51 protein-coding genes (1 of these 51 only partly in view) are annotated in these 56,229 nt (G+C 70.9%); 27 read left to right on the forward strand and 24 right to left on the reverse strand.

Going from position 1 to position 56,229, the window contains the following annotated elements:
- Positions 1-1,550 (reverse strand): phosphoketolase family protein (locus ACWD4J_RS37765; protein ID WP_451400059.1); only part of this gene is annotated, 1,550 nt, incomplete at its 3' end.
- A gap of 50 nt (positions 1,551-1,600) precedes the next feature.
- On the opposite strand from ACWD4J_RS37765, the gene ppk2 reads away from it, so the two are divergent.
- On the forward strand, positions 1,601-2,419 hold the full coding sequence (gene ppk2, locus ACWD4J_RS37770; protein ID WP_451400060.1) for a polyphosphate kinase 2: 819 nt from the start codon (positions 1,601-1,603) through the stop codon (positions 2,417-2,419).
- 12 nt (positions 2,420-2,431) lie between these two features.
- Here ppk2 and ACWD4J_RS37775 read toward each other — a convergent pair whose 3' ends face one another.
- Positions 2,432-3,310: a universal stress protein gene (locus ACWD4J_RS37775; protein WP_451400061.1), complete on the reverse strand. Its 879-nt coding sequence runs from the start codon at positions 3,308-3,310 to the stop codon at positions 2,432-2,434.
- A gap of 254 nt (positions 3,311-3,564) precedes the next feature.
- Here ACWD4J_RS37775 and ACWD4J_RS37780 point away from each other — a divergent pair, with 254 nt between their 5' ends.
- On the forward strand, positions 3,565-4,044 hold the full coding sequence (locus tag ACWD4J_RS37780) for a VOC family protein (protein WP_451400062.1): 480 nt from the start codon (positions 3,565-3,567) through the stop codon (positions 4,042-4,044).
- A gap of 97 nt (positions 4,045-4,141) precedes the next feature.
- A complete protein-coding gene (locus ACWD4J_RS37785; protein ID WP_451400063.1) occupies positions 4,142-5,380 on the forward strand; it encodes an FUSC family protein in 1,239 nt (412 codons plus the stop codon).
- A gap of 181 nt (positions 5,381-5,561) precedes the next feature.
- Here the strand turns inward: ACWD4J_RS37785 and ACWD4J_RS37790 are convergent, their stop codons facing one another.
- Positions 5,562-6,125: a hemerythrin domain-containing protein gene (locus ACWD4J_RS37790; protein WP_451400064.1), complete on the reverse strand. Its 564-nt coding sequence runs from the start codon at positions 6,123-6,125 to the stop codon at positions 5,562-5,564.
- Between the two features lie 289 nt (positions 6,126-6,414).
- On the opposite strand from ACWD4J_RS37790, the gene ACWD4J_RS37795 reads away from it, so the two are divergent.
- Entirely contained in the window at positions 6,415-7,644 is a 1,230-nt protein-coding gene (locus ACWD4J_RS37795) for a PP2C family protein-serine/threonine phosphatase (protein ID WP_451400065.1), read from the forward strand.
- Positions 7,645-7,705: 61 nt separating this feature from the next.
- Here ACWD4J_RS37795 and ACWD4J_RS37800 read toward each other — a convergent pair whose 3' ends face one another.
- The 3 genes from ACWD4J_RS37800 to ACWD4J_RS37810 all read right to left on the reverse strand — a co-directional run bounded on the left by ACWD4J_RS37800 (position 7,706) and on the right by ACWD4J_RS37810 (position 11,579).
- Positions 7,706-8,224: a mycothiol transferase gene (locus ACWD4J_RS37800; RefSeq protein WP_451400066.1), complete on the reverse strand. Its 519-nt coding sequence runs from the start codon at positions 8,222-8,224 to the stop codon at positions 7,706-7,708.
- 218 nt (positions 8,225-8,442) lie between these two features.
- Positions 8,443-9,549 (reverse strand): NAD(P)-dependent alcohol dehydrogenase, encoded by a 1,107-nt coding sequence (locus ACWD4J_RS37805; protein ID WP_451400067.1) that lies wholly within the window; start codon positions 9,547-9,549, stop codon positions 8,443-8,445.
- Between the two features lie 542 nt (positions 9,550-10,091).
- A complete protein-coding gene (locus ACWD4J_RS37810) occupies positions 10,092-11,579 on the reverse strand; it encodes an aldehyde dehydrogenase family protein (RefSeq protein WP_451400068.1) in 1,488 nt (495 codons plus the stop codon).
- Positions 11,580-11,715: 136 nt separating this feature from the next.
- On the opposite strand from ACWD4J_RS37810, the gene ACWD4J_RS37815 reads away from it, so the two are divergent.
- On the forward strand, positions 11,716-12,210 hold the full coding sequence (locus ACWD4J_RS37815; RefSeq protein ID WP_451400069.1) for a MarR family winged helix-turn-helix transcriptional regulator: 495 nt from the start codon (positions 11,716-11,718) through the stop codon (positions 12,208-12,210).
- Positions 12,211-12,305: 95 nt separating this feature from the next.
- Here ACWD4J_RS37815 and ACWD4J_RS37820 read toward each other — a convergent pair whose 3' ends face one another.
- Entirely contained in the window at positions 12,306-12,713 is a 408-nt protein-coding gene (locus ACWD4J_RS37820; RefSeq protein WP_451400070.1) for a hypothetical protein, read from the reverse strand.
- Between the two features lie 236 nt (positions 12,714-12,949).
- Between ACWD4J_RS37820 and ACWD4J_RS37825 the strand changes: the two genes are divergently transcribed.
- Together ACWD4J_RS37825 and ACWD4J_RS37830 are read left to right on the forward strand one after the other, a co-directional pair.
- Complete coding sequence (locus ACWD4J_RS37825) at positions 12,950-13,765, forward strand: PP2C family protein-serine/threonine phosphatase (RefSeq protein WP_451400071.1); 816 nt, start codon at positions 12,950-12,952, stop codon at positions 13,763-13,765.
- A 4-nt stretch (positions 13,766-13,769) separates the two neighbouring features.
- Positions 13,770-14,780 carry an MASE1 domain-containing protein gene (locus ACWD4J_RS37830; protein ID WP_451400072.1) on the forward strand — a complete coding sequence of 337 codons (1,011 nt, stop codon included), beginning with the start codon at positions 13,770-13,772 and terminating at the stop codon, positions 14,778-14,780.
- Between the two features lie 29 nt (positions 14,781-14,809).
- Here ACWD4J_RS37830 and ACWD4J_RS37835 read toward each other — a convergent pair whose 3' ends face one another.
- Positions 14,810-15,448: an HAD family acid phosphatase gene (locus tag ACWD4J_RS37835; RefSeq protein WP_451400073.1), complete on the reverse strand. Its 639-nt coding sequence runs from the start codon at positions 15,446-15,448 to the stop codon at positions 14,810-14,812.
- 277 nt (positions 15,449-15,725) lie between these two features.
- On the opposite strand from ACWD4J_RS37835, the gene ACWD4J_RS37840 reads away from it, so the two are divergent.
- Positions 15,726-16,502: a nucleotidyltransferase domain-containing protein gene (locus ACWD4J_RS37840; protein ID WP_451400074.1), complete on the forward strand. Its 777-nt coding sequence runs from the start codon at positions 15,726-15,728 to the stop codon at positions 16,500-16,502.
- Here the strand turns inward: ACWD4J_RS37840 and ACWD4J_RS37845 are convergent.
- Positions 16,496-17,473: a formylglycine-generating enzyme family protein gene (locus ACWD4J_RS37845; RefSeq protein ID WP_451400075.1), complete on the reverse strand. Its 978-nt coding sequence runs from the start codon at positions 17,471-17,473 to the stop codon at positions 16,496-16,498. The two genes, ACWD4J_RS37840 and ACWD4J_RS37845, sit on opposite strands and share 7 nt — an antisense overlap.
- A gap of 232 nt (positions 17,474-17,705) precedes the next feature.
- Here ACWD4J_RS37845 and ACWD4J_RS37850 point away from each other — a divergent pair, with 232 nt between their 5' ends.
- The 7 genes from ACWD4J_RS37850 to ACWD4J_RS37880 all read left to right on the forward strand — a co-directional run bounded on the left by ACWD4J_RS37850 (position 17,706) and on the right by ACWD4J_RS37880 (position 26,633).
- On the forward strand, positions 17,706-18,926 hold the full coding sequence (locus tag ACWD4J_RS37850; protein ID WP_451400076.1) for a D-alanyl-D-alanine carboxypeptidase family protein: 1,221 nt from the start codon (positions 17,706-17,708) through the stop codon (positions 18,924-18,926).
- Positions 18,927-19,056: 130 nt separating this feature from the next.
- The gene (locus ACWD4J_RS37855; RefSeq protein WP_451400077.1) at positions 19,057-20,292 is read left to right on the forward strand and encodes a substrate-binding domain-containing protein; all 1,236 of its coding nucleotides are present in this window, start codon (positions 19,057-19,059) and stop codon (positions 20,290-20,292) included.
- A gap of 100 nt (positions 20,293-20,392) precedes the next feature.
- The gene (locus ACWD4J_RS37860) at positions 20,393-21,727 is read left to right on the forward strand and encodes an ABC transporter substrate-binding protein (protein ID WP_451400078.1); all 1,335 of its coding nucleotides are present in this window, start codon (positions 20,393-20,395) and stop codon (positions 21,725-21,727) included.
- A gap of 73 nt (positions 21,728-21,800) precedes the next feature.
- A complete protein-coding gene (locus ACWD4J_RS37865) occupies positions 21,801-22,787 on the forward strand; it encodes a carbohydrate ABC transporter permease (RefSeq protein ID WP_451400079.1) in 987 nt (328 codons plus the stop codon).
- Positions 22,784-23,647 carry a carbohydrate ABC transporter permease gene (locus ACWD4J_RS37870; protein WP_451400080.1) on the forward strand — a complete coding sequence of 288 codons (864 nt, stop codon included), beginning with the start codon at positions 22,784-22,786 and terminating at the stop codon, positions 23,645-23,647. Before ACWD4J_RS37865 ends, ACWD4J_RS37870 begins: the two co-directional genes overlap by 4 nt.
- A 59-nt stretch (positions 23,648-23,706) precedes the next feature.
- Positions 23,707-24,744, forward strand: a complete 1,038-nt coding sequence (locus ACWD4J_RS37875) for a hydroxyacid dehydrogenase (RefSeq protein ID WP_451400081.1) — start codon at positions 23,707-23,709, stop codon at positions 24,742-24,744.
- Positions 24,741-26,633, forward strand: coding sequence for a DUF2264 domain-containing protein (locus ACWD4J_RS37880; protein ID WP_451400082.1), 1,893 nt, complete (start codon positions 24,741-24,743; stop codon positions 26,631-26,633). The genes ACWD4J_RS37875 and ACWD4J_RS37880 overlap by 4 nt, the downstream gene beginning before the upstream one ends.
- A gap of 237 nt (positions 26,634-26,870) precedes the next feature.
- Here ACWD4J_RS37880 and ACWD4J_RS37885 read toward each other — a convergent pair whose 3' ends face one another.
- Positions 26,871-27,701, reverse strand: a complete 831-nt coding sequence (locus tag ACWD4J_RS37885; RefSeq protein ID WP_451400083.1) for an L-histidine N(alpha)-methyltransferase — start codon at positions 27,699-27,701, stop codon at positions 26,871-26,873.
- Between the two features lie 121 nt (positions 27,702-27,822).
- Here ACWD4J_RS37885 and pdxR point away from each other — a divergent pair, with 121 nt between their 5' ends.
- Positions 27,823-29,343 (forward strand): MocR-like pyridoxine biosynthesis transcription factor PdxR, encoded by a 1,521-nt coding sequence (gene pdxR, locus ACWD4J_RS37890; RefSeq protein ID WP_451400084.1) that lies wholly within the window; start codon positions 27,823-27,825, stop codon positions 29,341-29,343.
- 100 nt (positions 29,344-29,443) lie between these two features.
- Here pdxR and ACWD4J_RS37895 read toward each other — a convergent pair whose 3' ends face one another.
- Entirely contained in the window at positions 29,444-29,941 is a 498-nt protein-coding gene (locus ACWD4J_RS37895) for a nucleoside deaminase (protein WP_451400085.1), read from the reverse strand.
- A 568-nt stretch (positions 29,942-30,509) separates the two neighbouring features.
- Between ACWD4J_RS37895 and ACWD4J_RS37900 the strand changes: the two genes are divergently transcribed.
- Positions 30,510-30,779 carry a hypothetical protein gene (locus ACWD4J_RS37900; protein WP_451400086.1) on the forward strand — a complete coding sequence of 90 codons (270 nt, stop codon included), beginning with the start codon at positions 30,510-30,512 and terminating at the stop codon, positions 30,777-30,779.
- Positions 30,776-31,165 carry a hypothetical protein gene (locus ACWD4J_RS37905; RefSeq protein ID WP_451400087.1) on the forward strand — a complete coding sequence of 130 codons (390 nt, stop codon included), beginning with the start codon at positions 30,776-30,778 and terminating at the stop codon, positions 31,163-31,165. Before ACWD4J_RS37900 ends, ACWD4J_RS37905 begins: the two co-directional genes overlap by 4 nt.
- A gap of 180 nt (positions 31,166-31,345) precedes the next feature.
- Here the strand turns inward: ACWD4J_RS37905 and opcA are convergent, their stop codons facing one another.
- From opcA to ACWD4J_RS37925, 4 genes are all read right to left on the reverse strand, one after another.
- Positions 31,346-32,305, reverse strand: a complete 960-nt coding sequence (opcA, locus tag ACWD4J_RS37910) for a glucose-6-phosphate dehydrogenase assembly protein OpcA (RefSeq protein WP_451400088.1) — start codon at positions 32,303-32,305, stop codon at positions 31,346-31,348.
- Positions 32,302-33,837, reverse strand: a complete 1,536-nt coding sequence (zwf, locus tag ACWD4J_RS37915) for a glucose-6-phosphate dehydrogenase (RefSeq protein ID WP_451400089.1) — start codon at positions 33,835-33,837, stop codon at positions 32,302-32,304. Before zwf ends, opcA begins: the two co-directional genes overlap by 4 nt.
- A 329-nt stretch (positions 33,838-34,166) precedes the next feature.
- Entirely contained in the window at positions 34,167-34,808 is a 642-nt protein-coding gene (locus ACWD4J_RS37920) for a bifunctional 4-hydroxy-2-oxoglutarate aldolase/2-dehydro-3-deoxy-phosphogluconate aldolase (protein WP_451400090.1), read from the reverse strand.
- Between the two features lie 373 nt (positions 34,809-35,181).
- Complete coding sequence (locus tag ACWD4J_RS37925) at positions 35,182-35,580, reverse strand: hypothetical protein (RefSeq protein ID WP_451400091.1); 399 nt, start codon at positions 35,578-35,580, stop codon at positions 35,182-35,184.
- Between the two features lie 327 nt (positions 35,581-35,907).
- On the opposite strand from ACWD4J_RS37925, the gene ACWD4J_RS37930 reads away from it, so the two are divergent.
- From ACWD4J_RS37930 to ACWD4J_RS37940, 3 genes are all read left to right on the forward strand, one after another.
- Complete coding sequence (locus ACWD4J_RS37930; protein ID WP_451400092.1) at positions 35,908-36,282, forward strand: hypothetical protein; 375 nt, start codon at positions 35,908-35,910, stop codon at positions 36,280-36,282.
- A gap of 180 nt (positions 36,283-36,462) precedes the next feature.
- Entirely contained in the window at positions 36,463-37,053 is a 591-nt protein-coding gene (locus tag ACWD4J_RS37935; protein ID WP_451400093.1) for a carbonic anhydrase, read from the forward strand.
- A gap of 23 nt (positions 37,054-37,076) precedes the next feature.
- Complete coding sequence (locus ACWD4J_RS37940; RefSeq protein WP_451400094.1) at positions 37,077-38,585, forward strand: SulP family inorganic anion transporter; 1,509 nt, start codon at positions 37,077-37,079, stop codon at positions 38,583-38,585.
- Positions 38,586-38,675: 90 nt separating this feature from the next.
- Here ACWD4J_RS37940 and ACWD4J_RS37945 read toward each other — a convergent pair whose 3' ends face one another.
- On the reverse strand, positions 38,676-40,100 hold the full coding sequence (locus ACWD4J_RS37945) for a PepSY-associated TM helix domain-containing protein (protein ID WP_451400115.1): 1,425 nt from the start codon (positions 40,098-40,100) through the stop codon (positions 38,676-38,678).
- Positions 40,101-40,352: 252 nt separating this feature from the next.
- On the opposite strand from ACWD4J_RS37945, the gene ACWD4J_RS37950 reads away from it, so the two are divergent.
- From ACWD4J_RS37950 to ACWD4J_RS37965, 4 genes are all read left to right on the forward strand, one after another.
- The gene (locus ACWD4J_RS37950; RefSeq protein WP_451400095.1) at positions 40,353-41,318 is read left to right on the forward strand and encodes an acetylxylan esterase; all 966 of its coding nucleotides are present in this window, start codon (positions 40,353-40,355) and stop codon (positions 41,316-41,318) included.
- Between the two features lie 177 nt (positions 41,319-41,495).
- Positions 41,496-41,933, forward strand: coding sequence for a nuclear transport factor 2 family protein (locus tag ACWD4J_RS37955; RefSeq protein ID WP_451400096.1), 438 nt, complete (start codon positions 41,496-41,498; stop codon positions 41,931-41,933).
- A gap of 67 nt (positions 41,934-42,000) precedes the next feature.
- A complete protein-coding gene (locus ACWD4J_RS37960; protein WP_451400097.1) occupies positions 42,001-42,414 on the forward strand; it encodes an SseB family protein in 414 nt (137 codons plus the stop codon).
- A gap of 133 nt (positions 42,415-42,547) precedes the next feature.
- A complete protein-coding gene (locus ACWD4J_RS37965; protein ID WP_451400098.1) occupies positions 42,548-43,837 on the forward strand; it encodes an alpha/beta hydrolase in 1,290 nt (429 codons plus the stop codon).
- A gap of 90 nt (positions 43,838-43,927) precedes the next feature.
- Here the strand turns inward: ACWD4J_RS37965 and ACWD4J_RS37970 are convergent, their stop codons facing one another.
- The 4 genes from ACWD4J_RS37970 to ACWD4J_RS37985 are packed head-to-tail and all read right to left on the reverse strand — an operon-like array spanning position 43,928 to position 48,402.
- Positions 43,928-45,130: a Gfo/Idh/MocA family protein gene (locus ACWD4J_RS37970; protein WP_451400099.1), complete on the reverse strand. Its 1,203-nt coding sequence runs from the start codon at positions 45,128-45,130 to the stop codon at positions 43,928-43,930.
- A 14-nt stretch (positions 45,131-45,144) separates the two neighbouring features.
- Entirely contained in the window at positions 45,145-46,485 is a 1,341-nt protein-coding gene (locus ACWD4J_RS37975) for an ABC transporter substrate-binding protein (protein ID WP_451400100.1), read from the reverse strand.
- A 10-nt stretch (positions 46,486-46,495) separates the two neighbouring features.
- Positions 46,496-47,416 (reverse strand): carbohydrate ABC transporter permease, encoded by a 921-nt coding sequence (locus ACWD4J_RS37980; protein WP_451400101.1) that lies wholly within the window; start codon positions 47,414-47,416, stop codon positions 46,496-46,498.
- Between the two features lie 17 nt (positions 47,417-47,433).
- Positions 47,434-48,402, reverse strand: coding sequence for a carbohydrate ABC transporter permease (locus ACWD4J_RS37985; protein WP_451400102.1), 969 nt, complete (start codon positions 48,400-48,402; stop codon positions 47,434-47,436).
- Positions 48,403-48,564: 162 nt separating this feature from the next.
- Between ACWD4J_RS37985 and ACWD4J_RS37990 the strand changes: the two genes are divergently transcribed.
- Both ACWD4J_RS37990 and rho read left to right on the forward strand, forming a co-directional pair.
- Complete coding sequence (locus tag ACWD4J_RS37990; protein ID WP_451400103.1) at positions 48,565-49,719, forward strand: ROK family protein; 1,155 nt, start codon at positions 48,565-48,567, stop codon at positions 49,717-49,719.
- Between the two features lie 430 nt (positions 49,720-50,149).
- Positions 50,150-51,310, forward strand: coding sequence for a transcription termination factor Rho (gene rho / locus ACWD4J_RS37995; RefSeq protein ID WP_451400104.1), 1,161 nt, complete (start codon positions 50,150-50,152; stop codon positions 51,308-51,310).
- Positions 51,311-51,323: 13 nt separating this feature from the next.
- Here rho and ACWD4J_RS38000 read toward each other — a convergent pair whose 3' ends face one another.
- The 4 genes from ACWD4J_RS38000 to iolB form a co-directional block, all read right to left on the reverse strand.
- Complete coding sequence (locus ACWD4J_RS38000; protein WP_451400105.1) at positions 51,324-52,082, reverse strand: GntR family transcriptional regulator; 759 nt, start codon at positions 52,080-52,082, stop codon at positions 51,324-51,326.
- Positions 52,083-52,201: 119 nt separating this feature from the next.
- Positions 52,202-53,695 carry a CoA-acylating methylmalonate-semialdehyde dehydrogenase gene (locus ACWD4J_RS38005; RefSeq protein ID WP_451400106.1) on the reverse strand — a complete coding sequence of 498 codons (1,494 nt, stop codon included), beginning with the start codon at positions 53,693-53,695 and terminating at the stop codon, positions 52,202-52,204.
- A gap of 171 nt (positions 53,696-53,866) precedes the next feature.
- The gene (gene iolD / locus ACWD4J_RS38010; protein WP_451400107.1) at positions 53,867-55,753 is read right to left on the reverse strand and encodes a 3D-(3,5/4)-trihydroxycyclohexane-1,2-dione acylhydrolase (decyclizing); all 1,887 of its coding nucleotides are present in this window, start codon (positions 55,751-55,753) and stop codon (positions 53,867-53,869) included.
- 15 nt (positions 55,754-55,768) lie between these two features.
- Positions 55,769-56,229 carry the 3' portion of a 5-deoxy-glucuronate isomerase gene (gene iolB, locus ACWD4J_RS38015; RefSeq protein WP_451400108.1) on the reverse strand. 466 nt of this gene lie beyond the right edge of the window, so the window shows 461 of its 927 coding nt (coding positions 467-927); its start codon lies beyond the right edge, outside the window; its stop codon occupies positions 55,769-55,771.

Here is a 56,229-nt window from a genome sequence, read left to right on the forward strand (position 1 = left end):
CGCCAGGTCAGCTGCCGGGAGGTCCTGAGCCACTTGATGTGCTGGTTGACCATCGAGTCGACGATGTGGACGAACGCCTCGTAGCAGGAGAACAGGCCGTGCCGGCCGGTGAGCAGATAGCCCTCCAGCCAGCCCTGGCACAGGTGCTCGGAGAGGATCTCCATGACCCGGCCGTGCCGGGACAGGTGCTCGTCGGTCGGCAGGACCTCCGCCTGCCAGGCCTTGCCGGTGGCGCCGAACACGGCGCCCAGCCGGTTGGACTCGGTCTCGTCGGGTCCCACGACCCGGAAGTCACGGCGCTCCTGCGTGGCCGCCATGATCTGCTCGACAAAGGCGCCGAGGACCCTGGTGGGCTCGTGCATCGTCGCGCCCGGCTTGTCCACGGGTACGGCGAAACGCTCCAGCTCCGGCATCGGCAGTTCGCGTACGAGCAGGCCGCCGTTGGCGTGCGGCGTGGAACCGAGCCGCAGGGCGCCTTCGGGGATGCAGGCGAGGACGTGCTCGCGGGGCCGGCCGTGCTCGTCGAAGAGCTCCTCGGGCCGGTACGAGCGCAGCCAGGCCTCCAACTGCCGCAGGTGCTCGGGGTTTTCGCGTACTCCGGCGAGCGGCACCTGGTGGGAGCGCCAGGTGCCCTCGACCGGTGTGCCGTCGACCTCGGCGGGACCGGTCCAGCCCTTGGGCGTGCGCAGCACGATGACGGGCCAGCGCGGGCGCTCGGTCGCGCCGTCCTCGCGGGCCGCCCGCTGCGCGCTGTCGATGCGGTCCAGGGCCTGGTCGAGCGCCGCGGCCATGGCCTGGTGCACGGCTTTCGGGTCGTCGCCGGTGACGTGGATCGGGTCGTGGCCGTAGCCGCGCAGCAGCTCGTCGAGCTCGGCCTCGGGCAGCCGGGCCAGCACCGTGGGGTTGGCGATCTTGTAGCCGTTGAGATGGAGGATCGGCAGCACGGCACCGTCGTGGACGGGGTCGAGGAGCTTGTTGGAGTGCCAGGACGCCGCCAGCGGTCCGGTCTCCGCCTCGCCGTCGCCGATGACGCAGGCGACCAGCAGACCGGGGTTGTCGAGCGCGGCGCCGTACGCGTGCGCGAGGGAGTAGCCGAGCTCGCCGCCCTCGTGGATGGAGCCCGGGGTCTCGGGGGCGACGTGGCTGGGCACGCCGCCGGGGAAGGAGAACTGCCGGAAGAGGCGCTCCATGCCCGCTTCGTCCCGGGTCACGTCCGGGTAGGTCTCGGTGTAGCTCCCCTCCAGCCAGGAGTTGGCGAGGACGGAAGGGCCGCCGTGGCCGGGGCCCCAGATGCACACGGTGTCGCGGCCGCGGGCCTTGATGGCGCGGTTGAGATGCGTGTGGACGAGGTTCAGGCCCGGCGATGTGCCCCAGTGGCCGAGCAGCCGCGGCTTGATGTGCTCGGGGCGCAGCTCCTCCTTCAGCAGCGGATTCGTCATCAGGTAGATCTGGCCGGCGGACAGATAGTTGGCGGCCCTCCAGTGGGCGTCCAGGGTGCTCAGTTCGTCGTCGGTCAGTACCGTGCTGTCCTGGCGCTTGACCTTGCGCATGAATGGCTCCGTAACGTCGTAGGCGGGCGTCGTCGGGGTAGGGAGGCGGTATGGCCGTGAACAAGCCGGAGGAGTCGGCCGCCCTGTCGCGGAAGGTCTACGAGCGCGAGCTGCTGCGGCTGCAGACCGAGCTCGTGAAGCTTCAGGAGTGGGTGCGCGCCGAGGGCGCCCGCCTGGTGGTGGTCTTCGAGGGACGGGACGCCGCGGGCAAGGGCGGCACGATCCAGCGGGTCGCCGACCGTCTCAATCCGCGGGTCGCCCGGATCGTCGCGCTGCCCGTACCCACCGAGCGGGAGCGCTCTCAGTGGTACTTCCAGCGGTATGTCGCGCATCTGCCCGCGGCGGGCGAGATCGCGCTCCTCGACCGCAGCTGGTACAACCGCGCGGGTGTCGAGCACGTCATGGGCTTCTGCACGAAGCAGGAGCACCAGCGGTTCCTCCACCAGTGCCCGATCTTCGAGCGGATGCTGGTCGAGGACGGGATCCTGCTGCGCAAGTACTGGTTCTCGGTGAGCGACGCCGAGCAGGAGAGGCGCTTCCGCCAGCGTCTGGAGGACCCCACGAAGCGGTGGAAGCTCTCGCCGATGGACCTGGAGTCGATCAGGCGCTGGGAGGACTACTCGCGCGCCAAGGACGACATGATGGTGCACACCGACATCCCGGAAGCGCCGTGGTTCGTGGTCGAGAGCGACGACAAGCGCCGGGCGCGGATCAACATGATCGCCCATCTGCTCGACTCGGTTCCGTACCGCGACGTGCCCTTCCCCGATCTCGAACTGCCGCCCAGGCCCCCGTCCAAGGGCTACGAGCGCCCTCCGCGCGACCTGCAGACATACGTCCCCGACCGCGCGGCGGATCTGACGGACTGAGCCGGCCACAGGTCACACCCGCTGCGGTACGACGGCGACGGGGCAGGCGGCGTGGTGCAGCACCGAGTGCGCGATCCGGCCCAGCTGAAGACCGAAATGACCATGGCCGTGGTAGCGCTGGGCGCCGACGACCAGCAGATCGGCCATGGAGGACGCCTCCCGGAGCACCCTGCGGGCCGTGCCCTCGACGGTCCGCCGGCGCAGCATGACGCCGGGATGGTCCTGCTCGGCCTCCTCCAGGGCCTCGTCGAGGATCTCGGCGGCCCGCGTCTCGTGATAGTGCGCCGGGTCGCCGGCCATCAGCGGATGGTTCGCGGGCTCGTGCGCGGGGCGCCGCCAGGCCCGTACGACGTGCAGCTCGGCGCCACGTGCCTCGGCCTCCTCGAAGGCGAAGCGCACGGCCGCCGCGCCCCGGGGCGGTTCGCCGAGGCCGAGGACGACACGCCGGTGGCCGCTGTGCTGGTCGTGGCTGCCGCGCAGCACGATCACCGGGCAGTCGGCATGGCCGGCGAGCGCCAGGCTCACCGAGCCGAGCGCCAGTTCGGCGACACCGCTGCGGCCCCGCGACCCGGTGACCAGCATCGAGGCGTTCCGGCCCGCGCGCAGCAGCGCGGTCACCGTGTCCTCGGGCAGAACGGCGGTGCAGATCTTCGCTTCGGGGTTGCGCAGCCGGACCCGTTCGGCCGCCGCGCCGACGATGTTCTCGGCCATCGCCCGCTCCGACGGCTCGCCCACGTCCTCGGCGAGCGCGGCCCCCTCGTATCTCTCCCACAGCGACGCGTGCACCACGCGCAGGTGCACCCCGTGCAGCACGGCCTCGTCGGCGGCCCACTCGGCGGCGCTGAGACTCGGCTCGGACCCGTCCACGCCCACGACCACGGGCAGCTCCATGGTTTCCCACCGCCTAGACCTCACCAGCCGGAACACCCCTTTTGCGGTGCTGGGTGCCCCCGATCGAGCCGATGACACGGGTTCCTGGGTGAGACTGGTTCCAGTCGGCCCCATGTCCAACATCGGGAGTCGCGGGTGGCCGCGCAACGGCGGTGGCTCCACATGGGCGAACAGGACACCCGCCGGGCACCGATGAGTTTGCGGCCCCGGACCGGTCGGTACAGCTGCACACGCTCATCTGCAAGGAGGTACCGATGGCAACAAAGGGATTCACCACGTGCCTGTGGTTCGACGGGCAGGCCGAGGAAGCGGCGAACCACTACATCTCGATCTTCAAGGACTCCAGGCTCGGGCGGATCGTCCGTCACGGAGAGGCGGGGCCGGGTCCCGTCGGCTCCGTCCTGACCGTCGAGTTCGAGGCCAACGGCCAGAAGTTCGTCGCGCTGAACGGCGGGCCGCAGTTCACGTTCAACGAGGCCATCTCGTTCCAGATCTTCTGCGACGACCAGGAGGAACTCGACTCCTACTGGGACCGGCTCTCCGAGGGCGGCCAGGAGGTCGCCTGCGGCTGGCTCAAGGACAGGTACGGCGTGTGCTGGCAGGTCGTCCCCGCCGGTCTCATCGAGATGATCAGCGACCCGGACCCGGAGAAGGCGAAGCGCGCCACCGAGGCGATGATGTCGATGGTCAGGTTCGACATCGCCGCCCTGGAGAAGGCGTACGCAGGCGGATAATCCCAGCCCTCGGACGCTCCCCCGCTTCCGCGCGCCCTGCGGCACCCTGTACCACGTTGGTGGTCGGTGGTGCCGCAGAGCCGGGAAGTGACCAGGGATGCCTCAAGTACGTGGTGCAGCACTGTCTGTGCCGGTGGCCGAGTTCGTGAAGCGGAGCCGCGAGCCCATCGTCGTACAGACGCTGCGTTCCACCGCCGCGGCCACCATCGCCTACGTCGTCGCCCTCCAGCTGAGCGACGAGCCGGCACCGCTGACGGCTCCGCTCACCGCGCTGCTGGTCGTCCAGGTGACTCTCTACGCCACGCTGACCACCGGCATCCGCCGGGTGAACTCGGTCGTGGTCGGCGTGCTGATCGCCATCGGGTTCAGTGTGCTGGTGGGGCTGACGTGGTGGAGCCTCGGCCTGATCATCCTGGCGTCCCTCACCATCGGCCACTTCGTCCGCGTGAGCGAGTTCGTCCCCGAGGTGGCGATCAGCGCCATGCTGGTGCTCGGCGTGACCCGCGTGGCCGACACCGCGTGGGACCGGGTCCTCGAGACGCTGATCGGCGCCGCGGTGGGCCTGGCGTTCAACTTTCTGCTGGTGCCGCCCGTGTGGGTCGACGAAGCGGGCGCCTCGATCGTGGACCTGGCCCGCCGTATGCGCCGTCTGCTGCTGCGCAGCGGCGAGGAGCTGACCTCCCCCACAGCGCCCGAGGAGGCGGCCGACCGGCTGCACGAGGCGCGCCGCCTCGACCACGACATCGCCGAGGTCGACGCGGCGCTGCGGCAGGCGGAGGAGAGCCTGCGGCTCAACCCGCGGGTGAAGGAGGGCTTGCTGCACCGCGTCGTGCTGCGGACGGGACTCGACACCCTGGAGATCTGCACGGTCGTGCTGCGTGTCCTGGCCCGCACCCTCACCGATCTCGCCAAGGTGCGGCCCGACGAGCCGCTCCTCCCACGGGACGTCGGTGTGGCCCTGCAGGAGCTGCTGGGCCATGTCGCCGACGCCGTGGTCAGTTTCGCGGTGCTGGTCACCACCCAGGTCAGCGAGAACGCCGAGGCCGCCGAGGCCCGGCTCGCCGGTGAACTGGCCGCGGCGAACACGAGCCGCGACAAACTGGCACTGGTGCTGCTGGACGGCGTGGAACAGGACCCCCGCCACTGGCACCTCCACGGTGCGCTGCTCACCGAGGTCAACCGCATCCTCGACGAGCTGGACCTGGAGCACCGCTCCAAGCGTCTGCTGGAGGAGCTCGACCGCAACGCACGCGAGCAGCGGGAGCGTTATCCGTGGCTGGCCCGTATCCGTCACCGGCTCGGGTGGGACGGGTGGTCGCGGAGCGACAGGTCGTGACGGTCTGTACGGTGCCACGATCGTGACCGCCGTCCTGCCGCCACTGCCCAACCGCGCTCGCCCGCGCCTCTGCCCGGCCGCGGGCAGGCGCCCACAGCCGGGCAGAATGCTCCCCGCTCTCCCGCTCTCCCGCTCTCCCGCTCTCCCGCTCTCCCGCGACCAGAGCACACTCGTGACGCCGTCAAGACTCCTTGCCGCGACCGGTCAGCGTGTCACGGAGCCGGTCGACGAGTCCGACGCCCGGTGCCAGCAGCTTGTTCGCGGGCGGCTTGTCGGGGGCGGACGGGTGCGGGCGGGTGGGCGCCGTCTTCTTGGCCGTCCTCACCTTGTCCCCGAGGTCGTTCAGCGTCTCGGCGGTGCAGGACCTGCGCAGGCGAGGGAAGAGGTTCTCCTCCTCGTCCGTGATGTGCTCCCGGATCTCCGAGATCAGCTGGTTGATCAGCGTGTCGAACTGGGGATCATCGGCCTCGAGGCCCTCGAGGTCCTTCATGGTGCGCTCGGCCCGGGCGTGGTCCTCCAGCTCCTTGTCCGCGATCTCCCCGCCACCGGGGACGTGCTCGCGTACCGCCGGATAGAGATATGCCTCCTCCGCCACCGAGTGCCGGACCAATTCGATGGTCGCCCGGTCGGCGTGCTTTTTCCGCATTCGGTCGCCGGACGGCAGCCCCTCGATCTCGACGAAGATATCCTCGACTTCCTCATGGTCGGTGATCAATTCGGCGATGACGTCTCCGCCGTGTCCCATTTCGCTGCTCCTCTGTGCGTTCCCAGGGCCTTCCCCTCCCGCACGAAGGCCCACCCGGACGACAGTGAAACCCCCCGGTGCGGGAACCCGCGCATTCCGGACCGCGTTGGCGCCGCGGCTACGCCCCATCGGACCAGGGGCGATGGCCCGCCCGGCCGCACGAGTGACGCTCCGGACTGGCAGCAGGAAAGACATCTGTATTGCCGTCGGAAATGGCCGGACAGGGCTTCCTGTTTATTCTGGGAGGTCCGGGAGATCTGGAACGGACGTCGATTCAGGCGGGCAGATCATGAGAGAGTCCGGTATCGACTACGAGAGGGTATTCAACGCGCTTACCAGCGCCGTGCTGCTGCTCGATCCGGACCTGGTCATCCTTGACGCGAACCCGATGTACCAGCGTCTGTCCGGCCGCCCGCGCGACCAGTTGGTGGGCCGCCGTCTGTTCGACGTGTTCCCCGACAATCCCACGGATCCTTCCGCCTCGGGGATACGCAACCTCAGAGCGTCCCTGCACCGGGTCGTGGCCACCGGCAAGCGCGACAGCATGGCGCTGCAGCGCTACGACGTCGAGATACCGGACCGGCCTGGCGTGTTCGATGAGCGGTACTGGAGCCCGGTCAACAGCCCCGTTCTGGATCCGGACGGGAAGGTGGCGCTGATCGTCCACCGGGTCGAGGAGGTCACCGAGCTCATGCGGGCCCGCGGACAGGGGGACGGCGGGGACCGCCAACGGCTCATGGAAGCCGACCTCTTCACCCGCGCCGGGGAGCTGCAGGAGGTCAACGAGCAGCTGCGCGAGGCCCACGCGCGGGAACGCGAGGTGGCCCTCGCGCTGCAGCGCGCCATGCTGCCGCCACCCGAGCGGGTCCGGCGCCACAGGGTGGCGGTGCGCTACCGGCCCGCCCTCGGGACGCTGAACGTGTGCGGCGACTGGTACGACCTCGTAGATCTGAAGGACGGCCGGATCGCGGTCACCGTCGGCGATGTCGTCGGTCACGGTCTGGAGGCGGCCTGCGTCATGGGGCAGCTGCGCAGCGCCCTGTGCGCGGCCGTACCCGTCGCGGACGGGCCCGCGCAGGCCTTGGACGCGCTGGAGCTGTACGCCAGATCGGTGCAGGGCGCCGAATCCACCACCGCGGTCCTGGCCGTGATCGACCGCGACGCCGGGACCGTCATGTACAGCAGCGCCGGCCACCCTCCGCCCGCCCTCATGGACCCCGGCGGTGCCGTCCGTTTCCTCGACGAGGCCACCGACCCGCCGCTCGGTGCCCGCCTCGAGCATCGTCCCCGGCCGCAGGCCCGCACGCGCTGCGCAGCCGGCTCCACACTCGTCCTGTACACCGACGGCCTCGTCGAACGACGCGGCGAGGACATCTACACAGGTCTCGACCGGCTCGCCGACTGCCTCACGAGGCACCGGACCCTGGGCACCGAGGATCTGGCCGACGCCCTCCTGGCGGATCTGCTTGCGCACAGCGGGAACGCCGACGACACGGCCCTGGTCATACTGTGCCTGTGACCACCTGCGCCTTTCACCACCTGCGCCTGGGACCACGCGGGGAATCACGGGCGGCTGTGGTTCAGTCCTCCTGACGGCGTTCCAGCACGCCGCGGACGAAAGCCGCCTGGCCCGCGTGCTGGAGGTCGTCCTCGATGACGCTGACCAGGCGGACGCCGAGGCTGACCGGAGGGGTCCAGCTCTCGTCCACGATGCGGTCGAGGTCGCCGTCCTCGAGGCCGTTCAGGAAGTCCAGGGTCTGCTCGTGCACCGCGTCGTAGTACCCGAGCAGCAGTTCGTCCGAGTCGACCTTCATCTTCCCGACCTGCCGACTGCTGTGACCGAATCCGGTCGCCCGCTTCGCGTAGGGCAGTTCGAAACGGCCGGCCCAGTCCTGGGACACCCATACCTGCTCGAGTCCGGCGACGTCGGAGATGTGGTCGTCCTGCACCCGGGTCAGATGCCACACCAGCCAGGCGATCGAATTGGCCCCGGGATCGATGCGGGCGGTCAGCTCCTCGGCCGAGAGCCCCTCGACGGCGGCGTGCACCGCCTCCTGGATACGGCCGTAGCCGTCGCGCAACACATCCGTACTGTTCACGTCCTGCCCCTTGCCCATCGCGGCTTGCCGTCGGCACCGGCCCGGCCGGGCTGTGCCTGTTCCACCATGGGGAGCTCCTGCCGCCTGCGCCGAGAGCGACACGGTTGCGGCGGTCTGCGGCTGCGACACGATGGACTCGGCGCGTGCGACGCGATGGCCGCCGCGTCGTGCGACGCCGCGGCGGCCCGGGCCGGGGTCCTGCGTGCTGGGGGGTGGGTTCAGAAGGTCAGGACCGGCTTGATCGCCGCGCCGGACACCACGTCGCCGACCGCCTGCTGGATCTCCTCGAACTTGTAGTGCCTGACCAGCCGGTCGACCGGCATGCGGCCGGAGGCCACCAGCTCGACCAGGACCGGGATCAGCGCCTCCGTCTCGCTGTCACCGAGGGTCAGACCCACGACCTGGCGGCCCGGCAGCATGAAGTTGACGTCGACCGGCACGGTCGAGCCGAAGGCCGGCGCTCCGACCAGGACTGCCGTGCCGCGGGCGGCGAGGGTACCGATCGCGGCGCCCGCCACCTGGATGTTGCCGGTCGTCTCCACCACGCCGTCGGCGCCGTGGCCACCGGTGATCTCGGCGACGGTTTCGGCCAGGTCGTCGCTGGTGGTGTCGATGGTGTGGGTCGCGCCGAGTTCGCGTGCCAGCTCGAGCCGGGCGGGAACGCGGTCGACGGCGATGATGCCGGTGGCGGGGGTCAGCCGGGCCGCCATGACCGCGGACAGTCCGACCGCGCCGGCGCCGGTGACGACCAGGGTCGCCCCGGGCCGGGGCTTCAGAACGTTCCACACGGCGCCCGCCCCGGTCTGCACGCCGCAGCCGAGCGGCGCCATGAGCTCCAGCGGCACGTCGGACGGGACCTTGACCAGGCTGCGCTCGTCGACCAGCGCATGCCGGGCGAAGGACGACTGGCCGAAGAAGTGCCCGCCGATGGCCTCGCCGCCGCGGGTCACGGTCGCCGAGCCGTCCGCGCGGGCTCCGCCCAGCAGGTTCAGCGGCAGCCAGGCCTCGCAGTAGGCGGGGTGTCCGTCGCGGCAGTCGGCGCAGCGGCCGCAGGAGGTGAAGGACAGCAGGACGTGGTCACCGGGCTTGACGCGGGTTACGGCGGAGCCGACGGACTCCACGACACCCGCGCCCTCGTGGCCCAGCACGCCGGGCAGCGGGAAGGGCAGCGCGCCCGCGGCGACGCCGAGGTCCGTGTGGCAGACGCCGGCGGCGGCCATGCGTACGAGGACCTCGTCCGGGCGGGGCTCGGCGAGTTCGACCTCGGTGAGGGAGAAACCGGCGCCTGCCGACTCGACGACAGCCGCGGCGGTGGTGGTGGTCATGTGAAAGCTCCTTGCGGACGGCGCAGACAGCGCGGATCGGCCGGCGTAGCGGCCCGATCGGGGACTGGGAGAGATCGAACGAGTGGGATGGGGCCTCGCAGGGGAGGGGACGAGGCCCCATCGAGTGGGTGGCCCTCGCTGGGGACGAACGGGGGCCGATTGCCGGGCCGGGTCCCTCGACCGGCAGGGCGAGGGGGACCGGCGGGCGGTGGTCCGACCGGGCGGGCGGTGGTCCGGCCGGGCCGCAAAGCCGACCAGGAACGTGAACCGGCCGAGTAGTGGTCCAGCCGGCCGGGCGGTGGACCGGCCAGGGGGGTGGTCCGGCCGGGCCGCAGGCCGGCCGGAGGTGAACCGGCCGAGCGGTGATCAGGCCGGCCGGGCGGTGAACCGGCCAGCGAGGGTGCTGCGAGCGGGCGGCAGGCCGGCCGTCGGGCGAACCAGCCACTCGGTGGGTGGGGCGGACGGGGCAAGGGCGCTCCGGCGGGGTTCGTGCCGTCGCCGGATTTCGGACCGCCGGCGAACCCGCGAGCCGCGGAAAACCGTCAGGCGAGCGAGATCACCACGGACTTGACCTTGGTGTACGCCTCCAGCGCCTCCGGCCCGTACTCGCGTCCGAAACCGGACTGCTTGACGCCGCCGAAGGGGATCGCGGGGTCGAGCATCGCCCAGTCGTTGACCCAGACGATGCCCGCCTGCAGCCGCGCCGCCACCCGGTGGGCGCGGGCCACGTCCTTGGTCTGCAGGCCGGAGGCCAGGCCGTACGGCGTGCTGTTGGCCATGGCCACGGCCTCGTCCTCGGTGTCGAAGGACTGCACGGTCAGGACCGGGCCGAAGATCTCCTCCTGCACGGCCCGGGAGTCGTTGCCGAGGTCGGCGATGACGGTCGGCCGGTAGTAGTAGCCGCCGTCGAGGTCCAGGCGCTCACCTCCGGCGACGACGCGCCCGCCGTCCTCCTTGGCGATGCGGACGTATTCCTCGACCTTGGCGAGGTGCCGCTCGCCGGCCATCGGTCCGATGACCGTCGCCGGGTCGAACGGGTCGCCGCAGGGCACACCCGGGACGGCTCCGGCGAGCGCCCCCACCACCGTGTCGTACAACGAGCTGTGGACCAGCAGCCGCGGTCCGCCCATGCAGAACTGGCCGGTGTTGAAGACGAAGCCCTTGATGGCGGCGCCGATCGCCTTCTCCACGTCGGCGTCCTCGAAGACGATGTGCGCGGCGTTGCCGCCGAGCTCCATGGTGACGGGCTTGAGTGCCTCGCCGGCCACGGCGGCCGCGTGGCGGCCGATCTTCGTCGAGCCTGTGAAGGCGACCTTGTCGATGCCGGGGTGGCGCAGCAGCGCCTCGCCGACCACGGAGCCGCTGCCGGTGACGACGTTCAGCACGCCGTTCGGGACGCCGGCCTCGGTCAGGATCTCCGCCATCAGCAGGGCGCTGAGCGGGGTCTCCTCGGCAGGCTTGTGGACCACGGTGTTGCCCGCGGCCAGCGCGGGGGCGATCTTCGAACTACTGAGGATCAGCGGGAAGTTGAACGGGGTGATCGCGCCGACGACGCCGAGCGGCTCACGGCGGGTGTAGGCGTGCGAGGGGATCGGGATCTGCCGGGTGGAGCCCTCGACGGTCTGCGCCAGGGCCGCGCAGTACTCGTACTCCTCGGCGGCCGTCGCCACGTCGACGACGCGGCACAGCGACACCGGCTTGCCGACGTTCGCGCTCTCGGCGGCGACGAGGTCGTCGGCGCGGCGACGGATGATGTCGCCGGCCCGGTTCAGGATGCGGGCCCGCTCGCGGCCCGGCAGCTGTGCCCAGCCGCTCTCGTCGAACGCCTTGCGCGCCGCCGCGACAGCGGTGTCGAGGTCGGAGGCGCCGGCCTCCGCCACGGTCGTGAGCACCTGGCCCGTGGACGGGTCGATCACGTCCCGGCGGCCCTTGGCGTCCGCTTCTCGCCACTCGCCGTCGATGAACAGCCTGCCCGGTTCGATGTGCGGCCTGCGCACAGTGGAGACGTCCTGCTCCTCGGAAAGGGACATGGCCCGCTCGCCTTCCCGGCACGGCGGCTCGCCGCACCGCACAGATGGTGGCCGCACCACTGCGACCAACAGGTTTCCTGATAATTACGCCCCATGGCGGCGATGGCAAGGGTCTGGGCATAATCAGGAAACCTGAATGACGCAAGCAGTGGAGGAGCACGTGGCGCGCACAGCCGGCAGGAGCGGCGACGGAGGGGCGACGGACATCGACGAGGTCCCGCATCCGACCCTGCTGTACACGATCAAGCAGGTCGAGCTCGTGACGCGCTCCCACCTGGACGAGCTGGTCAAGCCGGCCGGCATCACCGCGCTGCAGTACACCGCGCTCACGGTGCTCCGCCGCCGCGACGGGATGAGCTCCGCGCAGCTCGCCCGCAACTCCTTCGTCACCGCGCAGTCGATGGCGGACATGGTCACGGCTCTCGAACGGCGCGGCCTGATCACCCGCCGCCGCAACCCGGAGAACCGGCGGGTCCTGCTCCTCAGCCTCACCGAGGCCGGCCACGACCTGCTCGACACGTACGAGGAGGCGGTGAGCGAGCTCGAGGAGCGGATGCTCTCGGGCCTGACCCCCACCCAGCGAGGCAACCTGGCGGAATACCTCAACCGCTGCCGGGCGGCACTGGCATAGTCCCGCCGCACTGAACCACCGCCGCGAGGTCGAGCCCGCGAAGCCCGTAGGCTCACCGTCTGGTTGCGGGCTCTGCCACGCCCCGGCCGCGGCGGCTACTTCGTCGTCAGCCGCAGCTGGATCTCTTTTTCCTGGTCGCCGGACACCTTGCCGACCACCTCGACGGCGAACACGGCACCCAGGGTGTCGCGCAGCCGGTCGACGGCGTGGTAGCCGCCCTGGATGTTCGCGATGACGGGACCCGTCAGCTGCGCGGGTTCGGCGACGGCGCCCAGCTTGCCTCCGGACCCCGCCTCACACACGTCGAACGTCGCGTTCCATACGGTCGGGCGGGTCGCATGGGCCTCGTGCGGCACCTCATTGGGCCGACGATCACATGCGAAGGACGTGCGCAGGGCGGAAAAGACGGTGTGCGCGTCCTGCGCGGAGCATTCGCTGAGCTCCACCGTGACCTCCGGTTCGTGCACCTGGACCGCTGGTTCATGCGCTTGCGTGCTGTTCACCGTCGGTTCGCTCCTCTCCTCACAGCCGCTCTGCCCCCTATACAGCCTCGCCCTTCGGCGCCGTGGCGGCGACCTGAGGCTGCACGAGGGCCATGCCGTCGGGGTACCCCGCTTGCCGGCCGTGAGCACGCTCGCCGGCTCGCCGCACGGTCACCGGAATCGACCAGCAAAAGTATCCCGTAACAGCGGTAACGTGATAAATGGCGCAACTCCGACAAAGACCGGAGTGTTATGCCATGCCCCGACGTCGTACCGCTCCGCCCAGCAGCGCCGAAGAACGATTGCGCACGCTCGGTCAGCTCACCGGCCAGATACTCGAGCGGATCAAGTTGCAGCAGGCCCGGGTGGAGCTCGCGACCGCACTGCAGCGGCAGTGCCTCCCCACCGAGATACCGCGTCTGCCGGGGCTGCAGATCGCGGGACGGTACGCACCCGCCAGGGACGGTCTGGACATCGGCGGCGACTGGTACGACGTCTTCACCATGCCGGACGGCTCGGTCGCCTTCACGATCGGAGACGTACAGGGCCACGACGTCGAGGCCGCGGCCTACATGGGACAGGTACGCACCTGCCTGCGCGCCGTCGCGGTGGCCACCACGGACCCGGCGGAGGTGCTGCGTCGCACCAACGACCTGCTGGTCTCCATGGGCTCCGACCTCTTCGTGACCTGCTTGTTCGCCCGCTTCGACCCCGCGACCGGCGAGCTGACGGCTTCCCGCGCCGGGCACATTCCCGCGATCTGGGCGTCGTCCGACGGCCGCTGCGACGTCGTCATGGCCGACGGCGGTCTGCCCCTGGGCATCGTGCCCGACGAGAAGTACCCGTCGACCCGCCGCATGCTGACGGGCAAGGGAGCCTTCGTCCTGCTCACGGACGGCGTGGTGGAAGGCCCGGACTACGAGATCGAGGAAGGGCTGGACCGGGTGGCCGAACTGGTGCGTGCCTCGTGCTGCGCGGACCCCGACAGCCTGGCCGCCGAAGTGATCAAAGTGGCCGACCTGACCGGCCACAGCGACGACGCGGCCGTCCTCGTCCTCAGCTACGAGGCGTAAGGACATGACCGCCGTGGCAACCAGCAGCCAGCGGTTCCGGCACCACGCCGCCGTGGGCCTGCAGATCGCTGCCGTCGCGGCGGTCTACTACGCGGCCGCCAGGATCGGGCTCATGCAGCAGCTGGTCCGCGGGCAGATCACACCCCTGTGGCCGCCCACCGGTATCGCCCTGGTGAGCCTGCTGCTGTGGGGCACACGGGTGTGGCCGGGGATCGCTCTCGGAGCGTTCCTGGTGAACGTGGCGCTCGGTCCTTCGCTTCTTCCGGTGGTCGTGATCGCGGTCGGCAACACACTGGCCCCGGTCTGCGCGTATCTGCTGCTCAGACGGGCGGGATTCCGCTTCGAGATCGACCGGCTGCAGGACGCGCTCGCCCTGGTCTTCCTCGGCGCGCTGGGCGGAATGCTGATCAGTGCGACCATCGGAACCGGAGTGCTGGTGCTCTCCGGCGCCCTGCCGGCCGGCGACTTCTGGTCCGCCTGGTCGGTGTGGTGGACGGGCGACGCGATGGGCGTGCTGGTCATCGCACCGCTCCTGCTCGTCATCCGCACCTGCCGGTGGCCACGCGACGTGCCGGTCCGCCGGTGGGCCGAGGCGGTGGCCCTGCTGGCCGGCACCACCGTGATCGCCGTAGTGGCCACCCAGGCCACGATCGGCCTGCTCTTCCTCGTGTTCCCGTTCGTGATCTGGGCGGCGTTCCGCTTCCAGCTGGCCGGCGCCGCCCCCTGCGTGCTGATCATTTCGGTTGCCACGATCCATGCGGGTGCGGAAGGGTCCGGCCCGTTCTACGGTCACGACCTCCTCGCCAAAATGGTCACCCTGCAGGCCCTCAACGGATCGGTGGCCCTGACGGCCCTGTTGCTCTCGGCCACCATCACCGAGCGGAACGACACCCGCCTGGAGATCGAGCAGGTCTGCCGGCGCCTGGCCGAAGCGTTCACCCGGCTCACTCCGGCCGAGAAGCCCGAGGAGTGGCCGCCCATCCGGTCGCCGAAGGAGCGTGGCCAGGATGCCTAGACCTCGCCTGGTTCAGGACCCGCTCGGTCTCAGGACAACTGTCCGTCGTAATCCGGCAGCTTGAAGGTCCGCTCGGCGTGCCCGCCGACGAGGTCGGACTCGTTGTTGCCGACGTTCGCGATGATCGTGTAGCCCTGCGCCTCGATCTCGGCCCGCTTGCCGGTCTTGTAGGCGCTGACCTCCTCGAACAGGTCGGGGAGATCGCGTACGTAGACCCCGGAGACCGGATAGCCCACGGACTTCAGATTGGCCTCCGTGAGGCTCTTGATGATGCCGGGCCGTGCGGTGACGAAGAAGGCGTCGACGCCCCGCGACTTCGCGTAGCGCGCCAGTTCCAGGGACGGCTGGACCGCCGGGGTGGGGAACTCGTACCAGGGGTGGAAGTACGTCTCCAGCGTCGTGTTGTCGATGTCGAAGACGACGGCGAGCTTCTGTCCGGCGGCGTTCTCGGTGCGCTGCCGGACGTACGGCAGCGCCTGGTCGATCACGGTCCGCACGTCGCTCTGCCAGGTGTCGTAGTCGACATCGGCCTGCAGTGCCGAGACCGCGGTCGCCGTCGCTGCCGGGGCGGCGGCTGCCGGGACGGTGGCGGCGGCGTTCACCCCGAGGCTCAGGGCCGCCGCGACCGAAACCGCGCCGATCCGTCTGCGCACATCGCGTCCTGCCATGGTTCGCTGCTCCTTCTCGTGGGGGGTTCGGCGAGGGTGACCGGTTCGCACCTCACGCGGGTTGTCATGGTCACGAGGTCGAGTGGACGCGAGGCTACCGGTGAGTTACCGGCCGGTAGAAGGCTTTCGACGAACCACTTCTCCGGCTGGTGGCCGGGCAGTTGACATCGGGAGCGCTTCAACGGCCGTCTGCAGCCGCGCGGCCACGTCCGGCCGCATCCCGCTCCCGGGCAGAATGCCGTCCGGGAACGGCGGTCACGGCGGAAGGGGGCACCGCATGTTCACGGTGGAACGGCGCCGGCAGGTACGGAATCTGCTGCTCGAACGGGCACGCCAGGACGAACGGATCGCCGGAGCCGCCCTCACCGGTTCCGCCGCCCGCGGCACGGAGGATCAGTGGTCGGACATCGACCTGTTCCTCGGAGTGGCGGCAGGCCGGTCGGTCGAGGAGACACTGCGGGACTGGAGCGCATTCGTCCATCGGGAACTCGGCGCCGTCCACCACTTCGACGTGCATGCCGGACCCGCGGTCTACCGCGCTTTCCTGCTCGGCGGCGACCTGCTCGAGATCGACCTGGGCTTCACGCCGGCTGCGGCGTTCGGGCCCCTGGGCGACGGGGCGTTCAAGGCGGTGTTCGGTACACCCGTCGAGCGGCAGCCCAGCGCGGCAGGCGCTCATCAGCGCCGGCATCTGACAGGGCTCGCCTGGCATCACGTCCTGCACGCGCGCGTGTGCATCGAACGCGGCGCCCCGTGGCAGGCGGAGTACTGGGTCAGCGGAATCCGTGACCACGTCCTGGCCCTGGCGTGTCTGCGCCTCGGCCTGCCGTCCGCGTACGCGAAGGGCGCGGACCGGCTGCCCGCCGATGTCACGGGCCCGCTGCGGGAAGCGCTCGTACGCTCACTCGATGGCGCGGACCTCACCAGGGCCCTGCAGGCGGCAACCCGCGCCCTCCTGAACGAGCTGCGGGCGGGCCCGTCCGACGGCGACGGCGACGGCAGCACAGCGCTCGAGGAGGCTCTGCGTGAGCTGGCGGCCCTCGCGTCCTACTGAGCGGGGGCGAGATCGCGGGCGCAGCGGAAGCCCCCGTGACCGGTGGAGGAGTCCGTGGTGTTGTGCGAGCGTGCGGCCACCCGGTAGCGGTTGCAGTACGACGCGTGGCACAGGTAGGAGCCGCCGCGGATGACCCTCTCGCCCGGCCCGAACGTGTCCGCGCACCACTCCCAGACGTTGCCGGACGTGTTGTACAGACCGAATCCGTTGGGCTCGTATGCGGTGACGGGCACCGTGCCCGTCCGTCCGCCGGGGCGGTCCGAACGGTGGGGGAATTCGCCCAGCCAGGTGTTGCACATCTCCTGACCGGCCGGGGTGAATTCGTCGCCCCAGGGGTAGCGGGCGCCCTCCAGACCGCCGCGCGCCGCGTACTCCCATTCGGCCTCGGTGGGCAGCCGCACCCCGGCCCAGGCGCAGTATGCGAGGGCGTCGGCGTGGGATACATGGACGACGGGGTGGTCTGCGCGGTCCCCGACGTCGGAGCCGGGGCCCTCGGGCGCGCGCCAGGAGGCGCCGGCGACGCCCAGCCACCACGGCGCCTGGGCCACACTGCCCAGCACATGCGCCCTCGCTTCGTCGTGGACGAGCAGATGGAAGACGAAGGAGTTCCCGAAGCGTTCGGCGTCCGTGACGTAGCCGGTGGCTTCGGCGAAGGCGGCGAAGTCGGCGTTGGTGACGGCGGTGACGTCGATGGCGAACGGCGCCAGGGCCACCTCGCGGGCCGGGCCTTCGCCGTCGGCCGGGTAGCCCTCACCGAAGGGGTCACCCATCTGGAACGTACCGCCGGGGAGTTCCGCCATCTGCCGTACGGGGTGCGGGGGTTCCGGCACGGGCCCGGTCGGCTGCGGGGGCTGGTCCGCCGCCGTGTGCGCCGCCGTGCCGGTGCGGGGGCCACGGCCGGGGCTGCAACACGGCTTCGACGGTGCGCCGTCGTCCTTGGCTGGGTCCTGCGTGGGTTCCGGGGCTCTCATGGAGGGCTCCTGGGGCAGAGGCGAGCGGTGTCAGGAGGCAAGCATCCCTTGACCGCTTACGGGGCTCATCGGCGGGCCCCTTTCCGGCCGGTGGGCGGCCATGCCGTCCCGTTGCGGCAGTCGTTCCGCTGGGGCGGAACCGGGCGGCCGCCCACTCCCGTACCCCAATAGGCCCGCACCCACCCGGATCAAGCGATCTGCGAACCTGATCACATCTTCCTACGGTGGCTGAATGGCAGTCAGACGTATCGCGTGCTCCTCCGTCATCCGCGCCGTGGCCCTGATCACCGGCGCGCTCGTCCTCCTGACCACGCCGGCCGCGGCGCGGTCAGGAGATGAGCCGGCGCCGCCCCAGCCCCGGCCGGCTGCTCCGCGTTCTCTGCTGGACGGACCGGGTACGAAGGTATGGGCCGCCAGGAGCACACCGGACCTGCCTGACGATCTGTCCGCCCTGTCCTGGCTCGTGGCCGACGCGGACACGGGCGAGGTGCTGGCCGCGCGGAACGCGCACCGCCGGCTTCCTCCCGCCAGCACGCTGAAGACGCTGTTCGCCGTCACCGTCCTGCCTCATCTCGATTCGCGCACCCGCCACATGGCTACCGAGAAGGACCTCGTCGGCCTCGGCGAGGGCAGCAGCCTGGTGGGCGTCGCGCCAGGACTGACGTACAGGGTGGCGGATCTGTGGCGAGGCGTGTTCCTGATGTCGGGCAACGACGCCGTGCATGTGCTCGCCGCCATGAACGGCGGGGTGGAGACCACCGTCCGGCAGATGCAGGCCGAGGCCCGCGCTCTCGGCGCCGACGACACCCACGTGGTGACCCCCGACGGCTACGACGAGCCGGGGCAGGTCTCGTCCGCGTACGACCTCGCCGTCTTCGGACGGGCCGGGCTGCGGAACCCGGATTTCGTCCGGTACTGCTCGACCGCGCAAGCCGACTTCCCCGGAGAAGACGGGTCCACGTACCCGATCGCGAACACCAACCGGCTGCTCACCGGCGCCGACGGCGTGGGCCGCTATCCCGGACTGATCGGCGTCAAGAACGGCTACACCACCAACGCCGGATACACCTTGATCGCGGCGGCCCGCCATGACGGGCGCACCCTGCTGGTGACGGTCATGAACCCCCAGTCGTCCGGCGGGCAGGCGGTGTACAAGGAGGCAAGGGAGCTGCTGGACTGGGGCTTCGACGCGGGGGGCGGTGTCCGGCCCGTCGGATCGCTGCTGCCTCCGTCGGCGACGCATCCGGCCGTCGTCGCGCAGCCGACCGGTCCGGCCGCGCGGAACCAGGGTGCCGTGAAGGCCGGAGGCAGGGCCGGGGCTGTGGCATGGCCGGTCCTCGCCCTCGCCGGCACCGGGTCGACCGTCCTGGTGCTCGGTGCACTGGCGACCGGTGTTCTCGTGACGGCCCGGCGCCGGAACAGGAAGGAGGCCGGAGGCGACGCCCCTGCGTGACCGGCGCCCAGGGAGGGGCAGAGCACGGCCCGTTGCGTAGGTGTGTGGACAACCAGGGGCAACCGATCGTTATGCTGCGCCCCAAACCGTTCAAACGCACAATGCGCACGGACACGGCGAGGGGGCCGTCATGCGTGAGCCGGTCGAACTCAGGCGTCAACGGATCCTGGCGGTCGTCGAGTCGCGCGGCGCGGCCCGCGTCACGGATCTCGCCGCTGAACTGGACGTCTCGGTGATCACGGTCCGCCGGGACGTCGAGGAGCTGGCACGGGCAGGCAAGCTGCGCCGCGGCCACGGCGTGGCGCGATCAGTCGTGCCCGTCCAGGTGAGCGCGGCACCCGACGAGCCTCCGGCGGACGGTGACACGGTCGCCCTGGTCGTACCGGAGCGCCATTCGTATCTCTTCGAGACGCTGCACGGCGCGCGGCCGGTCCTCGAGAAGGCCGGGCTGCGTATCGCCCTGCACATCGCGCCGCAGGTGCCCGGCGCGGAACGCCCGTTGGTGGAGCGCGCGCTGGCCGGTGGCGCACGCGGGCTGCTGATCGCGCCCAGGTGGCGCAGCGCCGCCGCCGAGGAGGCGGACTACGGCTGGCTGTCGAAGCTGGGCGTACCGACGGTGCTGATGGAGCGGCGGCCGCGGCCCGGCAGTGCGCTGCACGCGCTGGACTCGGTGTGCTCCGACCACTGGTACGGGATCCATCTCGCCGTGGACCACCTCGTGTCGCTCGGGCACCGGCGGATCGTGCTGGCCGCCCGGAACGACAGCCCGACGGCACGCGCGATCCGGGCGGCCTTCGCCGACATCGCCGCCGGGCGGCCGGAGATCGAGGACTGGGCGATCACGCTGAGTTCACCGGGCGCCGTGCCCGAGCCGGGTGCCGGGGACGGCGCCGGAGCGTCGGCCGACGGCGCACGTGTGCCGGGGAAGGGTGCCCCCGCGCCGGACAACGGCGGTACGGCCCCGTCCGGCGGCTCCGTCGTATCGCTCGGCGAGGCCGCCGCTTCCCGGGCCGGCACCGCTCACCTCGGTCTGGCCGCCTTGCTGAGCGAGCGCGGCGCGACCGCCGCGGTGCTGCACGGCGACGTGGACGCCCTGATGCTCGTTCAGCACCTCGTGGACAGCGGCCTGCAGGTTCCGCAGGACTGCTCCGTCGTGGCGTACGACGACGTGGTGGCCGCCTTCGGCAGTACGCCGCTTACGGCCGTGGCCCCGCCGAAGGCGGCGATCGGGCGCGCGGCCGCCGAGTTGCTGCTGTACCGGCTGTCGGGGCCGTATGGGCCGGGAGCCGAGCCGGTGCGCAGAGTCGAGCTGCTGCCCGAGCTCAAGGTGCGCGGCTCGGCGGTGCCGACTACCCTTCCAGGCTGATCGTTTGACCGCTTCAATGATCTTCTGATCGATCTATTGACCGTGACCGGTCAGGCGATCAGTATTCCCGTGTCCCGAAATGGAGCCGCGGGAGGCATACATGCCCGGTCGACACAGTCGTCGATCCGTGCTCGCCGCGATCACCGCGCTGCCGCTGACCGGCGCCGTAGGCGCCTGCAGCGGCGGCAGCGAAAGCCGACGATCGCGCAGCACCAGCACCACCACACGCATCACCTTCTGGTCAGCCCTGCGCGGCAGCCAGGAGGTGGTGGACGCCTTCAACCGAACGCACGACCACATCCAGGTCGACTTCCAGCAGATCCCCTCGGGCAACCAGGGCGGCTACGCCAAACTCAGCAACGCCGCCCGCGCGGGCAACGCCCCGGACGTCGCGACCCTCGAGTACCCGCAGGTGCCCGGCTTCGCCATCGACGGCGTCGCCCGGGACATCACCTCGCTCGTCAGCGACCGGCTGCGCGCCAAGCTGCTGCCGCAGGCCCTGGGCCTGACGACGTTCCAGGGCCGCACCTTCAGCGTCCCGCTGGACGTCGAGCCGATGGTGATGCACTACCGCACCGATCTCTTCGACCGCTACGGCCTCACCGTGCCGCGCACCTGGGACGAGTTCGCGGAGACAGCCCGGACGGTGCACCGCAAGGTGAAGGACCGACGGCTCGTCCTGTTTCCCACCGACGGTATGACACAGTTCGCCGCCTACTCCTGGCAGGCGGGCGCCCAGTGGTTCGACATCCGCGACGGTGCCTGGAACGTCTCGCTCGGCGACGAGTCAACCCGGCGCGTCGCCGCGTACTGGCAGCGGCTGGCCGACGACGACGTGGTCTTCATGAACGCGGTGGAGAGCCGGCAGAGCGACGCCCAGATCGGTGAGGGGCTGGTGCTGACCCGGCTCAGCGGCGCCTGGGAGGCCGGTGCGCAGATGAACGCGCGGCCGCAACAGAAGGGCAGGTGGAAGATCGCACCGCTCCCCCAGTGGGACCCGGAGCGGCCGGTCGTCGGCACCCACGGCGGCTCCACCTTCGCCGTCACGAAGGACAGCAAGCACCCGGAGGCCGCGATGGAGTTCATCGAGTGGCAGGTCTCCCACCCCGACTCGCTGCGCGCCCGGCTGTCCAGCGGCACCAGCAGCCAGTACCCGGCCGCCCCGGATCTGGTCGCCGTAGGCCGGGAGGCGTTCGACCGCTCGTACTACGGCGGCCAGGACATCTACACCCTCTTCGAGGAGCAGGCGGGCAGGATCCGCGACGGCTGGGTCTGGGGGCCGCGTATGTCGGCGACCCAGAAGGTCATGCAGGACGGCTTCGCCAGGGCGAGCGGCGGCCAGGGGTCCCTCATCGGCTCCGTGCGCGCGGCCCAGGACGGCACCATGCCCGACCTGAAGGCGCTGGGGCTGTCCACCACCGAGCACAGCACCTGAGCCCAGTGATCCCCATGAGCACCGGAGCCACACCCCTCTCCCTGCGCCCGCTCGAAAGGCAGGTGACATCCCCATGACCACGACAGCCACGTCCCGCGCCACTGCCACCGGCGGCACCGCACGCTCCTCGGGCACGGTCGCGCACGGCTCCCGCAAGGCGGCCCGCCGCCGGCAACTCGCCGCGTGCGGTGTTCTGATGACGCCGTTCTTCCTCCTGCTGCTGACGGTCTTCCTGATCCCCGTCGGGACCGCCGTGTATCTGAGCTTCTTCAGCGACGACCAGCCGGGGCTGGGTTTCGGCCCGGAGCGCACCGTCTTCGTCGGGCTCCGCAGCTACGCGGCCGTGCTGACCGACCCGACCTTCCTGTCGGGGCTCGGCACGGTCGCCCTGTACTGCCTGATCTACATCCCGGTGATGGTGATCGGCGCCCTCGCGCTGGCGCTGCTGCTCGACTCCGGTGTGGTCCGTCTGCGGTCGTGGGCGCAGCTCGGGCTGTTCCTGCCGCACGCCGTGCCGGGGATCATCGCCGCGCTGATCTGGCTGTACCTGTACACGCCCGGCATCAGCCCGGTGATCGAACTGTTCGGCAAGGCCGACATCACCGTCGACTTCCTCGGCGTGCACGCCGTGCTGCCGTCGATCGTGAACATCGCGTTGTGGAGCAACCTCGGCTACAACATGGTGGTCTTCTACGCCGCGCTGCAGGCCGTCCCCCGCGAGGTCATCGAGGCCTCGGTGGTCGACGGCGCCGGCCCGGTCCGTACGGCGCTGCTGGTCAAGACGCCGCTGGTGCGCTCGTCGATCGTGATGGTCGCGATGTTCACCCTCATCTGGGCGCTGCAGCTGTTCACCGAACCGATGCTGCTGAGCCAGTCGTCCCCGATGATCAACTCGCGTTTCTCGCCCAGCATGTACATCTACGACGCCGCGTTCACGCGGAACAACTACAGCCTGGCCGCGGCCGCCTCCGTCGTGCTGCTGATCTGCACGATCGCCCTCTCCTACGGCGTCACCCGCTGGACCAACCGTGTCGACTCGGCCGAGGAGGCCGCCCGATGAGCGCATCCCACACCACCGCGCTGCGCCCCCGCCTGCTGGGCCGCTCCACCGTCAACGTCGTGGTCGCCCTCTCGGTGCTCTACACGCTGCTGCCCGTCCTCTGGCTGGTGCTGGCCGCCTCCAAGAACCGGGACGCACTCTTCGGCAGCGACCTGCTGTCGCCGCGCGACTTCTCCTTCGTACAGAATCTGCGCGACCTGTTCGCGATGGACGGCGGTCTGTACGGACGCTGGTACGTCAACAGCCTGCTGTACGCCGTCCTGGGAGCCGCTGTCGGCGCGCTGGTGAGCGTGGCCTGCGGCTACGCCTTCGACAAGTACCGCTTCCGGCAGAAGGAGAAGCTGTTCGGGCTGGTCCTCGCCGCGGTGATGGTGCCGCAGACCGTGCTGGCGCTCCCGCTCTATCTGATGGCCTCCGGGGTCGGCCTGGTGAACACCTTCTGGGCGGTCTTCATCCCCGTCCTGTTCAACCCGTTCGGCGTCTACCTCGGGCGGATCTTCAGCCGGGGCTACGTACCGGACGAGGTGCTGGAGGCCGCGCGCGTCGACGGCGCGGGCGAACTGACCACCTACCTGCGGGTCTCGCTGCGGATGCTGGGGCCCGGACTGGTCACGGTCTTCCTGTTCCAGCTCACCGCCGTCTGGAACAACTTCTTCCTGCCGATGGTGATGCTCTCCGACCAGGACCTGTATCCGGTGAGCCTGGGCCTCTACCAGTGGAACAGCTCCGCCAGCGTGTCGCCCGAGTACTACCCCGTCGTCATCATGGGCTCGCTGCTCGCGATCGTGCCGCTGGTCCTCGCCTTCGTCCTGCTGCAGCGGTTCTGGCGATCGGGGCTCACGGCAGGGGCCGTCAAATGACCGCAGGCCCCGGCCAGTTCCCTACGTCGGTTCCAGCAGAACGGAGTTCCAGGAGTCAGATGCCCACCTCAGCACCCGGCACAAGCACCCGGCCGCGTCCACGTGCCGCTCTCGCCATGTCGCAGGAGGCCGCGGCGGCCGTCCTCGATCCCGCGTCCCTGGCCGCGCTCGGCGAGGTGTGCGACCTCGCTCCACTGCCCGTACTCGACGACTTCACGACCGATCGCGCCCGTGCCGTCCTTTCGGACGTCGAGCTCCTCGTCACCGGCTGGGGCTGTCCGCGCCTCGACGAAACCGTGCTCGATGCCGCACCCCGGCTGCGTGCCGTCGTGCACACCGCCGGTTCGGTCCGGCCGCACGTCACCGACGCCTGCTGGGAGCGGGGCATCGAGGTGTCCTCGGCGGCCTCGGCCAACGCCCTGCCGGTGGCGGAGTACACGGTCGCGATGATCCTGCTGGCGGGAAAGCGTGTCCTGGAGCGGGCCCGCGACTTCCGCTCGACCCGGCGGCGCGACGACTGGCTGCGCACGCCCGTCACCGTGGGCAACTACCGGCGGACCGTCGGCATCCTCTCCGCCTCGCTCATAGGCCGCCGCGTGATCGACCTGCTTCGCCCGTACGACGTGCAGATCGTGCTGCACGACCCGTACGTCGCGGACGACGAGGTGACCGCGCTGGGCGCCCGGCCGGTCGGCCTGGCCGAACTCTTCGCGCAGAGCGACGTGGTGAGCGTCCACACCCCGCTGCTGCCCGCCACCCGAGGGCTCGTCAGCCGCGAACTACTTCTCTCCATGCGACCTGAGAGCACGCTCATCAATACGGCACGGGGCGCCGTGGTGGACCAGGACGCGCTCACGGAGCTGCTGCTGGAGGGCAGGATCCGCGCCGTCCTGGACGTCACCGACCCCGAGGTGCTGCCGCCGGACCACCCGCTGTGGGACTGCGGGAACGCCCTCATCACCCCCCACCTCGCCGGCTCCCAGGGCAACGAGTGGCGGCGGCTCGCCGAGCTTGCCGTCAGCGAGGCCGGCCGCTGGGCCGCGGGCGACGGATTCGCCCATCCCGTACGACGCGAAAGGCTGGCATTCCTGGCATGAGCTCGCCGCTGCAACTCCCGGAAGAAGACCGCGATCTGAGTCCGTACACCGGCTACACCCGGGCCCACTGGGAGGCCGCGGCCGACGGACTGCTGCGCGCCGCGTGGCGGTGGGCCACGCCGGGCGGCGCCCTGCTGGACCTGCCAGGGCGGCCGTCGCGCTCCGGTGTGCGGTCGGACGGCCTGGAGGGATACGCCCGTACCTTCCTCGCCGCCGCGTTCCGCGTGGCGGGGGCGGACGGCAAGGACCCGCACGGATGGCTCGACCGCTACGCGGACGGCATCACCTCGGGAACGCGCACCCCTGGCCGGGACGACGCCGAGTCCTGGCCGCTGATCCTCGACCACGACGTACAGGGCCAGCCGATGGTCGAGTCCGCGTCGGTGGCCCTCGGACTGCACCTGACCCGGCCGTGGCTCTGGGACCGGCTCGAGCCGGACGTGCAGGACCGGGCCGAGGAGTGGCTGCGCGGCGCCGTCCGGCATGTGCCCGCGCCGAACAACTGGTACCTGTTCCCCTTCACCGTGGCGGGCTTCCTGGACTCGGTGGGCCGCGGCGACGCGGAGACGGCCCGCGCGCACGAGCGGGCCCTGGACCTGCTGGAGACCTGGTATCGCGGCCAGGGCTGGTACGCGGACGGCGACGGCCGCGCCTTCGACCACTACAACGGGTGGGCGCTGCATCTGTATCCCGTGCTCCACGCACACCTTGCGCAGGACACGGAGATGTCACTGCTCTACGGCGGCCGGCTGCGTGAGCATCTGGAGGGGTTCGCGCTGTTCTTCGGCGGCGACGGCGCCCCGCTCCACTTCGGACGGTCCCTGTCGTACCGCTTCGCCGCCGGCGCTGCGGTCGCCCTGGGAGCGCTCACGGGCCACACCCCGCTCACGCCAGGCACGTCGCGGCGGCTGCTGAGCGGATCTCTGCGCTACTTCCTCGACCGCGGTGCGATCGGGGACGACGGCCTGCTCACCCTCGGCTGGCACGGCCCGCACGAGGCGACGCTGCAGACCTATTCGGGCCCGGCCTCACCGTACTGGGCGTCGAAGGCCTTCGTTTCCCTGCTCGCCCCCGCGGACCATCCGCTGTGGACGGCGACCGAAGAGAGCGCTCCGGGCGAGGACGCCGACCGCGTCCTGGCGCTGCCCGCGCCCGGCCTGCTCGTGCACAGCACCCGCGCCGACGGGATCGTGCGACTGCACAACCACGGGAGCGACCATGTCCGGCCGCACGAGGGCGAGTCGGCCGCCCAGGACGACCCGCACTACGGCCGCCAGGCGTACTCGACCCGGACCGGGCCCACGGCTACGGCCAACGTCTCCGACAACCACCTCTCCGTGGAGGTCGCAGGGGTCCCCAGCGTCCGCCGCCGCATCCGGCCGCTGGGCGCAGGACATGGCGACGGCTGGGGCTGGGCGGCCTCCTGGCACCTTCCGTTGTTCGTCTCGGGCCCCCCTATGGTGCCCGGGTTGCGGGTGGAGAGCGTCACGGTGGTGCGGGGACGGTACGAACTGCGGGTGCACCGCGTGGTCGGCGCCCCGGCCGGGGCCCGCGTCACACAGACGGGTTGGGCCACGGGCCCGGAAGAACCGCTCGTGTCGGCCCTCCACCCGCTGCACGGCTGGCGCGACATCGACGAGGTCCGGGCGCCGCAGGGCACGGCCTTCACGCGCTGGGCGCGCGTCCCGCGCCTGACGGCCGGCGCGGAGGGTACGGGGCTGTACGCCGCCCTGGCCATGCTCTCGGCGGAGCCCGATCCGGCGCCGCTGTCCGCCGCCGTGACCGCGGTGGCGGTGGAGGCGGACAGGATCGAGGTGCGCTGGGCGGACGACGGGTCGCTCACCCACATCTGCTTCGAGCCGCTGGAGGTCGACCACCGGGAGGCCTAGCCGCGCAGCGCGCCGATCCCGTGTCGGCAGCGGCCCTGGAGCCGCTGCCGACCACATCCGTGGCCTCGGAGTCGCGGTCGTCTGCGGCCCTGAGTTCGTCGCGGACGCGTGCGGCGTCCCGGTCGTCGATGTCCGTGCTGCCGTGCAGGCGGGGCCGCGGGTGGGGCCGGCGGCGGTGGCTGGGCTCCAGAGCGCAGACGAGGAGCGCCAGCAGGGCCAGGGCGATGAGTCCGGCAGTCATGACGGGCACCCCGTTTTCGGGTTCACCGCGACGGCTTTGAAGAACGTGTAGTGGAACGTGCCTCCGTCGGCCGCGGTCCGGTGCAGGTCGGCGATGCCGCGGTCCCAGTCGGCGCGGGTGGTGAGGCCCGCGGCGAGTGCCTCGTCACGGACGGATTCGATCATGGCGATGAAGGTGTTCCGGGTGAAGCCCTCGACTAGCGCGGGCCTGGTCCCGTCGGCGTACATCGTCCGCGGGCCGACGACCACCTCCTCGTATCCGGCGCCGGTCAGCAGCGGCTGCAACTGCCGCCCCAGCAGCGCGTTTCCGCCGGCCGCGGACTGCAGGCGTACCTGGTGGCCGATCGCGGCGTGGGCGTAGGCGCTGTCGGGGTGGAAGAGGGCCGATCCGTGGTCGCCCTCGATCACCGTGATCGTGCCGCCCGGGCGCAGCACGCGCCGGAGCCCGGCCAGCGCCCGTCGCGGGTCGGGCAGGTGTTCCAGGACGAAGCATACGAATACGTGGTCGAACTCGGCGTCCTCGAACGGCAGGTCGTGCAGGTCCGTGCGGACCCAGTCCACCCGCGCCCAGGGGGCCCTGTCCGCGAGGCGGGCGCGGGCCTGTTCCAGTGAGGTCTCGGAGACGTCGAGTGCGACGAAGTGGGCGTCCGGGCTGCCCGCCACCAGGTGCACCGTCTGGGCGCCCGTGCCGCAGCCGGCCTCCAGTACCCGGCTGCCCGCCGGATACGCGGTGCCGTCGTGCAGCATCTGCGCGAGGGTGTCCGCCTGATCGCTCAGGCGGCGCGTCTCGTGCGCCGAGTAGCCGTGCACGTAACCGACTGTGGTCACCGTCCACGCCCCGCTTTCGTCATCGCCCGCTCCCGGAGGCCGTCTGGCGCCCGGACGGCCAAGTGCCTCGGAATACTCCGCCGTTGTGTCCATGCCTTCACCCTGCTGCCACAATGGCTCGGTGGACAGGTCCAAAGATGACGCTCTCAACAGGACCAAAGCGCCGGGGTCCGACTTCCTGCAACTGAGCATCGGCGACGCTCCGCTGGGCGGGCGCGCCGAGTGGCTGGCCGGGCAGTTGCGGCGTGCGATCGCGGACGGCCGTCTGCCGCTGGGCAGCAGGCTGCCCGCGACCCGGATCCTCGCCGGTGAACTGCGTGTCTCACGGGGCGTGGTCACGGAGGCCTACCAGCGGCTGGTGGAGGACGGGCACATCGCAGGGCGCGGCCGCAACGGAACGGTCGTGGTGGCCGCCCCCGTCGGGACGACGACCGCCGCGCCGGCCCTGGCCCCGGGCCCGGCTCCTGCCCCGGCACCGGACACTCCGTTCGCCGCCGTGCCCGGCCCCGACGTGTTCGAGACACTGCGGGCGGCACGCGCAAGGATCGACCTGTCGCCCGGTGTCCCGGACCTCACGGCGTTCCCGCGGGCAGCATGGCTGCGCGCCGAACGCGCCGTCCTCAGGGACCTTTCGGCATCCGACCTCGGATACGGCGACCCCCGCGGCACACCGGCGCTGCGGCTCGCCGTCGCCAACTGGCTCGCCCGCAACCGCGGCATCAAGGTGGACCCCGGCGAGGTGCTCGTCGTCGCCGGCACGGCCCAGGCGTTCGGGCTGGTCGCACGGGTGCTCCGGCGCGACGGCATCGAGGAGGTGGCGGTGGAGGACCCGGGTTCGCTCGGCGCCCGCCAGCAGCTGGGCGGCGAGGGCCTGCGCACTCCACCGGTACGGGTGGACTCCGCGGGCGTCTGCGTCGACGAGCTGCGCGCCACGGGAGCGCGCGCCGTTCTGCTGACGCCGGCCCACCAGTTCCCGACCGGGGTGGTACTCACCGGCGAACGACGACGCGAACTCATGGACTGGGCCGGCTCCGGCGGCCTCGTCCTGGAGGACGACTACGACTCCGAGCACCGCTACGACCGGCCTCCGGTCGCCGCGCTGCAGCCCATGCTCCCCGAGCACGTCTGCTACGCCGGGAGCGTCTCCAAGCTCCTCGCGCCGGCCCTGCGTACGGGATGGGTGGTCGCGCCGGCCCGGTACCGGGAGGCCCTGGTGAGCGCCAAGCGCTTCACGGACCTCGGCAATGCGGCACTGCCGCAGCTGGTCCTGGCGCGGCTGATGGAGTCGGGCGAGCTGGAGGGCCATCTCCGCCTGCTTCGCAAGCGCCACCGCCGGCGCCGTGACGCGATGATCGAGGCGATCCGGCGGCACCTCCCGAAGGCGGTCGTGCACGGCGCCGCGGCGGGCCTGCATCTGACAGTCACGTTCGACGCCGAGTTCGACGACACCGACCTCGCCGCGGCGTGCCTCGTGCGCGGCGTGAAGGTGCAACCGCTCTCATGGCACACCCAACTCCCCCACCCGCCCGGGCTCGTTCTCGGCTATGCGGCTAGCCCGACGGCCCTCATCGGTGAGGGTGTGGCGGCCATCGGAGACGGGCTGCGTGGTCTGTCCGGAACCGGTCCCCGTACCCGGGCATGATCGGCCCGCTGCCGGGCACACGGCCATGAGCCCCGCCGCGCTCCCCCGTCGCGGCGGGGCCTTCCGCCATCTCGGCCGCCTCGGCCGCCTCGGCCAGGAATCAGACGCCCTCACGGGTGCCGGGAAAGCTGCCGTGAAAACGGCGGTGCAGCGCCCGTACCTCCTCCGCGAGTTCCGGAACCGGGCCCTCCACCGGTACGCCGGGGGCGAGGTCGCGGATCGGCAGCGGCCGCACGGGAGGTGCGGGCACTCCCCACTCGGCGAGCCACGAAGCGAGTTGCTCGGACGAACTCACGTACACGATCCGGCCCAGCCCCACCCAGGCGTGCGCTGCGGCGCACATCGGGCAGTGCTCGCCGGAGGTGTAGACGGTGGCCGCCGCCCGTTCCTCCGGGGTCATATGGGCCGCCGCCCAACGGGCGAGCTCGAACTCCGGATGCCGCGTGCGGTCGCCCGACGCGACCCGGTTGTGGTCCTCGCCGAGTACGGTTCCGTCCCCGCCGACCAGCACGGAACCAAAGGGTTCGTCGCCCTTGTCCAGAGCCTCGGCCGCGAGCTCCACACAGCGGCGCAGGTGCCGCAGGTCGCCATCCGTCACATCACAGCCTCCCCTGCACGTGACCGGCAGATCCGGCCGTTGATCCGGGTCGCAGCCGGGGCGAGGCCTCGGCCGCAGCACCGGCGGGACGGCCGCTGTCCCTTCCCCGCGCTGCCTGGCAGTCGCAGCACCAGGATGCGCGACACCAGGAAAGACAGGGAGTGGCTGCGGCACGACCTCTGGCCGATCATCGCATTATGAGCAACCAAGCCCCACTCGAGACCAAGAGGACGAAGGACGCACAGGGCGAGCAGAGCACGAAGAGCAGAGTGACCCCCCTCCGCTCGCTCAACGGACGCCTCCACACACCGTTGGGCGACCGCCGGCGCCGCCGCCTGGGCGGCCCAGCACAGAGTGACGCGGACTGCTGAGCGACGCGGACTGCGCGGGCTGACAGCCGCCCCCGGGCTCCATGGGCGCCTTGGGCGTGGGTGAGGGACGGCGCCCATGGACCGGGCCTCGTACTGTCTGAGGACTTCCCCCCGGGACGGGCATTCAGGCACAAAAGTTGAAGTTCGAAGCAGCACGGCCTCTCCCCTGGCCGGTATGACGTCGGTATGGTGTCGATATGGCGAAGAAGAAGGTGACCATCACCATCGACAGCGACCGCCTCGCCGCGATCGAGGAGATCGCCGGCAAGGGGCAGGTCTCGGGCTGGATCGACGAGGCCGTGAAGGCGAAGCTCGAACAGGCCGAGCGCGCCCAGCGCGCGATCGACTGGTTCGCCGGTCGCGCCCGCACCGAGCACCCCGGCGAGTGGGACACGGCCCTCGAAGCCGTGCGTGAGGCCGACGCCCGCCGCGGCTACTCCGCCGCCCAGGGGCAGAGCGCCGCGTGAGCACGGGATACGTTCTCGACCACACCGCGGTCAGCGCCCTCGCGCACGGCAGCATCTACATGGCCGCGCGCGTCCACCACTCCGCCGGGATCGCCCAGCCGCTGTACGTGCCGGCCGTTTCCTTCGCCCAGGGCCTGGCCGAGAGCGCTCTCGGCGAGGTCGCGCAGATGCTGCAGGACGCCCTCGCCTCGCCCTGCTTCATCTTCCGCCCCTTGGACGAGCCGTCCTGCTGGGCCGTGGCGCAGATCGCCCGGGAACGGGCCACGGACCTGCCGACCGCCCATGCCGCCCATCTCGCCCTCGGGCTCGGCCTGCCCGTGCTGACCCGAACCCCCGCCGCGTACAAGCAGATAGACGCCCGCATCGACACCGAGAACATCGAGTAACCGGACGGAGTCCGGTCGTGCGGCCGACGGCCGCACCGACGGCCGCAGCCACGCGAACACCGCCGCACCGACCACCGCCGACACCGCCGCGTCACCGCTCCTCGGCGCTGAAGCACCGCACCGGCACGGCGCGCTCGCCGCGGCCGCCGGAAGCGTGGCCGAGCGAGCGCGCCCCGCCGGTCACGAGGCGGCGGCCGCCTCGGGGGTGCCGCCCGACGACTCCGGCTCCGACACCGTGGTGTGCAGTGCGGCGCAGTACGCCTCGTCGGGGTCGAGCCGGCGCAGCTCCTCCGCGATCAGTTCCGCGGTGGTACGCACCTTCAGCGCGAGGACGCGGCTCGGCTGGCCGGGGATGGACAGCCGGGCCACGGGGCCTGCCGGACGGTCGATGTGGATCTCGCCGTCGGCGGTCCGCAGCCGGACCGCGGTGACGACGGGGCCGTCGGTGACGACCATCTCGACGGGTACGCCGAGCCGGTTCGCGAACCAGCGGGCCAGCAGTTCGGCGCTCGGGTTCTCCGCCTCGCTCTCCACCACGGCGGAGGTGATCTCGGTTCGCGCCTGGTCGAGGGCTGCGGCGAGCATGGAACGCCACGGGGTGAGCCTGGTCCACGCCAGGTCGGTGTCCCCGGGCGCGTATCCGGCGGAGCGCGCCTCCAGCTCCTGCAGCGGCCGCTCGACCGCGTACGCGTCGGTGATGCGCCGCTGCGCGAGCGCGCCGAGCGGGTCCTTGGCGGGCACGGCCGGGGCGTCCACGGGCCACCACACGACCACGGGTGCGTCGGGCAGCAGCAGGGGCAGGACCACGGAATCCGCGCGGTCCGTCAGCTCGCCGTGCAGGCGCAGCAGCACCGTCTCGCCGGCGCCCGCGTCCGTGCCGACCCGCACGTCCGCGTCCAGGCGCGTTCCGTGGCGGTCGCGTGCGGAGCGGGCGTGGCGCTTGATGACCACGAGGGTGCGCGAGGGGTGCTCGCGGGAGGCGTCGGTGGCCGCTTTCAGCGAGTCGTAGGCGTTCTCCTCGTCCGTGACGATGACGAGGGTGAGCACCATGCCGACGGCGGGGGTGCCGATGGCGCGGCGGGCCTCGATGAGCGCCTTGTTGATCTTGCTGGCCGTGGTGTTCGTAAGGTCGATCTTCATGGCCTGCGCCAGCTCCGTCCGTCTCGTGCGAGCATCTCGTCCGCTTCCTTGGGGCCCCAGGTGCCCGCCGGGTACTGCGCGGGTTTGCCGTGCTGGGCCCAGTACTCCTCGATCGGGTCGAGGATCCGCCACGACTCCTCGACCTCTTCCGTGCGCGGGAAGAGGTTGGCGTCGCCGAGCAGGACGTCGAGGATCAGCCGTTCGTACGCCTCCGGGCTGGACTCCGTGAAGGACTCGCCGTAGGCGAAGTCCATCGTGACGTCGCGGAGCTCCATCGAGGTGCCGGGCACCTTGGAGCCGAACCGCACGGTCACGCCCTCGTCCGGCTGCACCCGGATGACCAGCGCGTTCTGCCCGAGTTCCGCGGTGGCGGAGGAGTCGAAGGGCGAGTGCGGGGCGCGCTGGAAGACGACGGCGATCTCGGTGACGCGGCGGCCGAGGCGCTTGCCGGTGCGCAGGTAGAACGGCACCCCGGCCCAGCGGCGGTTGTTGACCTCCAGTTTGATCGCCGCGTAGGTGTCGGTCTTCGACTTCGCGTCGATGCCGTCCTCCTGCAGATAGCCGATGACCTTCTCGCCGCCCTGCCAGCCGGCCGCGTGCTGTCCGCGCACGGTGTACGCGCCGAGGTCCTCCGGCAGGTCCACAGCCTTGAAGACCTTCATCTTCTCGGTGACGAGCGAGGGGGCGTCGAAGCCCGACGGTTCCTCCATCGCCGTCAGCGCGAGCAGCTGGAGCAGGTGGTTCTGGATGACGTCGCGGGCGGCGCCGATGCCGTCGTAGTAGCCGGCGCGGCCGCCGATGCCGATGTCCTCGGCCATCGTGATCTGCACATGGTCGACGAAGGACCGGTTCCAGATCGGCTCGAACATCGTGTTGGCGAAGCGCAGCGCCAGGATGTTCTGGACGGTCTCCTTGCCCAGGTAGTGGTCGATCCGGAACACCTCGTCGGGCGCGAAGACCTCGTGCACGATGGCATTGAGTTCCTTGGCCGAGGCCAGGTCGTGCCCGAAGGGCTTCTCGATCACCGCGCGGCGCCAGGAACCGGGGGGAGCGTCCGACAGCCCGTGCTGCTTCAGCTGCTCGACGACCGTGGGGAAGAACTTCGGGGGTACGGAGAGGTAGAAGGCGAAGTTGCCGCCCGTCCCCTGCGCCTTGTCCAGCTCCTCGATCGTGGCGCGCAGCCGTTCGAACGCGGTGTCGTCGGAGAAGTCGCCCGGAATGAAGCGCATCCCTTCGGCCAGCTGCTGCCACACCTCCTCACGGAACGGGGTGCGGGAGTGCTGTTCGACCGCGTCGTGCACGATCTGGGCGAAGTCTTCGTCGGCCCAGTCCCTGCGGGCGAAGCCGACGAGGGAGAAGCCCGGGGGCAGCAGACCCCGGTTGGCCAGGTCGTAGATCGCTGGCATCAGTTTCTTGCGAGACAGATCGCCCGTGACACCGAAGATCACGAGGCCGGACGGTCCCGCAATGCGCGGGAGCCGCCGGTCCAGCGGATCGCGCAGAGGGTTCTCCCAGCCGCTGGTCTCTGACATGAGGTCAGGCCTCCTTGGGGCAAGATGTTCGAGTGCCGGGGCCGCGGGCTCCTGCCGGTCGTGGCGGGGCGGGCCGCCGTGGCCGGGACCGGTCGCCGAGGCATGCGTTCCTGACTTCCAGGTTGCGCCCCGGCGGGAGGATCGGCGTCATGTTCACCGTAAATACCCTCGCTGATCGTCTCGGAGATCGCCTGTGGACCCGCGCTGGTGGGGTGGCCGGGCCTCTCCGGCACCTCGGTCCGGCCGTCCAGCCCGTACGTGTCCTATGAGGGTCCCATGTCAGTGACTGTCCGTATCAGCAACTTTCCGTACCGGGGACAGGCCCGGCGTCATGTCGTGCTCCCGGAGCGGCAGGCCGCCACATAGCGGCGGGCGCGGTGGCGCAGCGCCCCGAGGTCACCGCCGTGGGCGGCGTCACCGACGAGGGGCGCGCCCACCCCCACGGCGACGGCTCCGGCTGTGAAGTACTCCTCGGCGGCACCGACGTCGACTCCCCCGGCCGGGACGAACGGGACGTCCGGCAGCGGCTCGCGCACGGCGGCGAGGTAGTGGGGACCGCCGAGCAGGGCGGGGAACAACTGCACGGCCCCGGCGCCCAGCCGGATCGCGTGGACGGCCTCCGTGGGGGTCAGCGCGCCCGCCACGACCGGCACTCCGGCCAGCGCCGACGCTGCGACCGCCTCGGTGACGGCCGGGGTGACCATCCAGCCGGCTCCGGCCTCCCTGGCACGCCGCATGTCGTCGGCCGTGAGCACCGCGCCCGCGCCGATCACGATGTCGGGGCCGAGGCGGTCCGCGGCACGTGCGATGACGTCCAGGGCGTCCGCGGTGTGGAGCGAGATCTCGATGAGCGCCACGCCCTCGTCGGCAAGGGCCAGCACGGTGTTCAGGGACGCCTCGGCGTCCCTGCCGCGCACGATCGCGACGAGGCGTTCGGCGAGCAGGACCGAGCGGAAGCGGGCGGTGTCCATGACGCTCCGGGGAGACGGCGGCGGGGGAACGGGTCTACGGGGATCGCGGCCGCCTCGGCCGGGTGCTCGGCGGCGGTCCGAGGCCGGACCCGGTGAGCCGGTCGGCGACGGTCCGAGGCCGCCCCGGCGAGCTGGTCGGCGACGGTCTGAGGCCGGACCGGTGAGCTGGTCGGCGAAGTGCGCGGGCGAGCGGACCCGGTCAGGTCATACGCCACCGCGGTCGCGGCCCGCGTACACGAGCTCGCCGTCCGGCCACACGCCGTCGTGGTGCCGCCGGGCGGGCGACGGGCCGGCCGGCGCGCACGCCTGCGTGCCGCCGGCCGTCTCTCCCCCGTACTGCCCAGGCCGGGCAGCAGGAGACGAACACCCTCGCTCAGACCACGAGGCGTCCGCCCACCCAGCGGATGACCGCGTGCACCGTCGCGTCGTCCAGGGCAGCCAGCACATGGATCGCGGCGGTGTCGCCGGCCTCGGGCGGAACGCCTGCCGTGGTCAGTGCCGTGTGGAGGTCCACCACGTGCTGGTCCTGGGCCGCAAGGCGCTGATCCCCTGCCACGATTCGCGGGCCCTCGGTCCCGTAGGGAGGGTCCTCGGGGGAAGGCGCGGCGGCCTCGATGGGAGGGGCCGCCGCGGAGCTGCACGGATCGGGCACAGCGAGCACGTAGGCACTCGCCGCGCCCGCACCCTCGGCGGGGGCAGTGCGGGTGTCGGCGTCGCCCGCGCACGCCGGCAGCGTCGTCGAGAGCGAATCGGCCAGCTGACCAAGAGACATGACGCCTCCAGAGGGGGGAGGAAGGACTGCATCGGACTGTGCCGGGGAGGAGTGCCACAGTAAATCGCCCGGTTGCGCATGAGGCGCTCAAGCCACCCGAACGCCCCAATAGGCGTTTCGTCCGACCAATACCGACTTAGCGGAATCGGATCACAGGTCGCACGCATCGTCCCCGCCAGGCCCTCACGGGAGAGAAACCTTTCGGTAACCATTCGTGAGCGATGCCGGGTTAGGGTACTAATCCTCCAAAGGAGTTACGGCACGCGCGCGTTCAACATCGCCGTTGCGGCCGGACCGCAGTTGCAGGCCCGACCGGGAGCTGAGTGCATGTCACGAGGTACGGCGCTCCGTGCCCTGTTCAGCCTGCTCACCGGTGTCCTCTTCGCTCTCCAGCTGTTCACTCCCTCCACCCCGGCAGCCACCGGTCACGAACGGCATATCGCCGCCGCCGACGCCGAAGTCGTCTGGCCCGCCAACTGCGGTGACGCCCATCCGGTGGAGTCCGCCGCGCACCCCGTGTACGCCCGCGACCGGCTCCGCGCCGAGCAGTTCTCGCCGCAGGGCCCTTCGCACGGCGCGGAGTCGCGCGACCCGGCCGCCTCAAAGGTGCCGGGATCCCGTGTCCTGGCCGGCGCATCCCATCGCCTGCCGAGACCGGCGGCGCACAGAACTCCCGCGGTGCTCCAGGTCTTCCGCTGCTGACAGGACCACGGTCAGGAGCGATCCCGGGACGGTTCCCGTCGTTGCGTCCGGCACACACCACGCCGCTCCCAACCCCGTGCGCCCATGTGCGCCGCGCGGGGTCGCTCGCTCCCGCCCGCCGCCAGTGACACCCCGCATTCGTACGACGACGCGCCGTCCGGCGCGCTGGAGGCATTCCACATGCAGCCCCTCATCGATCACGCACGCTCCTTCCGGCAGCGGTCCGCTGTCCGCCCGGAGGAGTTCGCGCGCCTGGCGCAAGGCCAGTCGCCGCAGGCGTTGTTCATCACCTGCTCCGACTCCCGGGTCGTTCCAGCACTGATCACCGGGGCCCGCCCCGGCGAGCTCTTCGAACTGCGCACCGCAGGCAACATCGTTCCGCCCTACGCGTCGGGGCAGCCGACCGGCGAGGCCGCCACCATCGAGTACGCCGTGGAGGTACTCGGCGTCTCGGACGTGGTCGTGTGCGGTCACTCGCACTGCGGCGCCGTCGGCGCACTGGTGCGCGGCGACGACCTGACGTCCGTCCCCGCGGTACGCGACTGGCTCACCCAGGCCGCGCCCCGCCCGGACGGCACCCAGGACGACCCTGCCGTGGCACAGGCGGTGCAGAACCACGTGCTGGCGCAGATCCTCCGGCTGCGGTCCTACCCCGGCATCGCCCGGCGCCTTGAGGAGGGCGGACTCCGGCTCCACGCCTGGTTCTACGAGGTCCACACCGGAACCGTGCTCGCACACGCTCCGGACACCGACGCCTTCACGGCCCTGTGAGCGCGCCCATGAACGCCTCGAACATGGAATCGCGTACGACATCCGCGTCCACCCGCCGTCCGCGCGGCCGCCTCACCGGGCCCGGCTCCTCCTGGCGGCAGGACCTCGCCGCCTCCCTCGTCGTGTTCCTCGTCGCGCTGCCGCTGTGCGTCGGCGTGGCCGTCGCCTCCGGTGTACCGGCCGAACTCGGCCTGGTCACCGGCATCGTGGGCGGCCTGGTCACCGGATTGCTGCCCGGCAGCAGCCTGCAGGTCAGCGGCCCGGCCGCCGGGCTGACCGTGCTCGTCTACGAGGCGGTGCAGGCGTACGGACTGCCCGTCCTCGGCGTCATCGTCCTCATCGCGGGTCTGCTCCAGCTCCTCATGGGCGGGCTCCGGCTGGGCCGCTGGTTCCGCGCGATCTCCGTCTCCGTCGTCGAGGGCATGCTGGCGGGCATCGGCCTCGTCCTGATCGCCGGGCAGCTCTACTCGCTCGCGGACACCGAAGCCCCGTCGTCGGGCCTGGCGAAGATCGCCGGACTGCCGGGGATGTTCGCCGACGCGGACGCATCGCCGCAGGCGCGGACCGCTCTGTGCCTCGGGGCCTGCACCATCGCGGTGCTGGTGCTGTGGAAGAGGCTGCCCAAGCCGGTGCAGGTGGTCCCGGCTCCGCTGGCCGCCGTCGGTCTTGCCACGCTGGCCTCGGCACTGTTCGGATTACCCGTCGCCAAGGTCGAGGTACAGGGGCTGGTCGAGTCCGTATCGCCGCCGGGCCTCGGCGAGTTCGGGGAGCTGGCGAACGTCGGCGTGATCGGCACGGTGCTCGCCTTCACCCTGATCGCCTCCGCTGAGAGCCTGTTCAGCGCCGCCGCCGTGGACCGCCTGCACGACGGTCCACGCACCCGGTACGACAAGGAGCTGATGGCGCAGGGCGCGGGCAACGCGGTGTGCGGGCTGCTCGGTGCGCTGCCGATGACGGCGGTCATCGTGCGCAGCGCGGCCAACGTCCAGGCGGGGGCGCGGACCAAGGCGTCCCGAGTGCTGCACGGCGTATGGCTGCTGCTGTTCGCCGCCCTGCTGCCGGCCGCCCTCGGCGTCATCCCCGTCGCGGCACTCGCCGCCGTCCTCGTCCACGCGGGCTGCAAGCTGATTCCGGCCCGTGAGTTGGTGGGTCTGTGGCGTGAGCACCGCGGCGAGGCGCTGATCCTGATCGTCACGGCCCTTTCGATCGTCGCGGTCAGCATGTTCGAGGGCGTGCTCATCGGCCTTGCCCTTGCGGTCGTCAAGACGGCCTGGGAGGCCTCGCACGTACGGCTCGAGGTCGTCGACAAGGGCGCCGGGCCCGTCCAGGCGTACCTGACGGGCAACGCCACCTTCCTGCGGCTGCCGAAGATCCTCGACACCCTGGAGTCGCTGCCGCAGGACCGCCCGGTCGAGCTGCACCTGACGGGGCTGCACCACCTCGACCACGCCTGCCGCACGGCCCTGGAGAACTGGGCCGAACGGCACAGCGGGTCCGGCACGGAGCCGGTGAAGGTGACGTCACCCAGCTGACGCACGCCTGGCGCCGACGGGCCGGGCGGTACGCGACTGCGCGTGCTGCCCGGCCCGTCGGGCGACGTCATTTTCGTACGGTGTCGTCGGCTAGGCGTACGGCCGCTTCCCGCGCCGGTACGCGATCTCGCCCAGCACGATGTCCACGGCGAGAAAGCCGACCAGGGGGATGCCGAGGAGCGGCACGAAATACCCGAGCACGGCCACGCCCGCCACCAGGAGCACCAGGACGTACGGCGGGGCGTGCTGCCACGCGCCGCGCGGGACGGGGCGGCCGAAGGCTGAGCCGCGGCCGCGCTGCCACCACATGCGGTAGCCGAACACGATCAGCGTGATCAAGGCAACGGCCAGCGCGGCCAGCAGCACCTGATTGACGAGTCCGAACAGCACACCCGTGTGCGCGTCGATCCCCCACCGGGTGAGCTTCGCCAGCACCGGATAGTCGGCGAACCGCAGGACATCGGTGACTTCGCCGGTGGCCGGGTCGACGGCGACGGAGTCCTGCTTCTCCGGCCAGCTCCGCTGGATCTGCTTGACGACGTACGCGGACGACGCGTCGGCCGGCGGCACGATCTCGACCGGGTCCGACAGGCCCTCGCCTCGCGCGGCCTTCAGCACCGCGTCGAGCCCGACACCGTGCTCGCCGGTCCCGCCCGCCGCCTCGTGCTCGGCGTGCTCGCCGCCGGCCACAGAGGCGGTCACGGTCGGGGTGGCCTGGCCCAGCTGTTCGCGCAGCTCGCTGATGCTCTCCCCCGCGTACGCCGACCAGGTCAGCCCCGTGGCGGAGATGAAGAACAGCCCCACGGCCGCCCACACCCCGACCGTGCCGTGGAGGGTGAGCGTCCGCCGGCGGCCGGTCGTGCCGCGCAGCCTGCGCTGTGCCCTGCGCCGTCCGAACCACAGCAGCAGCCCGCCACCCGTGATCACCCACAGCCAGCTCGCCGCGAACTCGCTGTAGATGCGGCCTGGCTCGCCCAGGTGCAGATCGCGGTGGAGTTCGTCGATCCAGGTGCGCAGCGGCAGGGCGCCGGTGGAGCCGTACTGCTCCAGTGCGCCCCGGACTTCGCCGGTGTAGGGGTTCACGAAGACGGCGAGCGTGTGGTCGGGGTCGACGCCCTCGACGCCGGACAGCAGTACGCGCGTGGTCGCCCCGGCCTCCGGCGATGGCCGCACCGCGCTGATCGAGCCCTCGGGGTGCGCCTTGCGAGCCGCGGCCACCTGCTCGGACACCGGCAGCTCACGGCCGCCGACGGGAACCCGCAACTGGTCCGCGTACACGATCTTCTCAGCCTGGTACGAGCAGGCGTAGAGGAAACCCGTGGTCGCGGCGACAAGCAGGAACGGCGCGACGAGCAGGCCCGCGTAGAAGTGCAGTCGCAGCACCAGGGGACGCAACGCGGCCCAGCCCGATCGGGCGTCGACGGGCGCGGCCTCCGGCAGTTCCTGCACCGGCGTCTGCCCGTCATCCGAGGTGGGAGCGGGAGCGGAGGCGGGTGGGGGCGGGTGAGCAGACATCATGGCAGTGGTCTCCCAACTCGGGGGCAGCAGTCGGCCGTAAGCCGTTCCGCCCCAGCAGTCGTGCCCGACCGCCCGCGAGTTCCCGCGACATGAGTGATCTGCGCCGCATCGCTTCTGGGCCCTTGGCGTACCCTTTGTACGGCCCATGGGGGTCTCCGTCGAAGAAAGCGCTTTCACACCCCTTCTCCAGCCGAGCCACGGCTCGTACGGTGTGATCGATCCGCTTCCCGAGTAGCAAAGGCGGCCCGCATGGCCCTGTTCGACCTGCCCCTGGACGAGCTGCGCAGCTATCGCAGCGCGTCGGTCGAGCCCGACGACTTCGACGCCTTCTGGGCGAAGACCCTGGAGGAGGCCCGCGTCCACGATCTGGACGCCCGCTTCGAGCCGGTCGAGACCGGACTCAAGAACGTCGAGGTGTTCGATGTGACGTTCGCCGGGTTCGGCGGGCACCCCGTCAAGGGCTGGCTGACGCTGCCCGCCGGGACGACGGAGCCCCTGCCGGCGGTCGTCGAGTTCATCGGCTACGGCGGCGGCCGCGGGCTCCCGCACACGCATCTGCTGTGGGCCGCGGCCGGGTTCGCGCACTTCGTGATGGACACCCGGGGCCAGGGCAGCGGCTGGTCCGGCGGCGACACCCCGGACCCCGTGGGCAGCGGCCCCGCGCACCCCGGCTTCATGACCCGCGGCATCGAGGACCCCGAGAGCTTCTACTACCGGCGGGTGTTCACCGACGCTGTCCGGGCGGTCGAGGCCGCGCGTTCCCACCCGCTCATCGACACCTCCCGCACGGCGGCCGTGGGCGCCAGCCAGGGCGGCGGCATCACCCTGGCCGTCGGCGGACTGGTCCCGGACCTCGCCGCGATCGCTCCCGACGTGCCGTTCCTGTGCGACTTCCCGCGCGCGACGACGGCCACCGACCGCGATCCGTACCGGGAGATCGGCCGCTACCTCAAGGTCCACCGCGGCCGCACCGAGCAGGTGATGCGTACGCTCTCCTACTTCGACGGCGCCCACTTCGCCACGCGCGGCAGCAGCCCGGCCCTGTTCTCCGTCGCCCTGGAGGACCAGACCTGCCCGCCGTCCACCGTGTTCGCGGCGTTCAACGCCTGGGCCCACTCCGACAAGGAGATAGCGGTGTACGACTTCAACGACCACGAAGGGGGCGGCCCGTTCCAGCAGGCGGAGCAGCTGCGGTGGCTGCCGCCGCGTCTGTGACACGGACGCCGCACGGGGAGTCCCGGGCGAAGGCCCGCCGGCCTGTGTGCCGGAATTCGCCCGGGTTCCGGCACCGGCGCCGCGGGAACGCGTCGCCGGTCGAGGCGTTCATGAAAAGGCCGAGCGCCATGACCGCTGCCGCGGATTACCGCCCGCGCCCCTCGCGTTCAAGCCGTCATGAAGACGGCTGAGGCGGCGCGGCGGTTCGTCGCGGTATGGGAGACGGCGTGGGCCGGACATGACGTCGAAGCAATCCTGGCGCTGTATGCCGACGGCTGCGTGCACCGCTCCATGCCGTTCCGGGAGCCGCACCGGGGCCGGGACGCACTGGCGGATTATCTGCGCTGGTCCTTCGCGGACGAACGGCCCCTGGACGTGCGCTTCGGGCCTCCCCTGATCGGCGAGGACGGCCTCGCGGTCGCCGAGTTCCGCGTCCTTTCCGTCGAGGGCGAGGCACCGGTGACGCTCGCGGGCTGCGTCTTCGTACGCTTCGGCGGGGACGGGCTCGCCGTGGAGACCCGGGACTACTGGCACACCGTCGCGGGGCACCAGGAGCCCACGGGATCGCTGTTCCTGGGGGCGGGAGTCAGGCATGGCCCTCATGAGGCTGGGTAAGCGACGGTCGCTCCTGCCCGGGCGGACACGGCAACACGCTGTGCCGCCGCAACGATGAGGACAAACCATGACCGCCTTCCCTTCCCCGAACCCGGAACAGGCTCAGCAGGCCCTGAAAGTCCTGGTCGACAACGCCGAGGACGAGTCGCAGCTACGGACCGCCATGGACACGCTGGCCGGTTCCGAGGTACTGGTACCGGTGCCCGGCCCGATCGGCGACGCCCCGGAGGGAGACGACGGGATGACCTTGACCTTGCCGGTCGTCGAGCAGTCCGACGGCGCTCAGGTCGTACCCGTCTTCACCTCGGAGCCTCGGATGATCAGGACTCTGCCCGACATCCCGGCGTACCGCCGGGTGCCGCTCGGAGTGATCGCCGCGCGCTGGCCCGAGGACAAGCTCTCGCTGATCGTGGACGCCGGGGACCCCGACGCGTTGGCGCTCGACGCCGAGTCGGTACGTACGCTGCTGGCCCGGCCCTGAGGGCCGGCAAACCCGGCAAGAAGGTAAGACCAAGTCATTGGGTGAGCAAAAAACCCGATGGAGGTCAAACCTGACGGCCCATCCATGCCTCTTCACAGGTGAGAACTGCAGCCGGTGGAAAGTCGAGGAATGCATGGGCCTGACCAGTCGAGCGCTTGAGTACGCGGCGTCCTGTGCGGCTCTCCTGTGTGTGGGCCTGACGGTTTGGGTGTGGCCGCGTCTCTCGGACCGGCGGCTCAGCCATGTGCTGGGCCGGCTCGGAGTGATCGGCGCGACGCAACTGTCGATCCTGACGGCCTGCGCCATAGCGGTGAACACGGACTTCGAGTTCTACGGTTCGTGGGACGAGCTGCTGGGGAACGTCGCCACGGCCCCCGCACAGGTCACCGGCCTTGCCGCGAGCGGCCGGTACTCGACGATCAACGCGGTGCAGGGCAGCTTGATCCAGCCAGCCGGGCCGCAGGGCCTCGAGAGGGTGAAGGGCATTCCGCGGGGGCCGGCCGCCCGGGTGGGCCGCGTGGAGTCGGTGCGGATCACCGGGCGGCGCTCGCGCGCCATCAATCCGGCCTTCGTCTATCTGCCGCCTCAGTACTTCCAGAAGCAGTTCGACCGGCAGCGGTTCCCCGTCATCGTCGCCATCAGCGGCTATCCGGGCGGCATCCTCAATCTCGCCCAGTATCTGCAGGTGCCGCAGACCGCTGCCCAGTTGCTGCGCACCAACCGTATGCAGCCCACAGTGATCGTGATGGTCCGGCCGACCATCGCGCCGCCTCGCGACACCGAGTGCGTGGACGTGCCGGGCGGCCCGCAGGCCGAGACCTTCTTCGCCAAGGATCTGCCCGAGGCGGTCGAGCAGACCTATCGCGTCGGCCACGACCCCAGTGCCTGGGGTGCGCTCGGCTATTCGTCGGGCGGCTCCTGCGCCCTGCAGCTCGCCCTGCGCCATCCCGGCGTCTACACCTCGGCCGTCGCCCTCTCCGCCGACTACCGGATCGGCGACGACCTCACCACCGGCGACCTCTTCGGCAGCGGCCCGGGCGCCGCGCGCCGGCAGCTGGGTCACGATCTGATCTGGCGGCTGCGACACCTTCCCGCCCCACGGGTCTCCGTGCTGGTGGCGAGCAGCAGGAAGGGCGAGAGAGACTACGGCGAGACGATGAAGTTCCTGAGGGCCGTCAAGCCCCCGATGACCGCGGCGAAGATCATCCTGCCGCAGGGCAGTCACCACTTCACGACCTGGCGGCGCGAGATCGCTCCGGCCATGGAGTGGATGGGCCGTCAGCTGACGTTCCCCCAGGACACGGCACCCGGCCCGCGCCAGCACTCGGCGATCAACCCCGAGCCGGGTCGTCGGGGCGCCGCGACGGCCCCACCGCTCCACAGTGTGACGGCGGCGGCTCCCCGACGGCGTACGACGTCGTAGCGCTGTCGCCGCGCGGGCCGGCAGACGAGGCGGGCCGGTTGTCCCCCGGGGAAGCGGGGGACAACCGGCCCGTCGTACCGACTGCGCCGCCTACACCTCGGGCGCGTCCCCGAAGTCCGGTATCTCGAGGCGGGCACCGCCCTGCAGTGCGGACTGGTGCGCGATGATCCCCGGCAGGGTGTAGCGGGCCGCGAGCCAGGCGTTCACCGGCGGCAGCGTCCGGGTGTTGACCGCGGTGACGAAGTCGTCGACGAGGAAGTGGTGGCTCCCCTCGTGGCCGTTCTTCAGGTGGTCGAACTCCCTGGGCAGCCGCGCCCGGTCGTGCACGGGCGCCGACCCCGAGGTGAAGGCGTCCCGCAGGGCCGGGGCGATGTGCTGGAGGGAGGGGTCGTCCGGCGACAGCGTGGGCTTGGGCTGCAGGTACTCGGAGACGTCGGTGACCCCCTTCTTGTCCTGCCAGAGGCTGTACGTGGCGAGCTGCTCGAAGCTGCCGTCCGTACCGAAGAAGCGGAACCGCGACTCGCGGATATGGGAGGGGTAGCCGACCCGGCGGAACTCGTTCGTGCGGAAGGTTCCGCCGCCCGCGACCTCGAACAGGGCGGTGGCATTGGAGAAATCGTTGCCGAACTGGCTGACCTCCCTGTCGAACACGCCGTCGCCGCGCTCGTCCCGCACACCGATCGCGGACACGCTCACCGCATGCGTCTGCCAGGCGCCGAGCACTCCGCCCACCGAGTGCGTGGGGTAGAGCAGCGGCGGATAGCTGGCCGTGGCCTTCCAGTTCTCGCCACCGCTGTACTGGTAGGCCTCGTAGAAACCCAGGTCCATGTCGTGGACGTAGTCGCCCTCGGCGTAGAAGAGCCGCCCGAAGGCGCCCTCCGCGATCTGGTTGCGGGCGTACACGGTGGCCGGGTTGTAGTGGCTGGTCTCGCCCATCATGTAGGTGAGGCCGGTCTCGCGTACGGTGTCGATGATCTCTGCGATCTCGTCCTGCGTGATGGCCATCGGGACGGCGGAGTACACGTGCTTGCCGGCCTTCAGCGCCTGCACGACGAGGGGCCCGTGGGTCCAGCGCTGGGTGAAGATGGCGACCGCGTCGATGGCCTTCGACTCCAGCATCGCCTCGTACGACGGGTAGGTCCCCGCCAGCCCCTCGTCGGCGACGAGTTGCCCGGCGCGCTCGGCGAGCAGGTCGGTGGCGAAGACGTCGCCGACGCCCGGATGGGCGTGGAACAGCTTGGCGAACTGGCCGGCGAACTGCCCGGCGCCGACGATGCCGAGGGAGAACGTCATGCGTGGTGTGCCCTTCACTGGTCGAGGATCAGGTTGATCTGGCTGTTGGTCTTGTCGAGGCCGCTCACGGGCGCGTCGTTGGCGAAGACGTCCTGCATGGCGGGCGCCATCAGCGCGACCACGTCGGCCGCGTAGTTGGTGATCGGGTAGGAGAAGGTGGTGAAGTCCTTCTTGTCGGCGACCGGCTGCGTGAAGGCGGTCACGTCGATGCCCTTCTTCTTGTAGGCGGCCACCGCGGCCTTCGTGCCGTCAGGCGTGGCCGGGAAGACGATCCCGTAACGCCCCACCGTCTTCTGGCACGCGTCGGACGCCAGGTACTTCACCCATTTCTCGGCGCCCGGCTTGTTGCGGGCGTTCTTGGTGACGGAGTCGGCGAGGCCGTTCATCATCGTCGCCCGCTTGCCGGTCGGGCCGACGGGTGTGAAGGCGGTGCCGAGCTTGACGCCCTTCATCCCGTAGTACGTCGAGATCATCCAGGCGCCGTCGAAGGCGGCCGCCGCCTTGCCCGCGGCGACCTGCGCGTTCGCCGGGTTGGCTCCCGCGCTGTAGTCCGTGAGGGGGGCCATGTAGCCCTTCCTCGCCAGGCCGAAGTACCACTTGATCACGGACTGGAAGGTCTTGCTGTCGTACTGGTACTCGGTGCCCCACCGCTTCTTGTTCGTGTAGGTCCAGCCCGCGGAGGCGGCGAAGTGGCTCCATGTCGTCTGGCCGTCGGCGTCGCCGGCACCGTTGGTCGCAAGGCCGTACACCTTGACGTGGCGCTTGTCGAAGCCCGGCTCGTCACCGCGTTTGCCGTTCTTGTCGATGGTGAGGTGGGCGACGGCCTTCTCGAACGTGCCGCCGTCCTTGGGGTTCCAGGCGAGGTTGTTGAGTTCCGTCGGCGTGAGCCCGGCGGACTCGACCATCTTCTGGTTGTAGAAGAGGGCGACGGTGTCCCAGTCCTTGGGAGCGCCGTAGCGGTGTCCGTCCTGGCCGACCCAGTTCTCGGCCAGCCCGGACTGGTAGTCGGACTCGTCGACACCCAGGTCGTCCAGCGGCTCCAGAACCTTCAGGTCGGCGAACTGGCCGAACTTCTGGATGTGGTCGGTGAACACGTCCGGCTGGGTGCCCGCGATGAAGCTCGCGGTGAGCTTGGTCCAGTAGTCGCCCCAGCCCATCTGGGTGATCTTGACTGTCAGTCCCGGGTTCTCCTTCTCGAAGCCCTTCGCGCAGGCCTGGTAGGCGGGCATCTGGTTGGCGTCCCACAGCCAGTACGTCACCGTGTTCGAGGACGGGCCGGTGGTGCCTCCTTCGGCGCAGCCGGTCAGGGACAGCGCCAGCGCTCCGGCCAGCGCCACGACGGTACGAATTCGCATCCCTGTCCCCTTACTTGATCCCGGTGAAGCTGATGGAACTGACGATGCGGCGCGCGAAGAAACCGAACAGCACCAGCATGGGAAGGGCGGCGATGAGGGTGGCCGCCATCAGGCCGGACCAGTCGTAGCCGGTCTGCGGGGTCTGCGCCCGGAAGATGGCCAGCGCCACGGTGAGCAGGCGCGAGCTGTCGGTGTAGGACACCATCAGCGGCCAGAAGTAGTCGTTCCAGGAGGTGATGTAGGTCAGCACACCCAGCGTGAGGATGGGGGTCGACGCCATGGGCAGCATCACCCGGAAGAAGATCCGGACCTTCCCGGCGCCGTCGAGCAGGGCCGCCTCCTCGACTTCGCGGGGGACGTTCATGAAGAACTGCCGCAGGAAGAACACCGCGAACGGCGTCATGAACATCGTCGGCAGCGCGATGCCCAACAGCGTGTCCACCAGGCCGAGTTGCTTGATGAGCACGAAGTTCGGCAGCAGAGTGAAGATGGCGGGCACCATCAACCCGGCCAGGAAGAGCCCGAACACCGCGTCCCGGCCCCGCCAGCGCAGCCGGGCGAAGGCGTACGCGGCCATGGCGGAGAAGAAGAGCTGGCAGACGGTGATCAGGGTCGACGTGATCACCGAGTTGACCAGATAGCGCCAGAACTTCAGCCCGCCTCCCGAACCGCCCCGGGCGATCGCCTCCTTGGTGGACTGCAGGCCCAGGGCCCGTTCGAAGCCACCGGTGGTGAGGTCCACGGGCAGGGGATCGCCGGGGTGTGCGGCGAGCGCCGTGTTGGTGGACAGCGCGGTGCGCAGGATCCAGTAGAACGGCAGCAGGGTGACGAGCACGATCGCGGCCATCACCGCCCAGGCCGCGACCCGGCCGAAGGAGGGCCGTCGCCTGACGGGCCGTACGTGTGTCGTCGTGGTTGCCACGGCAGCCATGTGGGTGTCTCCCTCCGTCAGCCGAGGTCGGTCTGGCCGGCCCGGGTGAGCCGGTACTGGATGAAGGTGATCGCGCTCAGCACGACGAGCAGGGCCACGGACATCGCGGACGCGTAGCCGAACTGGAAGCGGCCGAAGGCCGAGCCGTAGATGTAGTACTGGAGGACGTTGGTGGCGTTGGCCGGGCCGCCCCCGGTGGTCACGGCGACCGTGTCGAACACCTGGAACGAACCGATCACCGTCATGATCAGCACCACGGCGAGCACCGGCCGCAGCAGCGGCAGGGTGATCCGCCAGAACATCCGCCACTCGCTCGCACCGTCGACCTTCGCGGCCTCGTACATGTCGTTCGGGATGGCCTGCAGACCGGCGAACAGCAGCAGCGCGGTGTAGCCGACGTGGCGCCACACATTGATCAGGGCGATCGTCGGGATGGCCCAGGTCTCGTCCGCCAGGAAGGGGATGCGGTCGAAGCCCAGCGCCCCGATGATCTGGTTGCCGATGCCGAGCTGGGTGTCGAGGATCCAGAGCCAGACGATGCCGGCGACGACGTTGGACATGAGGTACGGGGCGAGGACGATGCTGCGCAGGACGGCCGACTGGGTCAGCCGCTGCAGAAGTACGGCGATGGCCAGGGCTGAGACCGTCTGGATGCCGATGTTGATGACGACGTACTCGACGGTGACGCCCAACGAGCCCCAGAAGATGGGGTCGTTGACCATGCGTATGTAGTTGTCGAGCCCCGCCCACTCGGCCGGCGTCAGCAGGTTGAACCGGGTGAAGCTGAGCCAGATGCCCCGCAGTGTGGGCCAGGCCAGGAAGACCAGGAAGCCCAGCATGGCCGGGGCGACGAAGACCGCCGCGAGGGCTCCGTCCCCGCGCCCGCCGCCGTCTCGTTCGCGGGCCCGCACCTTCGACTTCGTCCGTGTCCCTTCGGCGCCGGGCACTCCCAGGCGCGAAGGTGGGCTGCTTGAGGCGACAGTCATCAGCGACTCCCTCGTCTGCGGCTCGACTCGTCCTCTGCGGCACTTACTTTCGCCGCGGAAGAATCCAGCAGTCAAGAGTCGAGAACACACCTTCTTTTCCACCGAGAAACGCGCTTGGACTAGGTATATTACTTTCGAGACGGAAACATCTTGGGAGACCTCTTGAGCACACGTACGGCCAGCTGGCTGCCGCTGAGTTCCGGCGAACGGGCCGTGGCCATCGAGGCCCTCATCCACGGCCCGCTCTCCCGGACCGAGCTCGCCCGGCGACTGAACCTCTCGGCCGGCAGCCTCACCCGGCTCACCAAACCGCTGCTCGAATCGGGCCTGCTGGTGGAGGAGGGCGCCACGGTCACCGGAACCCGTCAGGGCCGCCCCTCGCAGCCGCTGGACGTCGTGGCCGACTCCCGGTACTTCGCCGGCTTCAAGATCACCGAGGACATGGTCTACGGCGTCGTCACCACACTCAGGAGCGAGATCGTCGCCCGCCACGACCGCCCGCTGACCACGCACGAGCCCGAGCAGGTCGCGGCACTTCTGGAGGAGATGACGGCCGAGTTCGGCCGGGCCTTCCCCCGACTGGCGGGTGTCGGCATCGGCGTGGGCGGGCGCGCCCGGGACCGGTCGGTCGTCGCCGAGTCCGTCTTCCTGGGCTGGGAGGACGTGCCGCTGGCCGAACTCGTCGAGGCACGCACCGGGCTTCCGGTCGTCGTCGAGAACGATGTCGCGGCGCTGATCGAAGCCGAGTCCTGGTTCGGCGCGGGCCGGGGCCTGGAGCGGTTCGCGGTGCTCACCATCGGGGCGGGCATCGGGTACGGGCTGGTGCTCGGCGGAAAGCTCATCCGTACCCCGGAGGACGGCCGGGGCATCGGGCGGCGCTGGATCGTCAACCCGAACGGCCCCCTGACCCCGGACGGGGAACGCGGCAGCGCCATAGCGCTCCTGACCATCCCCAGCATCTGCTACCAGGTGCGGGCGGCTCTCGGCCGCGACGTGGAGTACGAGGAGATCCTCGCGCTCGCCGCCGCAGGGGACCCGCTTACCTCGCGCGTGCTCGACGAGTCGGCGCGGGGCCTCGGCACCCTGGTGGCCCAGATCGCCAACTTCGCGATGCCGCAGAAGATTCTGCTCGCCGGGGAGGGCGTCGGCCTCGTCGACGTCGCGGGCCCGGCCATCGAGGAGACCGTCCTCGCGCACCGCCATCCCCTGGCGGACCCGGTCGTCCTGGAGACCAAGGTGTCCGACTTCCACGACTGGGCGCGCGGAGCGGCGGTTCTCGCCATTCAGGTGCTGGTGCTCGGGACGAACGAAGGGTGACACCGGCGGGCCGGCGGCGGACTGCGCCGGCCTTCGCCGCCCGGTCGCCGGTCCCTAGTGGTACAGTGCACTTGGTACTTGTGTTCGCCCACGTCGTGGCGCCAGTACCGTCTCTCTGAAATCTCTCTGCGTTTCCGCTGTTGCGCCCGTCTTTCCTGACCGGCGATCCAGCTTCTCCGCATCATCGCGTTTCACCGGCTTCGGGCTTCCTCCGGGCGTACGGGCCACAGGGTCCGTCTTCGCGACCGGACGTGCCCGCCGCTCTCGCGAGTCGGCCGCTCTTCCGGCCACTTCCGTGAATCGGCCGCTCTTTCGGCCGGTTCGCCGTACGGGCGTGAATTCTCCGCCCCCTTCGCAGCCGGTTTCCCCCTCCTTCGCAGCCGGTTCCCCGGCGCCCCAACCGATGTACCTGTCCACGAAAGGGCACGACATGACCAGCACTCTCGAACACATCCCTCCCCCCATGAGGACCCCCGCGTCCGCCGTCCAGGCCATCGGTGTCCTCGACATCGCGCCGGGCGGGCACGGCTTCCTGCGAGGCCGGGGCTGCCTGCCCACCCCCGGCGACGTACAGGTGTCCTCAGCCCTGATCCGCCGGTTCGGTCTGCGCAAGGGCGATGTCGTCGAAGGCGACATCACCGAGGACGGCGGCCGGAAGCGCGCGCTCGGATCCGTCGAGCGGGTGGGCGGCCTCCCGCCCGAAGCCCTGCGCGCCCGGCCGCACTTCCGTGACCTCACCCCGCTGCACCCTCGGCAGCGGCTGCGCCTCGAAAGCGCCGCCGGAGGGCTCACGACCAGGCTCATCGACCTCGTCGCGCCCGTCGGCAAGGGACAGCGCGGCCTGATCGTGGCCCCGCCCAGGACCGGCAAGACGGTGCTGCTCCAGCGGCTCGCCGCCGCCATCACGGAGAACCACCCCGAGTGCCGTCTGATGGTGGTGCTTCTCGACGAACGGCCCGAAGAAGTCACCGACATGCGCCGTTCGGTGCGGGGCGAGGTGCTGGCCTCGACCTTCGACCGGTCGGCGAAGGAGCACATCGCTCTCGCCGAACTGGCCGTCGAGCGCGCCAAGCGGCTCGTCGAACAGGGGCAGGACGTCGTCATCCTGCTGGACTCCCTCACCCGCCTGTGCCGGGCCCACAACAACGCGGCGGCGGGGAGCGGCCGCACCCTCAGCGGCGGCGTCGATGCCGCCGCACTGCACGGCCCCAAGCGGCTCTTCGGAGCTGCGCGCCTCGCCGAGGAGGGCGGCTCCCTGACCATCCTCGCCACCGCCCTGGTGGAGACCGGCTCCCGCGCCGACGACTACTTCTTCGAGGAGCTCAAGAGCACCGGGAACATGGAGCTGCGGCTGGACCGCGCACTGGCGGACAAGCGGATCTACCCGGCCGTGGACATCACACCGTCAGGCACGCGACGCGAGGAACTGCTGCTACCCGAAGGGGAGTTGACGGCCGTACGGGGCCTGCGGCGCGTCCTGCAGGGCCGGGACGGCCAGGCGAACCTGGAGGCGCTGCTGGACAAGATGCGGCACACCCCGGACAACGCCGCCTTTCTGCGTCAGGTCCACCACACCGTCCCCGGTGCATGAACGCCGCGAGTGATCAGGAGCGGACCAGCAGCTGGAACTCGAACGCGTAGCGCGAGGCGCGGTAGATGTGCGTGCCGTACTCGACGACGCGTCCGGTGGAGTCGTAGGCCGTGCGCTGCATCGTCAGCAGCGCGGCGCCTTCGGTCTCGTCGAGGCGCTCGGCCTCCTCGGCGGTGGCGCAGCGCGCGCCTATGGACTGCCGGGCGCTGTGCAGGGTGACTCCGGCGGTCCGCATCATGCGGTAGAGACCGGTCGCCTCCAGCTTGGCGGTGTCGAGCTGCAGCAGACCTGCCGGGAGGTAGTTGCAGAGGAACGCCATGGGCTGGCCGTGGGTGAAGCGCAGCCGTTCGAGGACGGCGACGTCGCTTGCCTCGGCGATGCCGAGGGCCGCCGCGACCTCCGCGGACGCCGGCTGCAACTCGTTGCGCAGAACGTGCGTGGCGGGGCTCTGGCCTGCGGCCTCCAGGTCGTCGTAGAGGCTGCTCAGCTCCAGCGGCCGCTTGACCTGACTGTGCACCACCTGGGTGCCGACGCCCCGGCGGCGCACCAGCAGGCCCTTGTCGACCAGGGACTGGATGGCCTGACGGACCGTGGGCCGGGACAGGCCGAGACGGCCGGCGAGTTCGATCTCGTTGCCCAGGAGGCTGCCGGGGGCCAGCGCGCCGTGCTCGATCGCCGACTCCAGCTGCTGCGCGAGCTGGTAGTAGAGCGGCACCGGGCTTGTGCGGTCCAGTGCGAAATCGAGTGAGGAGGAAGGCGCGGAAGTGGTCACGAGGGGAGGGTATCCATCCGTCGGAACGACAGGAAGCCCTGTCAGGCAATTTGTCCGGACAATATGCATCCGTCGGTGGCGTCGGGCGGCCACGTGCGCCGCCCGACGTCACCGCGGCCTCAGGAGTTGCTGGGGAAGCCCAGGTTGATGCCGCCGTCCGAGGGGTCCGGCCAGCGGGTGGTGATCACCTTGCCCTGTGTGTAGAAGGCGATGCCGTCGTTGCCGTAGATGTGGTGGTCGCCGAAGAGCGAGTCCTTCCAGCCGCCGAAGGAGTGGTAGCCGACCGGGACCGGGATCGGCACGTTCACGCCGACCATGCCGGCCTGGACCTCGAGCTGGAACCGGCGGGCGGCGCCACCGTCCCGGGTGAAGATCGCGGTGCCGTTGCCCCAGCGGGAGCTGTTGATCAGCTTGATCGCGTCGTCGTAGGTCTCCGCCCGTACGACGCACAGGACGGGTCCGAAGATCTCGTCCCGGTACGCGTCCGCGGTGACCGGCACCTTGTCCAGGAGCGAGACGCCGAGGAAGAAGCCGTCCTCGTGGCCCTCCACGCTGTAACCGGTGCCGTCGACGACGACTTCGGCGCCCTGCTCGGCCGCCGACGCCACGTACGAGGCCACCTTGTCGCGGTGCTCACGGGTGATCAGCGGGCCCATCTCACTCGACGGGTCCGTGCCGGGGCCGATCTTCAGCACCTTCGCGCGCTCGGCGATCTTCCCGACGAGCTCGTCGCCGGTGTCGCCGACCGCGACCACGACCGACACGGCCATGCAGCGCTCACCGGCCGAACCGTAGGCGGCATTGATGGCCTGGTCGGCGGCGAAGTCCAGGTCGGCGTCCGGCAGTACCAGCATGTGGTTCTTGGCGCCGCCGAGTGCCTGGACCCGCTTGCCGTGTTCGACGGCCTTGAGCTGGATGTACTTCGCGATCGGCGTCGAGCCGACGAACGAGACGGCCGCGACGTCCGGGTGCTCCAGGAGCCGGTCCACGGCCACCTTGTCGCCCTGGACGATGTTGAGGACACCGTCGGGCAGGCCGGCCTGGGAGGCCAGCTCCGCCAGCAGGTACGACGCCGAGGGGTCCTTCTCGCTCGGCTTGAGGACGAAGGTGTTGCCGCAGGCGATCGCTATGGGGAACATCCACATCGGCACCATCGCCGGGAAGTTGAACGGCGTGATGCCCGCCACCACGCCCAGCGGCTGGCGGATGGAGGCGACGTCGACCCGCGTGGAGACCTGCGTCGACAGCTCGCCCTTCAGCTTCTCCGGGATGGCGCAGGCCAGTTCCACGATCTCCATGCCGCGCGCGACCTCGCCGAGCGCGTCGGAGTGCACCTTGCCGTGCTCGGCGGTGATCAGTGCGGCGATCTCGTCGCGGTGCGCGTCCAGCAGCTCGCGGTACTTGAACAGGACGGCGGTGCGCTTGGCGAGCGATGCGGTGCCCCAGCTCTCGAAAGCGGCCCTGGCGCCGGCGACGGCGGCGTCCACCTCGTCGACCGTGGCGAAGGCGACCTGCTTCTCCTGGGCGCCGGTGGCCGGGTTGAACACCTGACCGAAGCGGCCGGACGTGCCCTCGGCGGGCTTTCCGCCGATCCAGTGGTTGATGGTCTTCATGTTCTTGCGGGGCCTTTCGTGGGGCGGGGGTCGGAGGTCCGAGGGCGGCCGGGTCCTTGTCGAGCCGCATCAGGTGGCCGGCTCGGGATGCCGGGACCAGAGGTGGCGGCGGATGCCGGGGCTAGAGGTGGCGGCGGATGCCGGGGCTAGAGGTGGCGGCGGATGCCGGGGCTAGAGGTGACGGCGGATGCCGGCGGCGTGGTGGTCGTAGGTCTTGCGGGCTTCGACGGCCGCCTCGCGGGACGCGACCTCGGCGACCGGCACGTCCCACCACGCCTCGGTGCCGGGCGCGTTGGGGTTGCTGGTGTCCGTCTCGACGTACACGCAGGTGGGCCGGTCCGATCCACGGGCCGCGGCCAGCGCGTCGCGCAGCTCGCCCACCGTCTTGGCGCGGATGACGTCCATGCCGAGGCTGGCGGCGTTGGCGGCCAGGTCGACGGGCAGCGGATCGCCGGTGAACGTGCCGTCCGCGGCGCGGTAGCGGTAGGCGGTGGCGAAGCGCTCTCCGCCGGTCTGCTCGGACAGCCCGCCGATGGAGGCGTAGCCGTGGTTCTGGATGAGGACGATGTTGACCGGCAGGCCCTCCTGCACGGCCGTGACGATCTCGGTGGGCAACATCAGGTACGTGCCGTCGCCGACCAGCGACCAGACGGCCGTGTCCGGCGCGGCGAGCTGGACGCCGATGCCGCCGGGGATCTCGTAGCCCATGCAGGAGTAGCCGTACTCCAGGTGGTACTGACGGGGCGAGCGGGCGCGCCACAGCTTGTGCAGGTCGCCCGGGAGCGAGCCGGCTGCGTTGATGACCACGTCCTCGTCGCCGACCACGGAGTCCAGGACGCCGAGCACCTGGGTCTGGGTGGGTACGGCGCTGTCGTCGTCGGCCTGGTAGGCGGCGTCCACGACGCGCTCCCAGCGCTCCTTGCCGGCGGCGTACTCGGCCTCGTACGACGCGTCCACGCGGTGACCGGCGAGCACCTCGGTGAGCGCTTCCAGGGCAGCGCGGGCGTCGGCGACGACGGTCGTGGCGGCCAGCTTGTGTGCGTCGAACGACGTGATGTTGACGTTGAGGAAGCGCACCCCCGGCTCGGCGAAGAGCGTCGACGACGCGGTGGTGAAGTCGGTGTAGCGGGTGCCGACGCCGATGACGAGGTCGGCGCTGCGGGCGATGTCGTCGCAGACCGCGGTGCCGGTGTGGCCGATGCCCCCGAGGTCGGCGGGGTGGTCGTGGCGCAGCGACCCCTTGCCCGCCTGGGTGGAGGCGACGGGGATGCCGGTCGCGTCCACCAGCGACTTGAGAGCGCTCTCGGCCTCGCTGTGGTGGACGCCCCCGCCCGCGATGATCAGCGGGCGGCGTGCGTCCCGTACGAGCGCGGCCGCGGCAGCGAGCTCAGCGGGCTCCGGGGCCGGGCGGCGCACGTGCCAGACGCGCTCGGCGAAGAACTCCTCGGGCCAGTCCCAGGCCTCGGCCTGGACGTCCTGCGGCAGGGCGAGGGTGACGGCGCCGGTCTCGGCGGGGTCGGCGAGCACGCGCATGGCGTTCAGCGCGGACGGGATCAGCGCCTCGGGCCGGTTGATGCGGTCGAAGTAGCGGGAGACCGGCCGCAGCGCGTCGTTGACCGAGATGTCCGCAGAGACCGGGTGTTCGAGCTGTTGGAGCAGCGGGTCCGCGGTGCGGGTCGCGAAGTAGTCGCCGGGCAGCAGCAGGACGGGGAGGCGGTTGACGGTGGCGAGGGCGGCACCCGTGACCAGGTTGGTGGCGCCGGGGCCGATGGAGGTGGTGACGGCCTGGGCGGAGAGCCGGTCGAGCTGGCGGGCGTAGCCGACGGCTGCGTGCACCATGGCCTGTTCGTTGCGGCCCTGGTGGAACGGCATGGTCTCCTCGCCGGCCTCGAGGAGCGCCTGGCCGAGCCCGGCGACGTTGCCGTGGCCGAAGATCCCCCAAGTGCCGGCGATCAGCCGGCGGCGGACGCCGTCGCGCTCGGTGTACTGCGCGGACAGGAACCGCACCAGCGCCTGGGCTACGGTCAGGCGGCACACTGGCTGGTTCGGGTGGTTCATCGGGACCTCACTGGCTCAACGGGAAACGGGGGACGGGGCGGAGTAGAGCGGCAGGCGCGGGTCGACGGGCCGGCCCTGCCAGCTGCCGCGGATCCAGGCGTGGTCGGGGTGGTCGCAGATCAGCCAGTCGCGTTCGGCGCCGGGGCCCGCCATGACGTTCAGGTAGTACATGTCGTGGCCGGGCATGGCCATCGAGGGCCCGTGCCAGCCGTCGGGGATCAGGACGACGTCGCCGCCGCGGACTTCGGCCAGCACGTCGGTGTTCTGGCCCTGGCCGGACGGGGACACGCGCTGGTAGCCGAGGCCGGGGGTGCCGTCGTGGCCGGCGATCTCGAAGTAGTAGATCTCCTCGAGCTCGGACTCCTCGCCCGGGCGGTGCTCGTCGTGCTTGTGCGGCGGGAAGGAGGACCAGTTGCCGCCTGGAGTGATCACCTCGACGGCGATCAGCTTGTCGCACTCGAAACCGTATCCAGCAT

The sequence above is a fragment of the Streptomyces sp. NPDC002577 genome, assembly GCF_053594815.1.

Bases quoted from the DNA above. Each gene is read 5' to 3' on its own strand.
- ppk2 (WP_451400060.1), top strand. From the start codon at position 1,601: ATGGCCGTGAACAAGCCGGAGGAGTCGGCCGCCCTGTCGCGGAAGGTC.
- ACWD4J_RS37775 (WP_451400061.1), bottom strand. From the start codon at position 3,310: ATGGAGCTGCCCGTGGTCGTGGGCGTGGACGGGTCCGAGCCGAGTCTC.
- ACWD4J_RS37780 (WP_451400062.1), top strand. From the start codon at position 3,565: ATGGCAACAAAGGGATTCACCACGTGCCTGTGGTTCGACGGGCAGGCC.
- ACWD4J_RS37785 (WP_451400063.1), top strand. From the start codon at position 4,142: ATGCCTCAAGTACGTGGTGCAGCACTGTCTGTGCCGGTGGCCGAGTTC.
- ACWD4J_RS37790 (WP_451400064.1), bottom strand. From the start codon at position 6,125: ATGGGACACGGCGGAGACGTCATCGCCGAATTGATCACCGACCATGAG.
- ACWD4J_RS37795 (WP_451400065.1), top strand. From the start codon at position 6,415: ATGAGAGAGTCCGGTATCGACTACGAGAGGGTATTCAACGCGCTTACC.
- ACWD4J_RS37805 (WP_451400067.1), bottom strand. From the start codon at position 9,549: ATGACCACCACCACCGCCGCGGCTGTCGTCGAGTCGGCAGGCGCCGGT.
- ACWD4J_RS37810 (WP_451400068.1), bottom strand. From the start codon at position 11,579: ATGTCCCTTTCCGAGGAGCAGGACGTCTCCACTGTGCGCAGGCCGCAC.
- ACWD4J_RS37815 (WP_451400069.1), top strand. From the start codon at position 11,716: ATGACGCAAGCAGTGGAGGAGCACGTGGCGCGCACAGCCGGCAGGAGC.
- ACWD4J_RS37825 (WP_451400071.1), top strand. From the start codon at position 12,950: ATGCCCCGACGTCGTACCGCTCCGCCCAGCAGCGCCGAAGAACGATTG.
- ACWD4J_RS37830 (WP_451400072.1), top strand. From the start codon at position 13,770: ATGACCGCCGTGGCAACCAGCAGCCAGCGGTTCCGGCACCACGCCGCC.
- ACWD4J_RS37835 (WP_451400073.1), bottom strand. From the start codon at position 15,448: ATGGCAGGACGCGATGTGCGCAGACGGATCGGCGCGGTTTCGGTCGCG.
- ACWD4J_RS37840 (WP_451400074.1), top strand. From the start codon at position 15,726: ATGTTCACGGTGGAACGGCGCCGGCAGGTACGGAATCTGCTGCTCGAA.
- ACWD4J_RS37845 (WP_451400075.1), bottom strand. From the start codon at position 17,473: ATGAGAGCCCCGGAACCCACGCAGGACCCAGCCAAGGACGACGGCGCA.
- ACWD4J_RS37850 (WP_451400076.1), top strand. From the start codon at position 17,706: ATGGCAGTCAGACGTATCGCGTGCTCCTCCGTCATCCGCGCCGTGGCC.
- ACWD4J_RS37855 (WP_451400077.1), top strand. From the start codon at position 19,057: ATGCGTGAGCCGGTCGAACTCAGGCGTCAACGGATCCTGGCGGTCGTC.
- ACWD4J_RS37860 (WP_451400078.1), top strand. From the start codon at position 20,393: ATGCCCGGTCGACACAGTCGTCGATCCGTGCTCGCCGCGATCACCGCG.
- ACWD4J_RS37865 (WP_451400079.1), top strand. From the start codon at position 21,801: ATGACCACGACAGCCACGTCCCGCGCCACTGCCACCGGCGGCACCGCA.
- ACWD4J_RS37870 (WP_451400080.1), top strand. From the start codon at position 22,784: ATGAGCGCATCCCACACCACCGCGCTGCGCCCCCGCCTGCTGGGCCGC.
- ACWD4J_RS37875 (WP_451400081.1), top strand. From the start codon at position 23,707: ATGCCCACCTCAGCACCCGGCACAAGCACCCGGCCGCGTCCACGTGCC.
- ACWD4J_RS37880 (WP_451400082.1), top strand. From the start codon at position 24,741: ATGAGCTCGCCGCTGCAACTCCCGGAAGAAGACCGCGATCTGAGTCCG.
- ACWD4J_RS37900 (WP_451400086.1), top strand. From the start codon at position 30,510: ATGGCGAAGAAGAAGGTGACCATCACCATCGACAGCGACCGCCTCGCC.
- opcA (WP_451400088.1), bottom strand. From the start codon at position 32,305: ATGAAGATCGACCTTACGAACACCACGGCCAGCAAGATCAACAAGGCG.
- zwf (WP_451400089.1), bottom strand. From the start codon at position 33,837: ATGTCAGAGACCAGCGGCTGGGAGAACCCTCTGCGCGATCCGCTGGAC.
- ACWD4J_RS37920 (WP_451400090.1), bottom strand. From the start codon at position 34,808: ATGGACACCGCCCGCTTCCGCTCGGTCCTGCTCGCCGAACGCCTCGTC.
- ACWD4J_RS37925 (WP_451400091.1), bottom strand. From the start codon at position 35,580: ATGTCTCTTGGTCAGCTGGCCGATTCGCTCTCGACGACGCTGCCGGCG.
- ACWD4J_RS37930 (WP_451400092.1), top strand. From the start codon at position 35,908: ATGTCACGAGGTACGGCGCTCCGTGCCCTGTTCAGCCTGCTCACCGGT.
- ACWD4J_RS37935 (WP_451400093.1), top strand. From the start codon at position 36,463: ATGCAGCCCCTCATCGATCACGCACGCTCCTTCCGGCAGCGGTCCGCT.
- ACWD4J_RS37940 (WP_451400094.1), top strand. From the start codon at position 37,077: ATGGAATCGCGTACGACATCCGCGTCCACCCGCCGTCCGCGCGGCCGC.
- ACWD4J_RS37945 (WP_451400115.1), bottom strand. From the start codon at position 40,100: ATGTCTGCTCACCCGCCCCCACCCGCCTCCGCTCCCGCTCCCACCTCG.
- ACWD4J_RS37950 (WP_451400095.1), top strand. From the start codon at position 40,353: ATGGCCCTGTTCGACCTGCCCCTGGACGAGCTGCGCAGCTATCGCAGC.
- ACWD4J_RS37955 (WP_451400096.1), top strand. From the start codon at position 41,496: ATGAAGACGGCTGAGGCGGCGCGGCGGTTCGTCGCGGTATGGGAGACG.
- ACWD4J_RS37960 (WP_451400097.1), top strand. From the start codon at position 42,001: ATGACCGCCTTCCCTTCCCCGAACCCGGAACAGGCTCAGCAGGCCCTG.
- ACWD4J_RS37965 (WP_451400098.1), top strand. From the start codon at position 42,548: ATGGGCCTGACCAGTCGAGCGCTTGAGTACGCGGCGTCCTGTGCGGCT.
- ACWD4J_RS37970 (WP_451400099.1), bottom strand. From the start codon at position 45,130: ATGACGTTCTCCCTCGGCATCGTCGGCGCCGGGCAGTTCGCCGGCCAG.
- ACWD4J_RS37975 (WP_451400100.1), bottom strand. From the start codon at position 46,485: ATGCGAATTCGTACCGTCGTGGCGCTGGCCGGAGCGCTGGCGCTGTCC.
- ACWD4J_RS37980 (WP_451400101.1), bottom strand. From the start codon at position 47,416: ATGGCTGCCGTGGCAACCACGACGACACACGTACGGCCCGTCAGGCGA.
- ACWD4J_RS37985 (WP_451400102.1), bottom strand. From the start codon at position 48,402: ATGACTGTCGCCTCAAGCAGCCCACCTTCGCGCCTGGGAGTGCCCGGC.
- rho (WP_451400104.1), top strand. From the start codon at position 50,150: ATGACCAGCACTCTCGAACACATCCCTCCCCCCATGAGGACCCCCGCG.
- ACWD4J_RS38005 (WP_451400106.1), bottom strand. From the start codon at position 53,695: ATGAAGACCATCAACCACTGGATCGGCGGAAAGCCCGCCGAGGGCACG.
- iolD (WP_451400107.1), bottom strand. From the start codon at position 55,753: ATGAACCACCCGAACCAGCCAGTGTGCCGCCTGACCGTAGCCCAGGCG.